Here is a 56,510-nt window from a genome sequence, read left to right on the forward strand (position 1 = left end):
GGGCGGCTGTTCTATGATCACGACATGGCGATGAATTTCCGGTCCGGGACGGGCAAACTCGCCGACATCTTCGCCGGAATCGACAAGGGCGAACAGCTTGGCGACATTCGGACCGTCTATCTCGCGTCGATCGACATCCCGACGCATTTCGACGGGCTCGACGAGGCCAATCCGGTCGATCTCGGCGCGCGCGATCCGCTCAAGAGCATCTGGATCGGGACGCGCACGCGGATCGCCGCGCATAATGATTTCCCCGACAATCTTGCCTGCTGCGCGGCAGGACGGCGGCGCTTCACGCTGTTTCCGCCCGACCAGTTCCGCAACCTCTATCTCGGGCCGATCGACCACACTCCTGCGGGTCGCGTCGTCAGCATGGTCGATTTCGATGCCCCCGATCTCGCCGCGTATCCGCGCTTTGTCGAGGCGATGGCGCATGCGCTGACCGTCGAGCTCGAACCGGGCGACGCGATCTTCATCCCCTCGATGTGGTGGCACCATGTCGAGGGGCTCGCCGACTTCAACATCCTCGTCAATTACTGGTGGCGGCGCACCCCGGCGTGGCTCGGCCAGCCGCAGGAAGCGCTCAATCACGCGATCCTCGCCATCCGCGATCTGCCGCCCGAGGACAAGGCGATCTGGCGCGACCTGTTCGACCATTATGTCTTCGAAAATGATGGCGGCGTGACCGACCATATTCCCGAATCCGCGCGTAGCATCCTCGCCCCGCTCACCCCCGAGACGGCGGGGCGGCTGCGCGCTTTCTTGTTAAGGACACTCAGCCGATGAACGATACCAAGCCACTCCGCCGCGTCGTGATCGCCGGCGGGGGAACATCGGGCTGGATGATGGCGGCGGCCATCGCACGGACGCTGGGGCATACGGTCGACCTGACGCTGGTCGAGTCCGAACAGATCGGGACGATCGGCGTCGGCGAATCCACCATCCCGCCGCTCGTCAATTTCAACCGTATCCTCGGCATAGCCGAGCCCGAATTCATGCGCGCGGCGCAGGCGACCTTCAAGCTGGGCATCCTGTTCGACAACTGGAAATATGACGGGCACAGCTATTTCCACAGCTTCGGGCTCAGCGGAAAGGACCATTGGTCGGCGGGTTTCCAGCATTTCTGGCTCGCCGCGCGCGCGAAGGGCTATCCGCACAGCTATGACGATTATTGTCTTGAGCTCGTCGCCGGGCTGCAGGGCAAGTTCGCGCATCTGCCCGAAGACCGGATGAACTACGCCTATCATGTCGATGCGACGCTCTACGGCCGCTACCTGCGCAAACTCGCCGAGGCCGACGGCGCGAAGCGCGTCGAGGGCAGGATCGAGAAGGTCGAACTCGACGGCGAGACCGGCAACATCGCCGCGCTGCTGCTCGACGGCGACCGCCGGATCGAGGGCGACATGTTCGTCGACTGCACGGGCTTTCGCGGCCTGCTGATTGACGGCGCTCTCCACGCGGGGTTCGAGGACTGGTCGCACTGGTTGCCGAACGACAGCGCGATCGCGGTCCAGTCGGATCATCTCGGCCCACCGATGCCCTATACGCAGGCCATCGCGCACGACGCCGGTTGGCAATGGCGCATTCCGCTGCAGCACCGGATGGGCGCGGGGATCGTCTATTCGAGCGGCTATCTGTCGCGCGACGAGGCGCTGAACAGGCTGATGTCGAGGGTCGGGACGCCGCGGATCGAACCGTTCGACATCAAGTTCAAGGGCGGGGTCCGCCGCAAGCAATGGTATCGCAACTGCGTCGCGGTCGGCCTTGCGGGCGGCTTCGTCGAGCCTCTCGAGGCGACGACGGTCCACCTGATCCAGCGCGCGGTGCTGCGCTTCATCCGCCTGATGCCGAACGGCCGCGTGAGCGAGCGCGACGCGATCGAGTTCAACGAGCAGCAGCGGCAGGATATCGAGCAGATCCGCGACTTCGTGATCCTGCATTACAAGGCGACCGAGCGCCGCGACAGCCCGTTCTGGCGCCATGTTGCGAACATGCCGGTCCCCGACAGCCTGCAACAGAAGATCGAGCTGTTCCGCGAAACCGGCCGCACCTTCCGCAAGAATGAGGAATTGTTCGCCGAGAACAGCTGGGTGCAGGTGATGATGGGGCAGGGGGTCGAGCCGCAGAGCTGGCACCCGATCGCCGAGAAGTTCGGCGACGACGAGCTCGAGAAATTCATGGCGGGCCTCCGCGAAACTGTCGCGCGCACCGCCGCGACGCTGCCCGATCATCACGCCTATGTCGCACGCTATTGCGGCGCCGCGGAGCCGCAGGCGGCGTGATCGGGCTCCGCGCCATGAAAAAGATGGAAATCGAGCGGGTTCGCGTCTGGCAATGCAGTGATGGGAACGCTAGCAGTTCGCAAGGTAGCGAAGCGAAGGACCAGCGGGGCTGATGGGGCGGCGGCGGCAATCGGTGACGATCAAGCATGTGGCGGCCGACGCGGGCGTGTCGCTGCAGACGGTGAGCCGCGTCATCAACAATGAACCCAATGTTCGCGCCGAGATGAAGGAGCGGGTGCAGGCATCGATCGACAAGCTGGGCTATGTTCCTTCGATCGCCGCGCAGCGGATGAGCGGATCGCGTTCGTACCTGATCCTCGCGATCAACGACCGCGAGCGCACGATCGCCGACTGGAAGGCGCGGCAGGGTACCGACTGGGTCGACCAGATGCTGTTCGGCGGGATGCTGAAATGCGCCGAATATGGCTATCGCATGATCTTCGAGCTGGTCGATACGCATAGCGATCATGTCGAACGCGAGCTCCGCGCGACGATCGCCGCGCTGCAGCCCGATGGCGTGATCCTGACCCCGCCACACTCGGACAATCCGCTGATCGTGAACCTGCTTCATCACCAGCGGATACCCTTTGCGCGGATCGGCTCGCACGGCGGCGCGGCGGGGATCGCGCTGACGATGGACGACGAGGGGTCGGCGGCGCGTGCGACGCGGCACCTGATCGATCTCGGGCACCGGCGCATCGGCTTCATCTCGGGCTCGGTCGAATATGACCTCAGCCACTGGCGCATCGACGGCTGGAGGGCCGAGATGGCGGCGGCGGGGCTGACCGTCGACGGCCTGCTCGCCGAGGGCGACTTCAGCTATGCCTCGGGCGAGGCGGGCGCACGCGCGCTGCTCGCCGGACCGAACCCGCCGAGCGCGATCATCGCGAGCAACGATCAGATGTCGCTCGCGACGCTGGAGGTCGCGCGCGAACTCGGGCTCGACGTCCCGCGCGACTTGTCGATCGTCAGCTTCGACAACACGCCGATCGTCCATTTCAGCCAGCCGCCGCTGACCGCAGTCGACCAGCCGGTGGCGGAGACGGTCGCGCGTGCGGTCGAACTGATCATCGCGGCGCAGCGCGGCGAGAAGCTGCCCGATGGCCCGACCGTGGTCAGCGGCAGCCTCGTCGAGCGCGGATCGACCGCTCCGCATGGCGGCTGAAGCCGCGGCGCCGCGGCGTCAGTCGACGCGCTTTCTGCTGCTTTACGCACTCGCGTCGGCGGGCGGCGCGATCGCCTATGTTCCCTTCCTGACCCTGCTGCTGCCCGCGCGCATGGCCGAGCTCGCGGGCGCCGCCGATGTCGAATGGCTCGGCTATTCGACCTTCCTCGGCGCGGTCGCGGCGAGCATCGGCGGCATCGTCTTCGGCTGGCTCAGCGACCGCACGGGCGACCGGCGCGGCTGGATCGCGGGGGGATTGCTGCTCGCCATCCTGCTGCTGCTCGCGGTGCCGCTGGCGAAAGATGTCACGGCGCTGGTCGCGATCATCGTCGCGTGGCAATTGGCGCTCAACATGATGCTCGGACCGCTTGCGGCGTGGGGCGGCGACCTCGTGCCCGACGAGCAGAAGGGCCTGCTCGGCGGGCTGCTCGCCCTCTCGCCCGCACTCGGCGCCTGGTCGGGAGCGCTGGTGACGCTACCGGGGGTCGTGTCGCTCGAACAGCGGCTCGTGGTCATCGCCGCGCTGATGGCGCTCGCGATCCTGCCCGCGCTGCTCGCCGGGCGTCCGCAGCCCTTTCCCCAACTGATTCAGCGCCAAGCGGAGGGCGAAGCGGCGAAGCAGCCGGCGCAGCCTGCCGTGCGCATGTGGCTCGCCCGCCTGCTCGTCCAGATCGCCGAGGCGGCGCTCTTCGCCTATCTCTATTTCTGGTTCCGCTCGATCGATCCCGCAATGGGCGACCATGAGAAGGCAGGGATCTTCAGCATCGCGCTGACGATCGCGGTGCCCGTTGCCCTCCTCGCCGGTCGCTGGGCCGACCGCAACGACCGCCCGTTTACCCCGCTCATCCTTGCCGCCGCCCTGTCATCGGTCGGCCTCGTCGGCATGGCGCTGGCGGGCGATGCGGCATCGGCAAAGGCCGCCTATCTGGGCTTCGGAATCGCGACCACAGTCTTCCTTTCGCTTCATTCGGGGCAGATGCTTCGCGTCCTGCCGCGTCCCGAACGGCGCGGACGCGATCTTGGCCTCTTCAACCTCACCAATACCATCCCGTCGCTGATCATGCCCTGGCTGACGATCTCGCTCGTCCCCAGCTTCGGTTTCAGTACGCTTTTCCTGTTGCTTGCGGGGCTCGCAGGGTGCGCAGTGCTGCTGCTCGCAACGTTGCCGCGACGCGCCTGATCGCAATTCCGCCGTGGCCCCTTGATTTCGCGAGGGGGCTGTGCGACAGATCGATTGATAACGTTCACATAAAAATGGGATGGGAGTGAAGATGCGTCGACAGGCGATAGCGATGGCGACCGCGCTGCTGCTGACGGGAACCGCCGGTATGGCGATGGCAGAAGCCCCGGGCGAGGCGGCGTCGGCTGCGGTCCACCCCGATCTCTGGCCCGCCGCCAAGAGCCCCGCTGCGATCACCGACCCGGCGACCGAGGCGCGGATCGATGCGACGCTGGCGAAAATGACGATCGAGCAGAAGGTCGGGCAGATCGTCCAGGCCGACATTAGCACGATCACGCCAAAGGACCTTGAAACCTATCCGCTCGGATCGATCCTTGCGGGCGGCAACAGCGGCCCGAACGGCAACGAACGGTCGAGCGCCGCCGATTGGGCAAGGCTGGTCGGCGAATTTCGCGCCGTGTCGCAGCGCCCGCAGGCGAACGGCGTTGCGATTCCGATCATCTTCGGCGTCGACGCGGTCCACGGCCATAACAATATTCCGGGCGCGACGCTGTTCCCGCACAATATCGGGCTCGGCGCCGCGCACGATCCCGAGCTTATCCAACGTATCGGCGCGGTCACCGCGGCCGAGATTTCGGGCAGCGGGATCGAATGGACCTTTGCCCCGACGCTCGCAGTCCCGCAGGATCTACGCTGGGGCCGCAGCTATGAAGGCTATTCGTCCGACCCGGCGCTCGTCGCCGCCTATGCGAAGGCGATGGTGACCGGGCTGCAGGGGCCGCTCGTCCCGGGCCGCTCGGTTGACGCGAGCCATGTCGCCGCGACCGCGAAGCACTTCCTCGCCGACGGCGGCACTTTCGAGGGCAGGGACCAGGGCGATGCCAAGATCGGCGAGGCCGAGCTGGTCGCCAAGCACGCACAGGGCTATCCCGCCGCGATCGACGCCGGCGCGCTGACCGTGATGGCCAGTTTCTCGAGTTGGAACGGGGTCAAGAATCACGGCAACAAGGGGCTGCTCACCGACGCGCTCAAGGGCAAGATGGGCTTCGAGGGCTTCGTCGTCGGCGACTGGAACGGCCACGGCCAAGTCGCGGGCTGCACCGTCACCGACTGTCCGCAGTCGATCAACGCCGGGCTCGACATGTTCATGGCGCCCGACAGCTGGAAGGGCCTATACGAAACGACGGTCCGCCAGGCAAAGGACGGGACGATTCCCGCCGCGCGCCTCGACGACGCGGTGCGCCGTATCCTGCGCGTCAAATACAAGCTCGGCCTGTTCGACGTCGAACATGTCGATCGCGGCAATTTCGCCGCCGTCGGCGCGCCCGAGCATCTTGCGATCGCGCGTGAAGCGGTCGCGAAATCGCTCGTGCTGCTCAAGAACAACGGAAGCGTCCTGCCGATCAAGGCCGGTGCGCGCGTACTCGTCACCGGACCTGGCGCGAACAGCATGGCGATCCAGTCGGGCGGCTGGACGATCAGCTGGCAGGGCACCGACGTGACTCATGCCGATTTCCCGAACGGCCAGACGATCTGGGAGGGCATGGACAAGGCGGTCCGCGAGGCGGGCGGCATCGCGACGTTGTCCGAAGACGGCTTCTACAAGGAAAAGCCCGATGTCGCGGTCGTGGTGTTCGGCGAGCATCCCTATGCCGAGTTTCAGGGCGACGTCCCGACGCTCGACTACCAGCCCGCCGAGGCGAAAGATCTGGCGACGCTCAAGAAATTGAAAGCGGCGGGCATCCCGGTCGTCGCGGTCTTCCTGTCGGGCCGCCCGATGTTCACCAACCCCGAGATCAACGCCGCCGATGCCTTCGTCGCCGCGTGGCTACCGGGATCGCAGGGCGCCGGCGTCGCCGACGTGCTGGTCGCGGGCAAGGACGGCAAGACCGCGCGCGGCTTCACCGGAAAGCTGCCCTTCGCCTGGCCCTCGGACGCGCGCTCGCCGGTCGAGAAGGCGCAGTTTCCGGTCGGCTACGGCCTCGCCTATGGTGACAAGACGAAGGTTCCGCAGCTTTCCGAAAAGCTCGGCCTCGACCTCGCTGGCATATTGAACGTCGAGAATTTCTTCTCGGGCGGCCGCGCCCGCGCGCCGTGGTTGCTGTCGGTCACCGATGCGGGTGGATCGCGGCAGGTCGAATCGGGCCCGGTCGACAGCAGCTATGGCCTCCTCAAGACGCGCTCGGTCGACGTCGCGGCGCAGGAGGATGGCAAGAGCTTCGCGTGGAGCGGGCCGGCGTCCTTCCATCTGACCGGCCCCGGTGCCGATATGTCGCGCCAGCTGAACAACAGCTTCGCGCTGCGCATCGACTGGCGGATCGATGCGGTCGGCAGCGGGCTGACGCAGGTCGAACTCGGCGGCAAGGCATTCGACGTCAGCGGCTGGGTCAAGGCCGCGCCGACCGGGCAGGTTTCGACGATCAAGATTCCGCTGCGCTGCTTCGCCGACGCGGGTGCCGACCTCACCAAGGTCGGCTACGCGACGACGGTGCACGGCGACAAGGGACTCGTGCTGACCTTGCTGTCGGCGCGGATCGAGGCGGTCGGCGAGAATCTCGCTTGCCCGCCGACCGTGAAATAGCCAAACCCGCACACGGGTTGGCGGAGTAGATTCTCCGGGGAGAGACATCGTGGCCGTCACGCCAGATCTGACCAATAGTGATTCCATTGCCCGTGAGGGCGCCGGGGAGCATGTCGATGCCCCCGAGCTGCGCCTGTTCGTCATGGGGCTGTTCTTCATCTTCGGCGGCATCACATCGCTCAACGACGTGATCATTCCGAAGCTGAAGGAACTGTTCACGCTGAACTATACGCAGGCGATGCTCGTGCAGTTCTGCTTCTTCACCGCCTATCTTCTGATCGGGATTCCCGGCGCGAAGCTGGTCAAGAAGATCGGCTATATGCGCGGCGCGGTCGCAGGGCTTTTGACGATGATGGTCGGCTGCCTGCTCTTCATCCCGGCGTCGCAGACCGCGACCTACGGCCTCTTCCTGCTCGCGCTCTTCGTCCTCGCGAGCGGCGTGGTCATCGTTCAGGTCGTCGCCAATCCGCTGATCTCGCTGCTCGGCAAGCCCGAGACCGCGCACAGCCGCCTGACCTTCGCGCAGGCGTTCAATTCGCTTGGCACGACGATCTTCCCGATCGCGGGGTCGGCGCTGATCCTCGGCAGCCTAGCAAAAGTGAGCGCCGACCAGCTGTCGGGCGCCGAACTCGATGCCTATCGGACGGCCGAGAGCCAGGCGATCGTCCACGGTTATCTCGGTATCGCGGTCGCGCTGGCGGTGGTGGCGGGAGCGGTGTGGCTGTTCCGCAACCGTCTGCAGGGCGAGAAGCATGAGGCGAGCGCAGGGCTGACGGGATTCGACCTCCTCAAACGTCCGCGCTTCGGTTTCGGGGCGCTCTGCATCTTCCTTTATGTCGGCGCGGAAGTGTCGATCGGCTCGCTGATCGTCAGCTACCTCATGCAACCGGGCGTGATGGGGCTGCAGGAACAGGCCGCTGGCAAGCTTATCGGCCTTTATTGGGGCGGCGCGATGATCGGCCGCTTCATCGGCTCGGCGGTGATGCGCGTCATCAGCCCCGGCAAGCTGCTTGCGTGCGTCGCGGTCGGTGCGATCGCCCTGATCCTGATCTCGATCGGCACAACGGGCAGCGTGTCGGGTTACAGCCTACTCGCCATCGGCCTGATGAACTCGATCATGTTCCCGACGATCTTCAGCCTCGCGTCCGAAAAGCTCGGGCCGCGCGCGGCCGACGGATCGGGGATCATCAATGTCGCGATCTTCGGCGGCGCGGTCGTTCCGCTTGCGACCGGTGCGCTTGCCGACCTCACGGGGCACCTCGGCTTCGCGCTGTTGCTGCCCGCCGCCTGCTACGCGATCATCGCTGCCTTCGGCGTGTATGCCCGGCGGCCGGCGCCGGACCTCGCGGATCGCACCGCCTGACCCGAAAAGGGGGACCCGCCCACCCGAAAGGGGGGGGCGGGTTTCGGGTTCGCGGCGATCCGTTTCCGTGTGTTCGACCAGGCCGCAGCGGGGCGCAGGATTCATCGCCTTTCCGCGCCGCGCTTTGCTATCAGGGCCGGCGCGCACGAAGGAGACACGCCATGGCCCAAGGCACCGCCCGCATCGGCAAGGACAAATACCGCACCCAGATCAGCGTCGGCGGCCGCGACATCGTCGCCGACGAGCCGCCCGCGCTCGGCGGGCAGGGCGCGGGGTTCGCGCCCTATGACCTGCTGCTCGCCAGCCTTGGCGCCTGCACCGCGATAACGCTGCGCATGTATGCCGACCGCAAGGGCTGGCCGATGGAGTCGCTCGAAGTCGCGCTGCGGCTGCACGGGGTCGAGGAAAAAAGGATCGACCGCACACTGACGATCGCCGGTCTCGACGACGAGCAGCGGGCGCGGATGGCCGATATTGCCGAGCGCACGCCGGTGACGCTGACGCTCAAGAACGGCCTGCCGATCGATACTCGTCTCGCCTGACAGACGATAGCGCGCAGGGCCGCCCGCAAGGCATCGTTTACGCGGCCTTTACCACTCTTGTTGCATGACATCCGGCGATGTTTGCGACTGGGGACATGTGATGGACAGCTTGCGCGGACTGCTTTCGGGCAGCCACGACCAGGACGATGGCGCGATCGACGCGCCGCCGGTGGTCGGGGTCGACGAACGGCGGATGCAGGTCAGGGCCTATAATTACTGGGCTTCGCTGCTGGCCGACCGCGCCTATCCGTCGGTCGAGGATGTCGACCTCGAGGGCGCCGATTTCGGGCCGCACGCGGTGCTGCTCGACTTCACCACCGGCATCGAGAATCCGGGCATTTCCTTCCTTGGCGAAAAGCTGCGCGAGGAATCGGAGATCGGCGAGGACGTTCACTATATCAACCAGATCCCCGGCCGCTCGCTGCTGTCGCGGCTGACCGACCATTATCTCCAGATCATCGCCAACCGCGCGCCGATCGGCTTCGAGGCCGAGTTCGTCAACGACCGCGGCGTGACCATCATGTATCGCGGCATCCTGCTGCCCTTCTCGTCCGACGACGACACGATCGACTTCATCATGGGCGTGATCAACTGGAAGGAGGGCGTTCCCGCCGAGCAGGAAGCCGAACTGCAGCTTTCGGTCGAGCAGGCGCTGCGCACCGCCGCGCCGCTGACCGCGCCGGTTCCGGTGTGGGCCGATGGTCCCGATTCCGAGCATATCGACGAAGGCGCGGCGCCCGGCTTCGCGGCGCTTGGCGACGAGGACGAGATGTTGCTGACCGAGACCGCCGACGAAGACGTCCCCGTCTCCGCCGATCCCGGCACCGACGCCGAACTCGCCGACTGGCTGGCGCTCGCGCGCGAGACCGCCGAGCGCGCGATCGCCGCCGACAGCCGCAGCCGCTCCGCGCTCTATCAGGCGGTGGGCAAGGCGTGGGACTTCGCGCTAGCGGCCGAGGCCCAGCCCGAAGCCTTTGCAGAGATGCTGGAGGACGCCGGGCTGCAGGCGCAGGACCGCGCGCCGATGACCCCTGTCGTCAAGCTCGTGTTCGGGGCGAATTACGACAAGACGCGGCTTGCCGAATATGCCTGTGTGCTTGGGCACGCGAAGGAAGAGGGCGTCGCACGCGGCGAACTCGCTGCCTATCTCGACCGCTATCCGGGCGGCCTCAAGGGACTGGTCAAGGACGCGCGCGCGCGTCGCAAACCCGAAGGTGACGCCTCCGACAAGGGCGAGGATGCGGTCGAGGCGCTCCGCCGCGCGCATCCCGCGCTGATCCTCGAACATGATGCGGGCGAGGCCGAGTTCGTCGTGCTGATCGCGCGCGCGATGCCGGGCGGACATATCGGTATCGTCGCCAAGGCGGCCGACGATCCGGCGCTGATCGCCAGGCTCGCCAAAAAGGCGATCGCGATCACGTCGTAAAATTGCGGGATGGGACCGGGGTGGAGATGCGGAATGCGCAACCTTCATCGCCGGGAGGATCGCCGCCGGGCCGTCTTTGCAAGTCCGCGTAATAGATAATCCGAAAATTGAAATTATTTTACGCGGGCGCTCGACAGGGTCTTGAGCCGCGCGCGCCACAGGCGCATAGGAGGGCACTGCAAACGGGCTGGCCGAATCCCCCGCAGAGGCCCGCCTTTCTTGGTTCGGGATGCTGCCCCCTATGACTTCCACCTTGTCCGACGCCGCCGAAGCCGAAGCCTCGCCGGCCCTGCAAGTGCCGGCAAAATTTTCCAAGGCTTTCGCCGCCGCGCTGCACGGTAGTGCGCTTCCTGGCGAGGGCGAAGACCTCGATACCAAGGCGCTGGCGGCGGCGGGCGAATTTGCGGGGCGAGCCGCGCTCGAACGGACCGAAGGCAAGCCCTCGCTGCTTCTCGAACCGGTGGTCGCCGACGGCACCGACCGGCGGATGCGCCTTGTCGTCGTCAATGACGACATGCCTTTCCTCGTCGATTCGACCTCGCAGATCGTCGGCGCGCAAGGCCTCGCGATTCACCGCATTCTTCACCCCGTCGTGTCGGTCGACCGCGATGCGAAGGGCAGGCTGACCGGCGTGGGGACGGGCGACGATCGGGAATCGGTCATCTATATGGAACTCGAACGCGGGGATGCGCGCGCGCGCCGCCGCTTGCTCGATGCGCTCGAAGCCGCGCTCGCCGACGTGCGTGCCGCGGTGACCGACTGGAAAGCGATGCGCGCCGCGATGCTCGCCGACGCGGCGATGCGTGCCGACGGGGAAGCCGCCGAACTGCTGCGCTGGTTCGAGGGCGGCGCGATGACGCAACTCGGCCACGAATGGCGTACCCGCGATGGTGCGGTTCAGGACGCGCTCGGCATTTCGACGTCGCGTACCGAGCAGCTGTTGTCGCAGACCGCGCTCGACGCCGCTTTCGACTATTTCGACAAGGGTCATTCCTCGCCGCTGCTGATCAAGTCGAACCGCTTGTCGTCGGTACATCGCCGCGTGTTGCTCGACCTCGTCATCGTCCCGGAATTCAAGGGCAAGAAGGTCGAGCGCCTGTCGATCCATGCGGGCCTGTGGACCAGCGCCGCGCTGTCGACGCCGCCCGCGAAGGTGCCGATGCTGCGCGCGCAGCTCGACGCGCTGATGGCGAAATTCGGCTTCGACCCGGCCGGGCACGCGGGCAAGGCGCTCGCGCACGCGCTGACCGCGTTGCCGCACGACCTGCTGATCGCCTTCGATAGCGCCGCACTCGAGGATCTGGTGCTCACCTCGATGTCGATCACCGACCGCCCGCGGCCAAAGATTGTCGCGGTGCGCAGTGCGCTCGGCCGTCACCTGTTCGTTTTCGTCTGGTTGCCGCGCGACGAGGTATCGACCGGCCGCCGCAAGGATGTCGAGGCGATGCTGGTGCGCGCGGCGAAGGCCGGCGTGATCAACTGGACGATGGTGCTGGAAGACGGGGGCGCGGCGCTGATGCGCTTCACGCTCGACCTGCGCGGCGAGGGCGTCGTTCCCGATACCGACGCGCTGAATGCCCAGCTCGAACAGATGGTGCGCGGCTGGCTGCCCGAGGTCGAAGCTGCGCTCGCGCGCCATGGCGACGCCGGCCGCGCGGCGGCGCTTGCCGCGCGCTTCGCGCCGCTGTTCCCCGCGAACTATCGCAACAGCTACAGCCCCGAGGAGGCGGCGCTCGATATCCTCCAGCTTCGCGATCTCGACGCGGACCGTCCGCGCGGGGTCCAGATCGTCCGTCAGACTCTCGACGGCGACGACGAGCTGCGGCTGAAGGTGTACAGCGCCGCTGGACCGCTCGCGCTTTCGGATGTTGTGCCCGCGCTCGAACATTTCGGCTTCGAAGTGCTCGAGGAAATCCCGACCGAGGTCGCGCGCGCGCATGGCGAAGGCGATGATGGCCGGTCGGCCTTCATCCACGATTTCTCGCTGCGCCTGCCTCCGTCGGTCGACGAACTCGGGCTGCTTCCCTTTGCCGAGGTCATCGAAACTGCGATTGCCGCGGTGCTCGACGGCAAGGCGGAGAATGACGCGTTCAACCAGCTCGTCCTCGTCAGCCAGACCGATCCGCAGGCGATCGTGTGGCTTCGCGCCTGGTTCCGCTACCTGCGTCAGGGCGGCGCGAGCTATGGCATGGACACCGTCGTTGCGGCGCTCCGTCATGCGCCGGCGCTCACGTCTGCGCTGATCGACCGCTTCCGGGCGCTCCACGATCCGAAGGCGAAGGACGGCGCGCGCGCCGGGGCGCTCGAAGCCGATATCGTTGCGGGTTTCGCCGACATCCAGTCTATCGACGACGACCGCATCCTGCGCCTGTTCCATGCCGTGATCAGCGCGACGCTGCGTACCAACGCTTTCGCGCCCGCTGCGGCCGAGGCGCTGGCATTCAAGATCGACAGCGCCCTTGTTCCCGGCCTGCCCAAGCCGCTGCCGTGGCGCGAAATCTGGGTGTACAGCCCGCGCGTCGAGGGCATCCATCTGCGCGCCGGCCCGGTCGCGCGCGGCGGGCTGCGCTGGTCCGATCGCCGCGACGACTTCCGCACCGAAATCCTCGGGCTGATGAAAGCGCAGCGCGTGAAGAACGCCGTGATCGTACCGACCGGCGCGAAGGGCGGCTTCTATCCGAAGGCCTTGCCGAGCGCGGCCGAGGACCGCGATGCGTGGTTCGCCGAAGGCACCGAATGTTATCGCATCTTCATCCGCTCGCTCCTGTCGATTACCGACAACCTCGTCGGCGGCAAGGTCGTGCATCCGAAGGGCGTCGTCGTCCGCGACGGCGAGGATCCCTATTTCGTCGTGGCCGCCGACAAGGGCACCGCGACCTTCTCCGACGTTGCCAATGCGCTCGCGATGGAGCGCGACTTCTGGCTCGGCGACGCTTTCGCGAGCGGCGGCTCGAAGGGCTATGACCACAAGGCGATGGGGATCACCGCGAAGGGTGCGTGGGTTTCGGTGCAGCGCCACTTTGCCGAATTGGGCGTCGACGTGCAGACCGACAGCATCCGCGTCGTCGGCTGCGGCGACATGTCGGGTGACGTGTTCGGCAACGGCATGCTGCTGTCGAAGGCGATCCAGCTCGTCGCGGCGTTCGACCACCGCCATATCTTCCTCGACCCTAATCCCGACCCGGCGAAAAGCTGGAAGGAACGCGAACGCATGTTCAATCTCCCGCGGTCGAGCTGGGAAGATTATGACAAGAAGCTGATCTCGAAGGGCGGCGGTGTCTTCCCGCGCAGCCAGAAGAGCATCCCGCTGACCCCCGAGGTGCAGGCCGCGCTCGGCCTGTCGGTGAGCGAAATCGACCCCGGCTCCTTGATCTCGGCGATCCTGAAGGCGCCCGCCGACCTCCTCTGGTTCGGCGGCATCGGCACCTATGTGAAGGCCGCAAGTCAAAATAATGCCGAGGTCGGCGACCCCGCGAACGACGCGCTGCGCGTCGATGCCGAGGATCTGCGCGTCCGCGCGGTGGGCGAGGGCGCGAACCTCGGTGTCACGCAGGCCGCACGCATCGCCTTCTCGGCGAGGGGCGGGCGGATCAACACCGACTTCATCGACAACAGCGCTGGCGTCGACTGCTCGGATAACGAGGTCAACATCAAGATCGCGCTCAACCGCGAGATGGCCGAAGGGCGCCTGCCGCAGGAGGCGCGCGACGCGCTGCTCGTGCGGATGACAGACGATGTGTCGGCGCTGGTGCTCGAGGACAACCGCTTGCAGGCGCTCGCGCTGTCGATCGCCGAAAAGGGCGGCGCGGCGGCGGTGCCCTCGCTCGTGCGGATCATGGAGAATTTCGAGGCGACGGGCCGGCTCGACCGCAAGGTCGAAGGGCTCGCCGCGAACGACGAACTGCTCCGCCGCTCGGCCGAAGGACGCGGCTTCACGCGCCCCGAACTTGCGGTGCTGCTCTCGACCGCGAAGCTCGCGCTGCAGGATGCGATCGAGGACAGCGAATTGCCGAACGATCCCGCACTCGGAAGCGATCTGGCGGCGGCCTTCCCGGCCGAAATGCAGCGGGATTTTCCGCAGGCGATCGCCGATCACCAGCTGCGCCGCGAGATCATCGCGACCAAGCTCGCGAACCGGATGATCAACCGCATGGGGGTCGCTCATCCCTTCGAGCTCGTCGAAGAGGAAGGCTGTTCGCTCGGCGACGTCGCGGCGGCGTTCGTCGCGGTCGAACGGCTGCTCGGGATGGACGAAATCTGGTCGGCGCTCGACAGTGCGAAGATCGACGAGAGCATCCGCCTCTCGCTCTTCAGCCAGGCGGCGTCCGCGATGACCTCGCAGATGGCCGACCTGCTGCGCGTGACATCGACGCTCGCACAGCCGGGACCGGTCGTTGCGCGGCTCGAACCCGGCGTCGAGCGCCTGATGAGCGGCGTCGACAGCCTGCTCAGTCCATCGGTGCGGCGCCAGTGGGACATGCTGGCGCAGCAATTGCTCGACGCGGGCGCGCCGGAGACATTGACCTCGGCGGTGGTGCGGCTGTTCAAGACCGACGGCGCCATCGGCATCGTCGACCTTGCGGCACGGCGCGGGGATGATGAGGTGGCGGTGACGCACGCCTTCACCCACCTCGGCGAAGCGCTGGGTCTCGACTGGGCGCAGACGCTCGCGGCGCATATGAGCCCCGCCGATCCGTGGGAACGCCTGCTCGTCAACAGCCTCGCGCGCGATTTCCAGCAGATGCGCCTGACCTTCCTTGCCGGGTTGCCGAAGGGCGACCTCGACGCGGCGGTGATCAAATGGCTCGCCGACAACAGCCAGCGGGTCGCGCAATTCCGGGCCACCGTCGATCGCGCGCGGATGATCCCGAATCCGAACGGCGCGATGCTGTCGCACATCGCGGGACAGGCGCGCGGGCTGCTGGGGCGGTAATGCCGTTCCAGCCGCGCGTCGCAATCCTCGTCCCGACGCCTGACTATTACGAGAAGTGGCAGCCCGCCTTTGCACGCAAGGCGGCTGCTCTCACCGCTGTCGGCCTGATCGTCGAACAGCGCGTGTGGACCGATCCGGGCGACCTGTCGGGATACGACCTGATCCTGCCGCTCTTCGCGTGGGGCTATCAGCGCGATGTCGCGGTCTGGTACGGGCTGCTCGACCGGTTGGAATCCGAAGCCCTGCCGGTGGTCAATCCGGTACCGGTGCTGCGCTGGAACAGCGACAAGGCCTATCTCGCCGAACTGGGCGCGAAGGGCGTCGCGGTGGTGCCGACGATCGAGGTCGCCGCGCTCGACGACGCAGTTCTCGCTGCCGCGCGCGCCGAACTCGATGCCGAAGAGGTCGTGATCAAGCCCGCGATCTCGGGCGGCGCCGACGGCACGCACCGCATCGCGGCGGGCGCGGCTGTTCCCGCCGACGCGCTCGGACAGCGCCGGCTCGTCCAGCCCCTGATGCCCGGCATCCTGACCGAGGGCGAATATTCGCTCTTCTTCTTCGACGGCCAGTTCAGCCACGCGATCGTCAAGCGCCCCGCCTCGGGCGACTTTCGCGTGCAGGAACAGTTCGGCGGGTGCGAGAGCGACTGGGATGCGAGCGCGGAGGCGCAGGCGCTTGCCGCCGCTGCGCTCGCCGCCGCACCCGCGCCCCCCGTCTATGCGCGCGTCGACATGGTCGGCGATGCGACGGGCAAGCTCCACATCATGGAGTTGGAGCTGATCGAGCCGTCACTGTTCCTCCACCACGCGCCCGACAGCGGGGCGGCGTTCGGCAGGGCGATCTACGCCGCGATCTAGTCAGTCCGCCGGTTCCGCCACAGCCATTGCCGGATCGCCGACGTCAGGTTCGGCGGATCCTCCGCCTCCATTCGTTCGACATCAATCCGCGCGACCAACGCGTTCACCGGCAACGACCGGCGCGTAGCCGCTTCCTCCAAAGCCTCCCAGAATATCGGCTCGAGGCTGATCGACGTCGGGTGACCGGCGATGGTGATCGAGCGTTTGACGGGCGGATGCAATCCCGCCCGCTCAATACATATGCTGGCCGCCGTTGATCGACATCGTCGATCCGGTGACGAAGCCCGCATCCTCGCTGCACAGGAAGGCGACGCCGCGGGCGATTTCCTCGGCGTGGCCGAGGCGGCCGACGGGGATCTTCGCGACGATCTTTTCGAGCACGGGGGCGGGCACTGCGGCGACCATGTCGGTGTCGATATAGCCGGGGGCGATCGCGTTCACCGTTACACCCTTCTTCGCGCCTTCCTGCGCGAGCGCCTTGGTGAAGCCGTGGATGCCCGATTTCGCCGCGGCATAGTTGACCTGACCATATTGGCCCGCCTGCCCGTTGATCGATCCGATGTTGACGATGCGGCCCCAGCCGCGCTCGACCATGCCGGGGAAGGTCGCCTTCGCCATGTTGAAGCAGCCGCCGAGGTTGACGCGCATCACATCGTCCCAGTCGCAATATTGCATCCGCGCGAGGGTGCCGTCGCGGGTGATGCCGGCGTTGTTGACGACGATGTCGATCGGGCCGACTTCCTCTGCGATCTGCGCGCAGCTGTCGAGGCACGCCTGATGGTCGCCGACGTCCCATTTATAGGCGGGGATGCCGGTGCGCGCGGTGAACTCGCGCGCCTTTTCGTCGTTGCCGCAGTAATTGGCGACGACGGTGGCGCCCATATCCTTCAGCGCGAGGCTGATCGCCTCCCCGATGCCGCGGCTCCCGCCTGTGACGACTGCGATGCGTGCCATGTTTCCGGTCTCCCAAATGTTCTCGGTCCCATGCTTAAGGTGCGCGCGCGCGCGCCGCAAGATGACCGTAACGTCAATCAGGCGACAATTCGGGCAGACGGTCCAATCAGTTGCAGGCGATCGCGCGGAGCTTTGTAAAATCGCCGCTCGCGAGGTCGGCCTTGCGCATCGCGAGGACGAGATGGCCGCCATCGCGGTGCGCGAGTCCGAGCAGCGCGCTCGCCGGGAGTTCGAGTATCACGACGTCGAATTCGTCGTTGAAGCCGGGGGCATGACGCGACGGAAAGCCGCCGATCAATGCGGTTTCGTCCGCCGCCATGGCCTGCCAAACCGGTTCGAAAAAGGCACGCGCAGGAGCCGACAGCCGGTCGGGATTCGCCGACCAGGCGTGCTTGGCGTGATCGAACAGCACCAGCCGGAAGTCGTCGACCCACAGGTCGCTGTCGGGGCGGCGACGGGTGAGCGGAAGCGTCAGCGTCTCGACCTGGTCCTCGCCGCTTTCGGGGTTCGAGGTTGCGGTGACGCCGGTCCAGCGGATCGCATGCAGCGCCGCCATGACTGCGGTCGCGTCGGACGGCGCGAAGCTCGCGCCGGGGGTGGCGCTTTCGTGGATGATCGCAATGATCTCGGCCAGCTTGGCCTGCGCCTCGCGATTGCTCGCCGCGGCGTCGGCGATCGCTTCCACCAGCTCGTCGTTCGCATCCGGGGGAGCTGCGCCATCGGTCGGTGCTGCCATGACATGGCTTTCGAGAATGTCGGCCATTGCCAGCATGGTCGGCCAGTCGAAAGGATGGAAAGCCGGATCGCCGATATCATAGTCGGCGGCGAACAGCGCCTCAATCGCGGCTCGGTCGGTGCCAGCCGTCGCCACGGACGCCTCGGCGGTGACCGCGTCGACGGGCCATTCGGGAAAGGCGCGTACGGCGAGTGGCGCAAGCGTTGCCGATGCGAGGCCCCATGGGCGGAAATAGGCCGGGCCGGGCGGGTGCGGCGGATCATGCGGCGCGCCGTCTTCGACGAGGTGCAGTGCCATGACCGCACCCGTATCCGGATTGGCGAAAAAGGCGAGCGACCCCGAACGCGGGCCGAGCCCGTCCCACAAGCCGGCCGGAAGCTCGGCGCAGGCGATCTGCGCCAGGAAATCGCCGTCGCGTCCGTCGACCTTTGGCCAGCCGGCACCGGCAGGCAGATACGGCCGCCCGCCGAGCCAATGCTTGCGCAAGATGGCGTCGCGCGGCGGAAACTGCGGAACCAGCCGCACGGTCGGGCCGGTTGGAACGGCGGCAAGAGGTGCGGGTGGCTCATGCGTTGGTTCAGCGAATTCGGTCCCGTGTGCCTGCGCCTCAACTTCGGTTGCGAGAGCCTGAAGAATCCGCTCGTCGATGACAGGGGCCGCGGCTTCGGTTACGGGTTTGGTCACCGGTTCGAGCGCGGCTGCGGGTTCGATGGCGGCCGCGGGCTCCTTAGCGGCCTCGAAAGGCGAAGCTCCTTCGCGCACCTGGGCGGGGACAGGCTCCGCTTCGACCGCTTCGACCGGCTCTTCGAGTGGCTCGTAGACCGGCCGCTTGCTGATGCGTGCGAGCCGCGAGGGCGCGATTTCGACCGGTTCGAATTCAATCTCGGGTTTGCGCGACAGGCGCGGCAGGCGCGCCTCGAACGCCAGGCTCGGCAATTTGGGCATGCGTGCTGCGGCGGTCACGGGGCGCGGATTGCGCTTCCGGTAGACCGCATAGACTACGAACAGAAAGGCGAGCGTAAAGCCCGCGAGGATCAGTGCCGCCTGAGTCAGATCGCTCATGATGTTCCTTCCAACGCGCGATCCCGGCCCCGCGCGGATCGACCCTAGCGAGCGGACCTAAACAGGAGGTAAGCGTCGGAAAAATCAGCGCCAGCCGGCGAGCTCGCGGCGAACCAGCGTGTCGAGCATTGCCATGCCAGGTGCACTGTCGTTGAGGCAGGGCAGATAGGCGAAATTCTGGCCGCCGGCCGCGACGAACTGCTCGCGGCCGCGGATCGCGATTTCCTCCAGCGTTTCGAGGCAGTCGGCGGCAAAGCCGGGCGCGAATATCGCGACGCTACGTCCTTCGCGGCCCAGCCGTTCGAGCGTCACGTCTGTTGCCGGCTCCAGCCATTTGGCGCGGCCGAAGCGCGACTGGAACGCGACTTCGACCGGGCGGCCGATCGCTTCCGACAGCAAGCGTGCGGTTTTTCGGCATTGGCAATGATAGGGGTCGCCAAGCCGGAGCGTGCGCTCGGGCATCCCATGGAAACTCGCGATGATTGTGTCCGGCACGAAGTCGAGCGCCTCCAGCCCCTGCTCCAGCGACGTTTGGAGGGCCTCGATATAGGCCGCCGCGTCGGGATAAGGCGGCAGGAAGCGGAGGGTCGGCTGCCAGCGAAGCGTTGCAAGATGAGCATTGGCGGCGTCGACCACCGTCGCGGTGGTTGCAGCGCAATATTGAGGATAGAGCGGCGCCACGAGGATACGGCGGCACCCTTCGGCCATCAGCGCGTCGATCGCGGGGGCGATCGCGGGCTGGCCGTATCGCATCGCGTGGGCGACGCTGATATCGTCTCCCAAGAGGCGCTGCAGCGCTTCGGTCTGTCGTTTCGTGATCGCGGCAAGCGGCGATCCCTGTTCGGTCCAGACCTGCGCATAGGCATGGGCCGACTTCCGGGGACGCACGGCCAGAATGACGCCGCGAAGGATCGGTTGCCAAAGCAGTGCGGGTATCTCGACCACGCGGCGGTCCGACAGGAATTGAGCGAGGTACCGACGCACCGATGCAGCAGTGGGTGCGTCGGGTGTGCCAAGATTGACCAGAAGCACGCCGATCCGCGCCTCGGGGATTACAGGGTGGTCGCCGGTGCGCATGGTCAGATCGGCCTTGTCGACAGCGGCAGACGGCGGATGCGACGCCCCGTTGCGGCGGCGATGGCGTTGGCGACGGCGGGTGCGACGACGGGAACGCCAATCTCGCCAAGCCCGCCGGGGTCGCGGTCGCTGTCGACGAATTCGATGATGATCTCGGGCGATTGCGACAGGCGCGGCAAGCCGAGTTGGCCGAGCTTGCGCGCGGTGGCGATCCCGTCTTCATAGTCGGTCGTCGCGCCGGTCGCGGCGGCAAGACCGAAGATCAGCCCGCCCTCGACCTGTTGCCGCGCGACCGCGGGGTTCACGAGGCGGCCGGCGTCGACCACGGCGACAAGCTGCTGCACCTGCAATCCGTTTTCGCTCGGCCGCGCGGTTGCCATCAGCGCGATGTGACTACCGCGCATCGAATGGCAGGCCAGGCCCTGCGCGGTGCCCGCGACGCCGCCTTCCCAGCCGCCGAGGCTGGTCGCGGTGAGCAGGCAGCGCGCGAGCAGCGGCGACCCTCCGAGCATCGCGACGCGATAGGAGAGCGCATCGGACCCGGAGCGCGCCGCCATCTCGTCGATGAAACACTCGGTGAAGAAGGCCGTGTAGCTGTCGGCGTTGCCGCGCCAGCGGCCGGTCGGCAGGCCGATGTCGGCGGGGCAATGATCGACCGCGAAATGGCGGATGTCATAGGTGCTGAGTGCGCCCTCGACCGCGACCGCGTCGGGCGTACCGGCCGCTTCGCGCTGCGCAACGTCGGCAGGCGTGCCGTCGAACAGCCGCGCGCGAAACTCGTGGTTCGTCGCTGGCACCGCGATGCGCGCGACGAGTGCGTCGATCCCGCCCGCCGCGTCAAGCGTCGCAGTCATCTTTGCGCGAGCGGGCGCGCGCGGGATATCTCGCATAATCTCCTCGGCGCGCGACCACGCGAGCTGCACCGGTCGTTCGATCTGGAGCGCGATGATCGCCGCCTGCACCGCGACGCTATGATCCAGGCAGGCGTCAAACGATCCGCCCGCCATCATCGGGAACAGCGTGACCTCGGATGGGGCAAGCCCGGTCGCGCGGGCGATTGCGTCGCGGCACTGCGCTGGCGCCTGCGTCGCGACCCAGACGCGCACATGCCCGCGATCGGGCGCGGCGGTCGCGGTGCGCGTCTCGATCGGAGCATGGAGCGCGGGCGCGACAGCATAATGCGCCGAAATTTTCGTGCGCGCCTCCATCGCCGCGCTGACGTCGCCCTTCTGACGGATGCGGTAGCCGTCCTCCTTTAGTGCGGCCTTCAGCGCCTTGTCGACGCGCGTCGTCGAAACCGGCGGGCCATTCGTTTCGAACACCGGGGCAAAGCGGTCGAGCGCGCGGTTTGCCGCCCACCAGTTGCGCGCGACGGTTGCGAGCCACCGCTCATGCTCGACGATATGCAGCAGGCCGGGCGATTTCATCCCGGCCTTGCGGTCGATGCTCTTGAGGCGAGTCGCGCCGAGCGGGCCCTGCCGGATCGCCGCGAACACCATGTCGGGCAGGCGGATGTCGCCGGCATAGTTCGCCGAACCGTCGACCTTTGCCGGCAGGTCGAGCCGCGTCAGTTCCTTGCCATAGAGCGGATCGGCGACGGGCGCGCGATAGACGGGTTCGGGGGGCGGCTCGAGCGCGGCGGCGCCGGCCGCGACCTCGGCGAAGCGGAGTTTCTTCTTGCCGTGGATGACGAAGCCGTCCTGCGTGTCGCATTCCTGCCAGTCGGCGTCCCAGCGCCGCGCCGCCTCCATCATCAGCAGCGCGCGCGCCTGCGCCGCGGCGGCGCGGCACGGCCCTTCGAACATGCGAACCGACGACGAGTTGGCGGTCAGCATCACCGCATGGCGCACCGCCCATTCGCGGCGTGCCCAGCTTCGTACATCGGCGACGAAATCGGGAACGAGGCTGCGCGGCATGAAGGTACCGCTGTCCTCGTCGACGAGCAGCGTGTTGGCGAAGAGCGGGCTGATCGGCGCGCTCTCGACCGCGATCGTGCGCCAGTCGGCACCGAGTTCATCGGCCATGATCTGCGGCAGCAGCGTCGTAACCCCTTGGCCCATCTCGCATTGCGGGACGATCGCGCCGATATGGCCGTCGTCGCCGATCTTCAGGAAGGCGTTGAAGACATGTTCGCCCTCGGCAGCGGTGAGGTTGGTATCGTAGCTACGCGGCCAGACCGACCACGCAAGCGCAAGCCCGCCCGCGGCGGTCGCGCCGACCAGAAAGGAACGGCGGCTGACGTGCGGCAGGCGCGACCTGTTTTGCCCCACTTTGTCCCTGATGCCGGTCATGCCCGCTGCTGATAGTCAGCCCCGGGAATCGGCGCAAAGAAAATCAGCGCAAGAGCCCGAGGCGGGGAATTTCGATCTTGGGGCAGCGGTCCATCACGACGGCGAGCCCCGCGTCGTTCGCACGCCGCGCCGCTTTCTGATCGATCACCCCGATCTGCAACCACACCGCCTTCGCGCCGTGGACGATCGCTTCGTCGACGGCGGCGCCGGCGTCCGCGCTGTTACGGAAGATGTCGACGATCTCGGCGGGCGGTTCGACATCGGCGAGCGTTGCAACGACCGGCGCGCCGTGGATCGTTTTGCCGGCGTGGCCGGGGTTGACCGCGATCACATCATGGCCCTGGCGGACGAGGAAGGCGAGCACTTCGTTCGACGCGCGCGCGGGGTTGGGTGAGGCGCCGACGACCGCAATGCGGCGCGGCTCGCCCAGCAGCGCGCGGATCTCGTTTTCGTCGTTGATCGCCATCATTTGCCCTTTCGTGCCGCGAGCCAGTCGGCGACCTTCGCCGCTATCGCGTGGAACGGTTCGCCCTGCGGGTCGGTTCCGGCCGCCGGCGGCACGCCGCCGTCGCTGGCGAGGCGGATGCCCATCGACAGCGGGATACGGCCGAGGAAATCAAGCCCCATCACCTTCGCCGCCGCCTCGGCGCCGCCGCTGCCGAACGGGTCGCTGACCTCGCCGCAATGCGGACAGGCATAGCCCGCCATATTCTCGACGAGCCCGATCAGCGGCACATCGGCCTGCTCGAAGAATCCGATTGCGCGCGTCGCGTCCATCAGCGCCAGATCCTGCGGGGTCGAGACGATCACCGCGCCCGCGGGCTTGTGCTTCTGGATCATCGTGAGCTGCACGTCGCCGGTGCCGGGAGGCAGGTCGACGATCAGCGTGTCGATATCGCCCCAGCTCGCGTCGATCAGCTGTTCGAGCGCGCGCCCCGCCATCGGGCCGCGCCACGCGATCGCCTGCCCCGGCGCGGCGATCTGGCCGGTCGAGAGCATCGGCACGCCATAAGCGTTGGGGACGGGTGCGAGCTTCGATCCGCGCGCCTCGGGCTTCACGCCTTCGCTGTCCATCAGGCGCGGCTGCGAGGGGCCATAAATGTCGGCATCGACCAGCCCGACTTTCACGCCGCGCCGCTGCAGCGCGACCGCGAGATTGGCGGCGAGCGTCGATTTGCCGACACCGCCCTTGCCGCTGCCGACCGCGACGATCGTCAGCCCCTTGCGCTCGGCAGTCATCGCGACGCGCACCGACGTGACGCCCGGCTTCGTCATCAGGCCGGCGCGCAGCTTGTCCTCGAGCGGCTTGCGCTCGTCCTCGCCAAGTCCGGTCACGTCGAGGACGATCGCGAGCGTGCCGTTTTCGTCGAGGAAGCGGAGGCCCGAAGTGCGGCCGCCGCTGAGGTCGGTCGCGATGCTGGCGAGGGGAGCAGTGTCGGTCATGTCCGCGCGAGATAGGCATGGCGCGGGGGATTGCCAGCCATTTTCACTTGCCCCCCTGTTATTCGCGCTGGTCCTCCCTATAAAAGCAGGCATGACGAACGAAAATGAAGGCAGCATGGGAGGCCGCAGCCCGAGGGGTGTGCGGCAATTTTTCCACCAGATCAGCCTGATGGCGAACAGCCCCTGGGGTAGCGGCCCCAAGGGCGACAAGGGCGACAAGGGTGGAAAAGACGGTGAAGGCGACCGCACGGGGCCGCGCAATCCGTGGGTGACCCCCGATCCCGCCGATCCCGCGCGTGGGCGCAAGCCGCGCGGTCCCTCGGCGCTCGACGAGTTGCTGCGCAAGGGGCGCGGCAGTTTTGGCGGCGGCGGTTCGGGCGGTTCCGGCGGCGGCTTCAACTTCGGCGATTCGGCGGGCCTGTGGAAATGGGGCGTCGGCGCGCTGGTTGTCGCCTGGCTCCTCTTTTCCTCCTTCCACATCGTCCCGCCCGAGAAGGAAGGCGTCGTCACGCGCCTTGGCAGCTATTCGCGGACCGTCGGTCCCGGCGTGAAACTCACCTGGCCGGCGCCGATCGAGCGTATCCGCCTGGAAGACGTCCGCGCGATTCGCACGATGCAGATCGGATCGCCGAACGCGACCGACGAGAATTTCGTGCTCACCCGCGACCAGAGCATCGTCGATCTCGCCTATGAGGTCCGCTGGTCGATACGCGATCCGGAGCTTTACATCTTCCAGCTCGCCGACCCCGACGGGACGATCCGCGAGGTCGCCGAAAGCGCGATGCGCGCGACCGTCGCCAATTTCGACCTCGTCCAGGCGATCGGCCCCGGACGCGTCGAGATCGAACGGCAGGTGCAGCTGCGGATGCAGGACCTGCTCGATCAGTATCGCGCCGGCGTGACGATCCAGGGCATCGCGATCCGTCAGGCCGACCCGCCGAGCCAGGTCGATGAGGCGTTCAAGGAAGTGACCGCGGCGCGCCAGAAGCGCGAATCGGACATCAACCTCGCGCGCGCCTATCAACAGCAGGTGCTCGAACGCGCGCGCGGCGACACTGCGGCGTTCGACAAGATTTATGAACAGTACAAGCTTGCGCCGGACGTGACCCGCAAGCGGCTTTACTATGAAACGATGGAGGGCGTGCTGTCGAATACCGACAAGACGATCGTCGAGGCGCGAGGGGTGACCCCCTATCTGCCGCTGAATGAAGTCCAGCGGCGCGTCGCCCCGGCTCCCGAAGCGACGACCAAGGGAGGCCAGTGATGTTCGAAGGTCTCACCCGTCATCCCATGCGCTGGCTCGTCGGCGCGCTCGCGCTGCTCGTGATCCTGTCGCAGACCGTCTCGATCGTGCGCGAGGACCAGCAGGCGCTGATCCTGCGTTTCGGCGAAATCGAGCGCACCGTGAACCGCTACAGGCCGAAGGAAGAATTCGGTCGCTCGGGCGCCGGCCTCGCGCTGCGCATCCCCTTCTTCGAGAGCATCCAGTATATCGACAAGCGCATCCTCGGCATCAACATGGAGCGCCAGCAGGTGCTCTCGACCGACCAGCAGCGCTTGCAGGTCGATGCCTTCGCGCGCTTCCGCATCACCAATCCGGTGCGGATGTACACCGCGATCCGCACCGAGGAGCGGCTGCAGCAGCAGCTCGCGACCATCCTCGGGTCGTCGCTGCGCAACGAGCTCGGCAAGCGGACCTTTGCGACCTTGCTGTCGCCCGAACGCGGGGCGGTGATGGACAATATCCAGGTCGCGCTAAACCGCGAGGCGAACAAATATGGCGCCGAAATCATCGACGTCCGCATCAAGCGTGCCGACCTGCCCGAGGGCGCAACGCTTGAGGCGGCGTACAACCGGATGCGGACCGCGCGCGAGCAGGAAGCGATCACGATCCGCGCCGAGGGGCAGAAGGAAGCGCAGATCATTCGCGGTACCGCCGACGGCGAGGCCGCGCGCATCTATGCGGCGAGCTTCGGCAAGGATCCGGAATTCTATGATTTCTATCGCGCGATGCAGAGCTACCGCCAGACCTTCCTCGGTGAAACCAACCAGGGCGGGACGTCGGTGATCCTGTCGCCCGATAACGAGTATCTGCGCCACTTCCGCGGCGGCTGATCCTGAAAATTGGGGCATGAACGGAACCTGCAGGCTCCGTTCATGTTCAAACACCGTTCAGCCTGCGGTGCGCAGATAGCGCCGTGCCGGGGTTGGAATTATTCGCAAGAGAAAAGGAATTGCGATCGTGCGTTATGTTTATGGCATCACTTCGGCCCTGCTGGTGGGCGGTACCGCGCTGGCGCTGGTCACCCAGTCGCCCGTGATCGCGCAGGTTGCGCAGAACGAGCGCAGCGAGATTGCCAAGGCTGTTCCGCGCGCCGGCGCTCCCGAAAGCTTCGCCGACCTCGTCGAACAGCTCCAGCCTGCGGTGGTCAATATCTCGACCAAGCAGGAGGTCACGCTCGGCGTCCGGCTCGATCCCTTCGCCGGGACGCGCGAGCCGGTGACGCAGGAGCAGCAGGGCGGCGGCTCGGGCTTCCTGATCTCCGACGACGGCTATATCGTCACCAACAACCATGTCGTCACCGGCGGCCCGCGCGGCGAGGCGGTGAATCAGGTCACGGTCACGCTGACCAACGGCAAGGAATATAAGGCGACGATCGTCGGGCGCGATGTGCAGTCGGACCTTGCGCTGCTCAAGATCAGCGCGACGGGCTTGCCCTTCGTGAAATTCGCCGATTCGAGCCGCGCGCGTGTCGGCGACTGGGTCGTCGCGATCGGTAACCCGCTTGGGCTCGGCTCGACGGTGACCGCGGGGATCATCTCGGCGGTGCAGCGCAACCTTGGCCAGGGCGGCGCCTATGACCGCTTCATCCAGACCGATACCGCGATCAACCGCGGCAACTCGGGCGGCCCGCTGTTCGACCTGCATGGCAATGTCGTCGGTATCAACAACATGCTGATCTCGCCCGTCGGCGCGAACATCGGCGTCAATTTCGCGATCCCGGCCGAAGCGGCGATCCCGGTGATCAACGCGCTTAAGGCGGGCGAGAAGATCCAGCGCGGCTATCTCGGCATCAGCATCGCGCCGGTCGACGAGGATCTGGCGGCGGCGCTCGGCCTGCCCAAGGATCGCGGCGAATTCGTCCAGCGCGTCGAGGACGATGGCGCGGCGGCGAAGGCCGGGCTCAAGCGCGGCGACGTCGTGACCAAGGTCGACGGCAAGGAGGTCACACCCTCGCAGACGCTGTCGTACATCGTCGCCAACACCAAGCCCGGCTCGCGCATCCCGCTCGAGGTCGTGCGCGACGGCAAGACGGTGACGCTCTACGCCGTCGTCGCGACGCGCCCGCCCGAGGACCAGCTCGCGGGCGCGAATTTCGACCCCGAGGACGATCAGGCAGTGCCCGAGGATCCGAAGGGAACCGCCGACACTGCGGTCCAGAACGAGCTTGGCCTGTCGGTTCAGACGCTCACCGCCGACATCGCGCGCGCGGTCGGGGTCGATGTCGGCACCAAGGGTCTGGTGATCGGTGCCGCGTCGGCGAACAGCGATGCCGGTCGCAAGGGGCTGCGCCGCGGCGACGTGATCGTCACCGCCAACCGCGTGCCTGTGACGACGAGCGAAGCGCTCGCCAAGGTGGTCGCGGACGCGAAGAAGGCGGGCCGCGACGCGGTTCTGCTCGAAATTCTGCGCCGCGGCGGGCCGTCGCAGTTCATCGCGATCCGCCTCAAGCCCTGAGGCCTCTTCCAACACGGGAACAGGGGCGCCGCGACCTTCGGGTCCGGCGCCCTTTTTGTTGCCTGCGACGGCATATGTTCCTATTATGTTCCATCGATACGAGTCGGGAGATGGAACGATGATCGGATATGTGACGCTGGGAACGAACGACCTTGCCCGCGCGGCGGTATTTTACGACGCGATCGCGGGCGAACTGGGTGTGCCGCGGATGATGGAATATGACGGCTTCATCGCGTGGGGCAAGGAGGGCGGCGGGGCCGGAATCGGCCTGACGAAGCCCTTCGACGGCAATGCCGCAAGCGTCGGCAATGGCGTGATGGTGGCGCTCGAGGCGAAGGATGAGGCGCAGGTGCAGCGGCTCTACGACATCGCGCTCGCCAACGGCGGCACCTGCGAAGGCCCTCCCGGACCGCGCGGAGAGGGCTTTTACGCGGGCTATTTCCGCGACCCCGACGGGAACAAGCTCAACGCCTTCGTCATGGGGTGACGGCTGCGTCGATGGCTGATTTGGGTGGGGAGCGGATGGTGCGTTAACCCGCGCCCCCGCGAAGGCGGGAGCCCCTAGCCGCCTTGCTCGGCCGCGCCGCGTAAATCGAGGGCGGCCCCGCCTTGGCGGGGGCGACGGCTGGTTTCACCCGAACCCTGCGCCTCACCCCGCATAGGCATCGCGGAGCTCGCGCTTCAACACTTTGCCGATCGCGCTGCGCGGCAATTCGTCGACGACGGTGATCCCGCTCAGCCGCTGCGTCTTGCCGACCTTCGCATTGCAGTCGGCCCGCACGCTTTCCGCATCCGCACCGGGCGTCAGCACGACGAAGGCGACCGGGGTCTCACCCCATTCCTCGCTCGGCATCCCGACGACCGCCGCCTCGACGACGCGCTCGTCGGCGAGCAGGATCGCTTCGAGATCGCTCGGAAAGATGTTGAACCCGCCCGAGATGATCATGTCCTTGGCGCGGTCCATCAGGGTCAGGAAGCCGTCCTCGTCGATCCGCCCGATGTCGCCGTGGCGATAGAAGAGATTCCCGTCGGCGTCGTACCAGTGCATCGCCCTGGTCGCGTCGGGGCGGTTGTTGTAGCCCGTCATCATCGCCGGCGAGCGGCCGACGACCTCGCCGACCGACCCCTGCGGCAGCTCGTTGCCGTCCTCGTCGATCACCTTGGCGACATGCCCCGGCGCGGGCTTGCCGACGGTGTGGAGCTTGTCGGGGAATTGATGCGCTTCGAGGATGAAGGCCGCGCCGCCCTCGGTCATGCCATAGATTTCGACGAGCCCGCCCGGCCAGCGTTTGAGCACCTCTGCCTTGAGCGCCGCGGGGAAAGGCGCCGACGTGCAATATTTCACGACGAAGCTCGACAGATCGAAGCGGTCGAAATCCTCCAGCGCCATGATGCGGCGATATTGCACCGGCACCAGCATGGTGTTCGTCGCGCGCTCGCGCTCGGCAAGCTCCAGAAAGCCGCGCGCGTCGAATTTCTTCATCAGCACGACCTGCCCGCCCGACCCGACGGTCGGCAGGAAACTCGCCATTGTCGTGTTCGAATAGAGCGGCGTCGACAGGATCGTCACCGCTTGCGCGCCATAGGCGGGCTTGCCGCGCTGGATATGCTGCCAGCGCATCGCATGGCTGTGGACGATGCCCTTGGGCGTACCGGTCGTCCCCGACGAATAGATGATGTTGAAGCCGTCGAGCGGATCGATCGCGACCGGTTCGGGCTTCGCGCCGTCGGGCGCCATCCAGGCCTCCAGCGGCGCGCCGACGGTGCTGCCGTCCATCGCGATCCGGTCTGTCGCCGTGACATGCTGGCCTTCGAGGCTCGCCGACGCGGCGGCATCGAGGAACAGGTGGCGCGCCCCGGTGTCGGCGATCATTGCCGCCATCTGCTCGCCCGTCGCGCTGTTGGTGATCAGCCCCGCGACGCCGCCGGCGCGCAGCGTCGCGAGGATGACCGCCATCTGCTCGACGCTGTTGAGGCCCGCGATCGCGGTGCGATCGCCCTTGGCGAAGCCGTCGGCCTGCAGCCGCGCCGCGATGCGGTCCATCATTGCGTCCAGTTCGGACCAGCTCAGCCGCCGCACTGGATCGGCTGCGGCTATGGCATTCGGGCGCTCGGTCGCATGTGCGCGGACGAGGTCGGGCAGGGTGGCGAAGTCGCTATCGAGCATCTCGTGACTGGTCATGGCGACGGAGTTAGCACAGCGGGGGCGGCGCGCAACGTCGGCGGGGGCGGGCATGCGCGCGAAATCGGGGCGGCACGGGGGGCGCGGATGGGGCGAGACGGCGGGTCGGGGGAAGAGGGGCGGCGGCCGCTGGTCGCCGTCTATCATCCGTCGCGCGCCGCCGCGCTCTGCGATGCCGTAACGGCGGCCGGTTGTTGCGCCGCTTCGCTTCCCGCGCCGACCGGCGGGCTACGGCCCTGGCTTGACACTTGTTTCGACCTGCTCGCGATCAATCCCTTTTTGAGCTGGCAGGAGCCCGCCGAATTCGTCCGGCTTGCGCGGACGATCGCGGGACGCCGCCCGCTGCTCGTCTTTTCGGATCGCGATTCGCTCGCCGATCGGATGGCTGCGCTGCACGCTGGCGCCGACGATGCGATCGGATGGACCGACAATCTGCCCGAACTGCTTGCGCGCGCGACCAGCCTGCTCCGGCGCAGCCGCATCGCGGCGGGGCAGCTAGGCGAAGGCGAACTCCGCATCGACCTGATCGACCGGCGCGTCGAACGCGCTGGACGGCTGATTCGCATGCCGCTGCGCGAATTCGACCTGCTTGCCAATCTGGCGCGGGTCCCCGACCGGCCGCTGTCGCGTGCGGCGCTTCTGAAAGCGGTGTGGCGGATCGATTTCGACCCCGGAACGAACCGGGTCGAGGTCCATATTTCGCGACTCAGGGCGAAGGTCGATCGCGGGTTCGACTGGCCGATGTTGCAGACGGTGAAGGGGCTCGGCTACGCGCTGAAATCGCGCCCCGACGGGGCGATTTGACCGATCGTCGGCGGGGATTTGACGCTTTTTGACGACCACGGTCCCGTCCGTCCCAGCTTGCTTGACCGAAAGTTTCAGTTTGCTACGGGTCTTCGACATAAACAAAGCAATAAGCCCTTTGGAGAGAGCGCCCGATGCACCCCTCGACCTATGCCGCGACCCATCCCGACAAGCCGGCGATCATCGTCGCCGAAACGGGGGAGACGGTAAGCTATGCCGAACTCGACGCCGCCTCGAACCGCGCCGCGCAGCTGTTTCGCGCGCATGGGCTGGGGCACGAGGACGTCGTCGCCCTCATGCTCGAGAACACCCCGCATTATTACGGGCTGACTTGGGGCGCGCAGCGCGCCGGGCTGCGCTACGTCTGCATCTCGTCGCGGCTGACGCAGGACGAGACCGATTATATCCTCGAAAACTCGGGCGCGAAGATGCTCGTCGTTTCGGCGAGCCTCGCGGCGGCGGCGGAGCGGTTGACGACGCAGATCACCCGCTATTCGATGGGCGGCGACATTGCGGGCTGGGCGAAGATCGAGGACGAACTGGAAAAAATGCCGGCGGAGCGCATCGCCGACGAGCGCGCCGGGGTCGATATGCTCTATTCGTCGGGCACCACCGGGCGGCCGAAGGGCGTGCGCGTCCCGCTGCCGGAGGATCCGGCGATCGACGCCGCGAACAGCCTCGTCATGCTCGCAAGCGCCGCTTTCGGGATCAACGCCGACAGCGTCTATCTCTCGCCCGCGCCGCTCTATCACGCCGCGCCGCTGCGCTGGTCGATGACGATCCACCGCCTCGGCGGCACCGTCGTCCTGATGAAGAAGTTCGATCCCGAGGGCGCACTCGCGGCGATCCAGCATTACCGCTGCAACTGCGCGCAGTTCGTGCCGACCCACTTCGTGCGGATGCTGAAGCTGCCGGCAGCAGTTCGCGCGCAATATGACGTGACCTCGATGAAGGGCGCGATCCACGCCGCGGCGCCGTGCCCGGTGCCGGTCAAGCAGGCGATGATCGACTGGTGGGGGCCGGTGCTTCTCGAATATTATGCGGGCTCGGAGGGCAATGGCATGACCTTCGCTACCAGCCAGGACTGGCTCGCGCACAAGGGCACCGTCGGCCGCCCGATCATGGGCACGCTCCATATCGTCGGCGAGGATAACGAGACCGAGCTGCCGGTGGGCGAAGAAGGCGCGGTCTTCTTCGAAAGCGAAAATATCTTTGAATATCATGATGATCCGGAGAAGACTGCATCGAGTCGCAATTCGAAAGGCTGGTCGACGCTGGGCGATGTGGGCAAAGTTGATGAAGATGGGTTCCTCTACCTCACCGACCGCAAGAGCTTCATGATCATCTCGGGCGGCGTGAATATCTATCCGCAGGAAATCGAAAACCACCTCGTCACCCACCCGAAGGTCGCCGACGTCGCGGTCGTCGGCGGACCGCACGAGGAAATGGGCGAGGAGGTGATCGCGGTGATCCAGCCCGCCGACATGGCCGACGCGACCGACGCTTTCCGCGACGAACTCACCGCCTATGCGCGCGAGAAATTGTCGGGCGTGAAGGTGCCGCGGCGGATCGACTTCCTCGAAGCCCTGCCTCGCCACGACACGGGCAAGCTCTACAAACGGCTGCTACGCGACCAATATTGGGAGAAGGCGAAGGCAGGAGCCTGAACGATGAGCGCGCGCGTCGAATTCTTCTTCGATCTGTCGAGCCCGTGGACCTGCCTTGCGTTCCACAACCTGCCCGGCGTGCTGGAGCGGGTCGGCGCGGCGGCGGTTCATCGCCCGATCCTGGTCGGGGGCGTGTTCAACGCCGTGAATCCCGCCGTCTATGCGGCGCGCGAGCAAAGCGATAACCGGCGTTTGCAGCACAGCTGGAAGGTACTGAAGGATTGGGCGCAGCTCGCCGGCGTGCCGATGAACTTCCCCTCGCAATATCATCCGGCGAAGAGCGTGCAGGCGATGCGCTTCGCGACCGCGCTCGAAGCGGACCAGGCCGCCCTCGTGCGTTTCGCGCGCGCCGCCTTCGCCAGCTATTTCGACCGTCAGGAGAATCTTGACGATCCCGACGTTCTGGAAGCCGTCGCGACGGCCGAGGGACTCGATGGCGCAGCGATCCGTGCTGCCGCGAGCTCCGACGAGGTAAAGGCGCGGCTCCGCGCCAACACCGAAGAGGTCGTCGCGCGTGGCGGCTACGGATCGCCGACGATCTTCGTCGACGGCACCGACATGTATTTCGGCAACGACCAACTGCCGCTCGTCGAAGCGGCCCTGAAACGTCAGACGCAGAGGACTCCCCGATGAAGGACCGTATCTCGATCACGATGCTGGAGGACGGCATCGCCGACGTCCGGCTGATCCGCGCCGACAAGATGAACGCGCTCGACCCCGCGATGTGGTCGGCGCTCGCCGAGGCGGTCGACGACCTGAAGGCCCGGCAAGGGCTGCGTGTCGTTGTCCTGTCGGGCGAGGGGCGTGCCTTCTGCGCCGGGCTCGACCTTTCCAGCCTCAGCAACGATCGCGACCCCGGTGCGAGCAGCGCGGGCGGCACCTTGTCCGACCGCACGCGCGGCATTGCCAACAACGCCCAATATGCCGCGTGGGGCTGGCGCGAAATCCCGGTGCCGGTGATCGCCGCAGTGCATGGCGTCGCCTTCGGTGCGGGCAGCCAGATCATGGCGGCGGCGGATATCCGCATCGTCCACCCCGACACGCGCATCGCGATCATGGAAATGCGCTGGGGCCTTGTTCCCGACGTTGCGGGCATGGCGCTGTGGCGGACGCAGGTCGCCGACGATGTGCTGCGCGAGATGATCTATACCAACCGCGAATTCACTGGCTCGGAAGCGAAGATCCTCGGCTTCGCGACGCATGTGTCGGACGAGCCGCTCGCCAAGGCGATGGAGCTGGCGCAGGTGATCGCGAACAAGAATCCCCACGCGATCCGCGGCGCGAAGCGGCTCTGCAACATGCTCGCCCACGCGAGCGACGCCGAGATCCTGCAGGCCGAGAGCGACGAGCAGGTAAAGGTCATCCGCACCCCCAACCAGATGGAGGCAGTGATGGCGCATATGCAGAAGCGGAAGCCGAATTTCGCGGACTAGAGCAGGCTCAGAAACCGCGCGGCATTGTGCCAGTCGGCCTCGCGCCGCCCGCGCGCCCTTTGCGCCTCGCTGTCGGCGCCCCAGCGGCGTTCCTGATACAGTTCGTCGAGGCTGACGGCGTCCCACAGCTCCGCGGCGGTGTAGGCATTTTCGATCAGCGCCAGGCCCGCGACGAGCGAGCCGCCGATCGTCACCAGCAGCGTGAGCGGCGCGAGCCGGAACGGATCGTGTGACAGCACGGCGTCGCGCAGCGCCGCGATGGTCGCGTCGGGTTGGTCAACCGGCAGCACGCCCTCAGCCAGGCAGAATTCGATGCCGTACCGCTGCTCGGCCCAGGCGAGCAGGGGGTTCCAAGCGGCAATCTGTTCGGATTGTAGCGCCGGGTCGCGATCCTCGCGGTAGCAGAAAAGCTCGCTTGTCGCATAGGCCGCGATGGGCTCGGCGAACCCCGCCGGGTCTGCCCCGGCAATGTCGATCGCCGCATTGGCGATTCCCGTCAGCGGCATGCGCGCGGGATCGATGTTCTCTCCGACCGCATTCCATTCGCCCGCAATCGCTTCGGCGAGCGCCGGGCTTTCGACGACCAGCGGCGCGCGCTTGGGCGTACGGACGGGGCGCCCGTCGAGCGCGATACCCCAGCCGCCGTCTTCGCGGACGGCCTCGGCCTGCTTCCAGAAGCGCTTCACGGGGCTTTGGGCGACCGCCAGCGGCGCGCGAGGATCTTGGGCATGATCGCGAAATCGAATACGCCGACCAGCACCACCGCGACGCCGATCCAGCGATCGGTCGGCTGCCCCGCAAGCTCGAAGGCGCCGCGGATCAGGATAAAGCCTGCGATGATGAAGATCGCGCCCATCAGCCGCATCGAGGCGATGGCGAAGAAGCGCTTCTTGGCCAAGGATTCGTCTGAAGGGTTCATGCCCCCTCCCTGCTTCTGCCGAGCTCGCGCATCAGATGCGCTACCGCTCGATTGCCTGTGGCTTCGATTCCGGCGGCGAGTCGTTCACGCTCGTCAGCAGGTTTGTTTTGAGACAGCTTCAGCGTCGTTCGCCACGCCACGACGCGCATTTCGAATCCGATAATGGCACCCGTCAGCTTGCCGAAATAATTCTGATCCATCTTGTCGCGGGTCCAAGGCGGATTCTCGCCGACGCGCGCCTCGTGGATCGCGGATAATGCGTCTATTTGGGCCACCAGACCCGCGTCGTCGAGCTTCTGAGCGACGCCCTCCATCTCGATAGCCACATAGTTCCATGTAGGAACCGACTTCTCGATGTCGGTGTACCAGTTCGCGCTGACATAGGCGTCGGGTCCCTGGATGACGGCGAGCATTGGCGAGCCATCGAGATGCTTTGTCAGCGCGTTGCCGCGTGACAGGTGGAAACGGATCGTCGTGTCATCCTCGCTCAGCACGACCGGGGCGTGCGCGACGCGCGGGCCGTCGGGCGTGCCGGCAAAGATTGCGGCGAAGCCGATCTCGCGCACGAACATCGCGGCAAGGTCGTCATGATCCGGACGAAAAGCGGAATTGGGGTGCATCAGCGTGGCCTTTTGGAAGGAGATTTGCGAGGGCTGGGCGTGCCGCCGCGTCCGGAAGGGCTGCTGGGCTTGTTTTTTGCTTTGGTTTTCGGTTTTCCAACCTGGTCGGTCGGCTTGCTTGTCGCTGTACGCCCGCGCCGTTCGCCGCGGCGCGCCTTGCGGATCTGTTTGCTATGCGCCTTGGCGGCCGCCTTGGCTGCAGCTTTGGGGGGCGGGCCCTTGGGGGCATCGTCGATGCCCGCCTCGCCGAGCAGCAAGTCGAAGCCAAGGGCATCGAGGCTGGCCGCGAAATGCTCGGGAACGTCGGCGCTGATGTCGATACTACCCCCGTCGGGATGGTCGATGCGCAGGCGGCGGCTGTGGAGGTGCAGTTTGCGGCTGATCGTCCCGGTAAGAAACGCGCCCTTGCCGCCGTATTTGCCGTCGCCGACGATCGGATGGCCGATCGCCGCCATATGGACGCGAAGCTGGTGTGTGCGGCCGGTAAGCGGCTGCAGCTCGACCCAGGCGGCGCTATTCCCGGCGCGTTCGATGACGCGGTAGCGGGTCTTCGATGCCAGCCCCTTTTCGTCGACGTGCATCTTCTCGCCGCCCGATCCGGGCTGTTTGGCAAGCGGCAGGTCGATCTCGCCCTGTGCGATGTCGGGAACGCCGACAACAATCGCCCAATAGGTCTTGCGGGCGCTGCGGTTCGAAAAGGCCTTGGCGAACCAGGCGGCCGCGCGCGGCGTGCGCGCGACGAGCAGCACGCCCGATGTGTCCTTGTCGAGCCGGTGGACGAGCTTTGGCCGCACCGGTGCCTCGCCCTGCAGGGCGCCGAGCAGGCCATCGACATGCGCGTCGGTCTTGGTGCCGCCCTGCGTCGCAAGACCTGGCGGCTTGTCGAGGACCAGCGCGCTCTTGTCGCGGTGGATCACCATCGCCTCGGCGAGCGCGACCTCGGCGGGCGAAAGCGGCTTTTCCTTGCGCGGCTTCGGACCGGAGGGTGCTGCGGGCGGGACGGGCATCGCGATTCGCTGGCCGGCTTCGATGCGATCGGAAACGTCGACCTTGCGGCCATCGATCGTGAGCTCTCCCGACCGCGCCCAGCGCGCGATGAGCGCGTGCGGAGTTCCCGGCCGGTGGCGCTTGAACCAGCGGTCGAGGCGGATGCCGCCATCCTCCTCGGCAACGGTGGCGCTGTCCTGAATGCCGCGGTCCTGCGTCATGCCGGAAGCTCCCGGAGCAGTAGCAGCCCGAGGCCGCAGGCGAGGATTCCGCCGACGACCGAGGCGAGCACATAGGCGGCCGCCTGCCAGGCCTGGCCGCGTTCGAACAGCAGCCAAAATTCCATGCTGAAGGAGGAAAAGGTCGTGAAGCCGCCAAGGATGCCGACGCCGACAAACAACCGCGTTGCTTCGCCGCCGCTGGCATCGCGTGCCAGCCAGCCGACCAGCAAGCCCATCAGAAAGCTCCCGAAAATGTTGATGCTGAGCGTCCACCACGGGAAATTGGGACCGAGCCGAGCGAGCATCGTCTGGCCGACGACGTAACGCGCGCCCGATCCGATTGCGCCACCGATCATGACAGAAAACAGGCTGTTCATGCGCTTCGCCCTAGCCGGAAAAGCGCGCCGCGGAAAGCGGGGGTGTTGCCGTGCGTCGGGTGTGGTCGCCGAGCCCCTCGCCTGTTCGTTTGCGATGCGTCGGTCGGCGGGCTGTGACCAGACGTACCGCAAGTCCATGCAGGCGCCATCTTCAACGTATCGGGCCGAACGACGAGTGCATCGGCGGCGTTGACGGATGCTTCCGCCGCGCGAACGCAAGGATCAATTAGCCGTTGACGATAAGAACAAACCATGTCCAAAGTGGAGTGTCTTCCATCCGTCTTATCTCTGCCGTCCGAATCGACGGCATGCTTTGGGTCCGAAATGGCGGCGAATGGGAACGAACAAAAGGTGAATATGGTCGGAGTGACGGCATAAAGACGTCATGGCGGATCAAAGGGCAGGGGCATCAACATGGAACATGCGGTCCGGTTTCAATGGGGCGAAGACGCGGCAAATAGGGTGCAAGATCTTTTGCCAGCGAGCGCGCCGTCGACGTTGCTCGCGGTCGGGCTTTCGGCGTCTTCGTCGGGGTTCGATCTGATCGAGGACGTTCGAATAGTTGCGACGCTCCCTGCATGTGATGCGGCGGCGCATGTCCGCGATATGCTTGTCCTTGACATGGTCTGGGTGGCGGCACCTGAAGCCATCGATAACGGGATATTCGCGGAGCTCTGCCGGGCGGTTGCCGACAAAGGGTGCGCCTTGATTTGCGAAACATCGCTCGCGGCGCTCGACCGCGTTGCGGCGGCGATCCCCGACACGATTCGTGTGGAATGGCTTGTCGATGCAGATGCGACCGATCGTCGCGTGGCCCTGGCGGCGGCGCGATCCGAACGGCATCTGGTCGTGCATGAAGTCGCGCGCGACCCCGCGATGGAAAGGATCGACCGGCTGCAGGAAGAGGTCGCGCGTATTTCGCGGTTACTCGGCCACATCGCCGGCGAACGGAGCGGCCTTACCGGTACGCCGGCCGGCTTCGCCTCGCGCGGGCAGGATTTCACCGACTATCCGGATCAGGTGCGCGCGCCGGTGCGCGATTTCGCGACAACGCCGCGGAGTTTTGTACCCGAGGAACGCACGGCCGAGCGCCAGCGCGCGAAAATGGTGCGGCGTCTGCTGCGGCAGCGTCGAGTCCGCGAGCAGTTTTTCCCGGCGGACCTGTTCGCCGACCCCGCTTGGGACATGCTGCTCGACCTCTATGCGGCGCGGCTCGAGCGGCGGCCGGTATCGGTATCGAGCCTTTGCATCGCTTCGGCGGTCCCTGCAACCACCGCGCTGCGCTGGATCAAGACGATGACCGATGGCGGACTCTTCATCCGCGAAGCCGATCCACACGACGGCCGCCGCATCTTCATCGCGCTCGCCGAGGCGACATTCGAAGCACTCGAACGCTATTTCGAGGCGCTGGAGGAGTAGTCGCGGCTTGCCACCGGCGGCGGCTTGTGGCAGTGGCGCGCATCCCGCGCAGCAGGACGGCCGGGGGGCGCTTAGCTCAGTTGGTAGAGCATCTCGTTTACACCGAGAGGGTCGGCGGTTCGAGCCCGTCAGCGCCCACCATCCCTCGCTAGTTACGAGAATTGCTGTCGCTGAAGGAATCGCGACGATCCGCGATCGCTCGGGCGACCTTGCGGATCGGGCGCTGGCGTGGCGCAGCGAGGTTGTGCACGGGAGCCTCTTCGGTCCGCGCCTGCTCACTTCGGGTGCGAAGATCGAGGGGATCGCACCGGTGTGGAGGGGCACGGTCGAGGTCGGCAGCGAGGCCGATATCGATGCGGTGCTGACGCGGCCGAAGCAGCGCGGCAAGGTCGATTTCGTCAAGATCACCGACAACATGCTGAAGCCCGCACCGTTTCTCTATGCGCAGCGGCGGTCGAAAGCGCTGGGGATCAGAACCTCGGGCCATATCCCGATGGAATTGACGGTCGATCAGGCGGTCGCTGCGGGGATCGGCTCCGATCGCGACGATCATTCGAGGGACGCGGGCGGCGCCTATATCGCGCCCAGGCTGCGCAAGACTTATGACTGGCGAACCGACCGCGCCGCCAAGGCCGTCGTGCCGATGGTCGCGGGACCGACGCGGGCTGCCCTAGAAGCTTTACCTATCCGGGCTTCGGGCTGCACGACGAGATCGAGCAGTTCACGCGCAAGGGACGGACCGCTGCGCAGGCGCCCTCCACTGCGACGCGGGCGGGACCTGCGTGGTTCGGCTGGCTCGGTCGCTATGGTGCGATCAAGCCGCGAATCGCGACCGAAGTTGTGCTGCTGACGAAGAACCCGCTCAAGGACATCTCCGCGATGCGTGCGATCGACACCGTCGTAACGCATGGACAGGTCTGTGACCGCGCGACGCTCGACAAGATGCTCGCCGATACGCGTGCGAGGGTCGCGGCCTGGAATGCAGAGGTTACGTAGGCTCAGTGAGCGAGCGGCGCGCGGCGCGCGCGCCAGACGATGCTAATCGTGAAGAGGCCGATCCCGGCCCAGACGACGTTGAGCACCGCCGACGGAATCGCGCCATTATAGCCTGAATTGATCACGAAACCCGCGGCGCCGACGACATTCATCCATTGATAGATATAGCCGCGGGCTTCGAGCTTGCCGAGCGAGAGGAGTATATAAGCGGTCAGGATCAGCACCGCGGCGGACCATCCGATGACTTCGATGATGATGGCTTCGGCGCTCATACGCTTCTTCTCCCAATGAAAACGCCCGCCCCGGTGAAGGGGGGCGGGCGCTCATAGCATCAGCGGTTTGCCGCGTCAGGCCGCGAGCTTGCGCAGCACATAATGCAGGATGCCGCCGTTCATATAATATTCGACCTCGTTCGCCGTATCGATGCGGCAGAGCGTGTCGAAGGCGAAGGTCGAGCCGTCGGCGCGGGTGACGTTGACGGTGACCGTCTGGCGCGGCTTCAGCTCCGCGACGCCGGTGATCGTGAACTGGTCGTCGCCGGTCAGGCCCAGCGTCTCGCGGCTCTGGCCGTCGAGGAACTGCAGCGGCAGCACGCCCATCCCGACGAGGTTCGAGCGGTGGATGCGCTCGAAGCTCTCGACGATCACCGCGCGGACGCCGAGCAGGTTCGTGCCCTTCGCCGCCCAGTCGCGCGACGATCCGGTGCCATATTCCTTGCCGGCGATGACCACCAAGGGCGTGCCGTCGGCCTTGTGGCGCATCGCGGCGTCGTAGATCGGCATGACCTCCTGGCCGTAGCGCGACATGCCGCCCTCAATGCCGGGGACCATTTCGTTTTTGATGCGGATGTTGGCGAAGGTGCCGCGCATCATGACGTCGTGGTGGCCGCGGCGGGCGCCGTAGCTGTTGAAGTCGGCCTTGCTAACCTGATGTTCCATAAGCCATTTTCCGGCCGGCGAGTCCGCCTTGATCGAACCGGCGGGGCTGATGTGGTCGGTGGTGATGCTGTCGCCGAGGATCGCGAGCGGTTTCGCGTTCACGATGTCGCTGACCGGCGCCGGGGTCATCGTCATGCCCTCGAAGTAGGGCGGGTTGGCGACATAGGTCGAGCCGGCGCGCCACTGATAGGTGTCGCTGCCCTCGACCTCGATCTTCTGCCAGTGCGCGTCGCCCTGGTACACATGCGCGTAGCGCGCCTCGAACATGTCGCGGCTGACCGCGCCCGCGACCACATCGGCGACTTCCTGGTTGGTCGGCCAGATGTCCTTGAGGAACACGTCGCCCCCCGACTGGTCCTGCCCGATCGGGGTGGTGGTGAAATCCTCGATCACCGTGCCCTTGAGTGCGTAAGCGACGACGAGCGGCGGCGAGGCGAGGAAGTTCGCGCGCACGTCGGGCGACACGCGGCCTTCGAAGTTGCGGTTGCCCGAGATCACCGCCGCGGCGACGAGGCCATTTTCGTTGATCGCCTTCGAAATCGGCTCGGCGAGCGGACCCGAATTGCCGATGCAGGTCGTGCAGCCATAGCCGACGAGGTTGAAGCCGATATTGTCGAGATGCTTCTGCAGCCCGGCCTTTTCCAGATAGTCGGTGACGACCTGCGACCCCGGGGCGAGCGAGGTCTTGACCCACGGCTTGGGCTTGAGGCCCAGCGCGTCGGCCTTTTTCGCGACGAGCCCCGCGGCGACGAGCACGCCGGGGTTCGAGGTGTTGGTGCAGCTGGTGATCGCGGCGATGGTGACGTCGCCGTCGCCGATGTCGAAATCCTTGCCCTCGACCGGCACGCGCGTCTGCGCCTTTTTATAGGTGTTGACCATGTCGGCGTTGAACACGTCGTCGACCTCGGGAAGCGAGACGCGGTCCTGCGGACGCTTCGGCCCCGCGAGCGACGGCACGACGGTGGCGAGGTCGAGTTCGAGCGTGTCGGTGAACACGGGGTCCGCGGCGCCATCGACGATCCACAGCCCCTGCGCCTTGGCATAAGCCTCGACCAGCGCGATATTTTCTTCCGAGCGGCCGGTAAGGCGCATGTAATCGATCGTCTTGTCGTCGATGCCGAAGAAGCCGCAGGTCGCGCCATATTCGGGCGCCATGTTGGCGAGCGTCGCGCGGTCGGCAAGGCTCAGCGAAGCGAGGCCGGGGCCGAAATATTCGACGAAGCGGCCGACGACGCCCTTGGCGCGCAGCATCTGCGTCGCGGTGAGCACGAGGTCGGTCGCGGTGACGCCTTCCTTGAGCTGGCCGGTGAATTTGAAGCCGACGACTTCGGGGATCAGCATCGACACCGGCTGGCCGAGCATGGCCGCTTCCGCCTCGATCCCGCCGACGCCCCAGCCGAGCACGCCGAGGCCGTTGATCATCGTCGTGTGGCTGTCGGTGCCGACGCAGGTGTCGGGATAGGCGACGGCGGTGCCGTCGGCGTCTTCGCTCGACCACACCGCCTGCGCGATATGTTCGAGGTTGACCTGGTGGCAGATGCCGGTGCCCGGGGGCACCGCCTTGAAGTTCGACAGCGACTTCGACCCCCATTTCAGGAAGTCGTAGCGCTCGCCGTTGCGATAATATTCGATCTCGACATTCTGCTCGAACGCCTTCGGCGTGCCGAATTCGTCGACCATGACCGAGTGGTCGATGACGAGGTGGACGGGGACGAGCGGGTTGATCTTCGACGTGTCGCCGCCGAGCTTCGCGATCGCATCGCGCATCGCGGCGAGGTCGACGACGCACGGCACGCCGGTGAAATCCTGCAGCAGCACGCGCGCCGGGCGATACTGGATTTCGCGGTTCGAATGCGGATCCTTCTGCCAGTCGACGAGCGCCTGCACATCGTCGGTCGAGACGGTGAAGCCGCCATCCTCGAACCGCAGCAGGTTTTCGAGCAGCACCTTCATCGAGAAGGGCAGGCGCGACACGTCGCCGAGCTTCGCCGCGGCCTTGTCGAGCGAATAATAGGCGTAAGTCTTGCCGCCGACGCTCAGCGTCGAACGGGTGCCCAGCGTGTCGTTGCCCGTGGTCGTCATAGGATATCAGTCCCCATGTTGGCGCGGCGGGGAATGACTGTCCGGTGGCGGAGCGGGAGAGCGGGGCCAACGGGAGTCGCACGCGCGGTTTATGTTGGCGCCGCCTTACGCCGGGCCCAAGGAAATGCAAGGGGGTGGGGGGAAGATTGGCTCACGCGAAGGCGCGAAGGCGCGAAGGAAATTCGCCGTGTTCCCACGCTTCGTCACCCCGGACTTGATCCGGTGTCCATGCGACGGCGGTAGAGTGGATCCCGGATCAAGTCCGGGATGACGATAGTAGAGAGGTCGGCTTGTTTGCGGCCGCCTCTGATGCTATCTTACCGGTATGACCAAGGAAACCAGAGTCTCGGCCAAGGGGCAGGTCGTCATCCCGAAGGATGTTCGCGATCGGCTGCATTGGGACGTCGGCACTGTGCTGGAAGTCGTCGACGGCCCCGCGGGGGTAATGTTGCGCGCCAAACCCAAGGCGAACAAGATGCTGAGTTTCGACGAAGCGATGGCCAAAATGCGCAAGACCGTGAATTACAAGGGGCCGCGGATCAGCGACGAGGACGCCCATTCGGCGATCGACCGGATGTTTCGCGAGGACAAGAGCTGGGATCCGCCGACTTGAAGGCGGCCGATACCAATATCCTTGCCCGCTTCATGCTCGACGACGATCCGGTGCAGTCGCCTATCGCGCGCGATCTGGTGAAGGCGGGGGTTTTCGTGCCATTGACGGTGCTGCTTGAACTCGGGTGGCTGCTGCAATCACGTTACGGGTTGGAACGGGCGCATCTTGCCGCTTCGCTGCTGGACCTTTTCAATGTGCCGGGCGTCGTGCTGCACGATGACGGCGCGGTGCGGAGCGCCGTCGCGGCTTTTGCGAAGGGCGGCGATTTTGCCGACCATCTCCATCTGGTCGCGGCGAAGGGTGTCGAGGCATTCGTGACCTTCGACCGGCGCTTGGTGGCCAATAAAGGCATTGGGGTGCCGGTCGAGATCGTCGGTTGATGGTGACGATCCCTCGCGAAGAATATGACCGCCTCCGCCAAGCGGCCGACGATCTGGCCGACCTCAGCGCCTATAACGGCGCCAAGGCGGCGCTGGCGGCGGGCGAGGATGAGCTGGTGCCAGCCGACTATGCCAAGCGGCTGATCGCCGGTGAAAGCCCGCTGCGCGTCTGGCGCGAATTGCGCGGATTGTCGCAGGTGAAGCTGGGCGCGGTGTCGGGGGTCAACCGGGTGCAGATCGCCGACATCGAGGCCGGGCGCGGCAAGGGGTCGGTCGAGACGGTGCGCAAGCTGGCCGATGCGCTGGGGGTTCGGGTGGATGATTTGGTTTGAGGATGAAAACGCTTCAATTCCAGGCTGTCACGCCTTTGACCGGGAAAGCCGGAATCTTCATTTCCATATTTATCAAAATGACATTGACGGCCTGATCGCGATCTGACATTTCGATGTTATTCGAAATGAGGATTCGCAGATGAAAGCCGATGCTGCCGTCACCGCCTTGGGCGCTCTTGCACAGGACCATCGTCTCGCGCTGTTCCGTTTGCTGGTGCAAGCGGGCGAGGGCGGGCTTGCCGCGGGTATAATCGCGGAGAAACTGGGCGTTCCGAACAGTTCGCTATCCTTCCATCTTGCCCAGCTTCGTGAAGCCGGGCTGGTGCTGCAAGAGCGGCAGCATCGTTCGATCATCTATCGCGCCAATTATCCGGCGATGAATGCGCTGGTCGCGTACCTCATGGAAAATTGCTGTGCCGGTGCCGCCGATTGCGGCGCGGGCGCGGCGTGTGAAACCCCCACACAGGAAAGGAAAAGCGCATGAAGCGCCTGCATGTCCATGTCGGCGTCGAAAATCTCGACGCCTCGATCGGCTTCTATTCGACGATGTTCGGTGCCGAGCCGTCCGTCGTTAAAGAGGATTATGCCAAATGGATGCTCGACGACCCGCGGGTCAATTTCGCGATCTCGGCGGGCAATCATGCGCGGAAGGGGATCGAACATCTCGGCATTCAGGCTGAAAGCATCGAAGAACTTGGCGAGGTTTATGGCCGCTTGAAGGCTGCCGACGGGCCGGTTCTCGAAGAGGGGCGGACCACATGCTGCTATGCCAAGTCGGAGAAGAGCTGGATCGCCGATCCCGACGGCATTGTCTGGGAAGCCTTCTTCACCGATGGCGATGCGACGACCTATGGCGAGAGCCCTGCCCTCGACCAACTGGCCCGCCATGACGCAGGTTCGACCTGCTGCGTTCCCCAGTCGGTCGGCGCGGCATGACCCGGCCGTCCAACGTCCTCTTCCTCTGCACCGGCAATTCGGCGCGTTCGATCCTGTCCGAAGCCATATTGAACCGCGAAGGCGAGGGGCGCTTCCGGGCCTTTTCGGCGGGCAGCTTTCCGAAGGGCGAGGTGCATCCGGCCGCATTGGCGCTGCTTGGCGAACTTGGATATTCGACGGAGGGTTATCGATCGAAGAGCTGGGACGAGTTCGCGGCTTCCGATGCGCCGCCGCTCGATTTCATCTTCACCGTCTGCGACAATGCCGCCGGTGAGATGTGCCCGATATGGCCGGGCAAGCCGGTCACGGCGCATTGGGGCATCGAAGACCCGGCTGCCGTCGAAGGCGACGGGCAGCGCGAAGCCTTCTGGCAGGCCTATCTCGCTCTTAAACGGCGCATCGATTTGCTGCTCGCCCTGCCCCTCGCGAGCCTCGACGAATTGAGCCTCGCGGAACGGCTGCGAGCCATCGGCAAGACTGCCGACGAGGAGGCGGCGCTTGGCTGAGGTCGCGCCGCTCGGGCAGCGTATCGCGGCTGAGGGCGTTGGCGCGTTCTTCCTGTTCGCCTGCGTCATCGGGTCGGGGATCATGGCGCAGTCGCTGTCGGGCGGGAATGACGGCGTCGCCTTGCTCGCCAACACGATTGCGACCGGAGCGATGCTGTTCGTGCTGATTACGATGCTCGGTCCGATTTCGGGCGCGCATTTCAACCCGGCGGTGACGCTCGTCTTTATGCTGCGGCGCGAACTGAGTTGGTTCGATGCCGGCGCGTATGTCGCAGCCCAGCTTGCCTTCGGCGTCCTGGGCGCGTGGGTCGCGCATCTGATGTTCGACCTGCCGACGCTCCAGCTTTCGGTAAAAGCGAGAACCGGATTGGGGCAGTGGGTGGGCGAGTTCGTCGCCACTTTCGGCCTTGTGATGACGATCCTCGGGACGGTGAAATACAAGCCGCAGGCCGTGGCTGCGTCGGTCGGGCTGTATATCACCGCCGCCTATTGGTTCACGTCATCGACCAGTTTTGCAAATCCGGCGATCACCGTGGCGCGCAGTCTCTCTGACACCTTCGCGGGGATAGCGCCGCACGACGTGCCGATGTTCATTGCCGCGCAACTCGTTGGCGCGGTCAGTGCAACGATCGTCGGAAGCGCGCTCTTCCCGCCACAAAAATAGCTCTTTCCTACATTATCCAAATAGGTTCAAAGCCATTCCGATTCATTCCAATCTGATTCGGGAGATGGAGCTATGGGGCGTAAGGTGGCGCGGGGTTCGCGGGGGAAATCGGGGGTTTCAAGGGGCGGAAAAGCGGTGGCGTTGCGTCAGGGCGCTACCCCCACCCCAACCCCTCCCCACAAGGGGGAGGGGCTTAGGCGCGCCAATCCCCTGATGCCGGGGCTGCGCATTCGCGAGGATGGGTGGACGGTGGCGCGAACGCGGACGTTTCTGGCGGCGTTGTCGCAGACGGGGTGCGTCACCGATGCGGCGCGCGTGGCGGGGATCAGCCGCAAGTCGGTCAATCAGGCCCGCGCGCGCTTTGACGAATTCGACCGCGCCTGTTCGACCGCACTGGCGCGCGCGGGGCGGGGACTGAAGGCGATCGCCTATGAACGCGCCGTCGTGGGACGCGAGATGGTGATCATCCGGGACGGCAAGGAGGTCGAGCGGCGGATCATGCCGTCGGATTCGATGCTGGGGCTGCTGCTGAAACGCGGCGATCTGGGCGACGGGGAAGGCGGGGGTGGCGGCGCGGTACGGCCGCTCCACAAACGCTATGACGGCGACGCGACGATCAGCGCCGAGGAGCATATGGAGGGCTGGCGCTTCGACGGCGCCGGGATCAAATATTTCCACCCCGGCAGCGCGATCGACAAGCTGCTCACCAAGCTGACCGCGATGCGCGCGTCGGTGGCGGCCGAGGAAGCCGAGAGCGGCGCGTGCAGCCGCTGCGGCCAGCAGGCGGCGGACGAGGCGGTGCGCGAGCGGCTGGCGTCGTGCCGGGCCGCGGCCGACAGCCTGTAGCTCGCCCGCGCGGGCGGGGTTTTTTGTGTGAGTCGGCGGCGCCGCGGCCGCTTCTGCCCCCGCGCATGTGAAAACGCCGCCAGCCTTGCGGCCGGCGGCGTCTCAGTGGACAGGGTTGCTACCGTCAGGCGTAGCGGACGGCGACATTCTGTTTGCGGCGCCGCGCGCGCATCGCGCCGCCGACGAAGCCGAGGCCGAGGAGCATCATCGCCCAGGTCGCCGGTTCGGGAACCGCCGAGACGTCGAGGCGGACATTGTCGAGCAGCGGACCGATATTGTCGGCGCTGGTCGTTCCGAACGCCATCCTGATCGTGCCCGCGCCGGTCGCGATGAAGCTGATCGACGAGGTGGTGAAGGCGGTGCTGCCCGGGATCGACACCGAGGAGAAGATCGAGTTGGCGGTCGAGCCGAACCCGGTGCTCGTCAGGCCGGTGCCCGTCAGGCCGCTGACCTTCGACGGATCGAGGAACAGGATCGCCTGGAAATTATCGGCGACCGAGCCGCGCTGCGCGCCGCCGACGTCGAAGCTGAAGGTGACGAGGTCGCCCGCGTTGAACCCCAAGTTCAGGCTGGCATTCGAGGTGATCGTCGCCGGACCCGGGGTGCCGTCGAGGTCGATCACATTGCCCGATGCGGGCGGCGTGACACCGATCGAAAAGGCGTTAGGCGTCCCGACGACGTCGACCGAGACGCCGCTCGTGACCGTCCAGTTCGTGAGGTTCGTGACCGTCAGCGCCGGCGCGTCAGACTCGAAACCGTCGGTGAAAACCGTTGCGGCCGAAGCCGGAGTAGCCATGGTAATCGCGGCAGAGGCCGCAAGTGCGTAGATAAAACGCATGTGTGTTCCTCCCTTTTGATGCCGCGTGCGACTCGTGCGGACAGGGGAACGTAACAAAAATTAGGTCCACTGTTGACTAAATGATTCGATGAAAAGGGAAATTTGTTCCAGATCGAGACTCGCGGGCGCGAGCAGGCCAAGGACTCGCGGGGGTTTCGGGGCGAGCGTTACCCCTTTCGGGTTATCGTACCGAAGGGGTGAATGTTAAGTGCTTGTTATGCGCCCCGCCCGCGCCCGGCGCGCGGTCAGCCAGCGGCGGCCTGGCCGGCGGCGGGGCGGTCGTCGAAGAGCGCCTTCAGGTCCTTCTTCAATATCTTGCCGTTCGCGTTGCGCGGCAGCGTGCCTTCGGTGAAGCGGATCGCGACGGGCACCTTGAACGCGGCGAGCCGCGCGCGCACCCACGCCTGGAGCTCGGCCTCGCTCGCGCTGGTGCCGGGGGCGAGGTGGACGACCGCGGCGGGCTCCTCGCCCAGCGTGCGGTGGGGCAGGCCGATCACCGCGGCGTCCATGACCGCGGGATGCTCGTAGAGGCGGTTCTCGACCTCCGACGAATAGATATTCTCGCCGCCGCGCAGCACCATGTCCTTCGCGCGGTCGACGATGTAGACAAAGCCCTCGGCGTCGAGGCGCGCGAGGTCGCCGGTGCGGACCCAGCCGTCGACGAAGGTTTCGGCGCTCGCCTGCGGCTTGTTCCAATAGCCGGTGACGATCATCGGGCCGCGCGCCCAGAGCTCGCCGACCGTCCCGGTGGGGAGCGGGGTGACGCCGTCGTCGGCGCGGATCTCGAGGTCGGCGACGGGGACCGGCGGGCCGGCACTGGTCGGGCGACCCAGATAATCCTCGGCCGAGTGCGAGGTGACCGTCGCCATCGTCTCGGTCATCCCCCAGCCGTTGCCGGGGAGCGCGCCGAACTCCTCGTAGATGCGCTTGACGAGCTCGGGCGCCGATGGGGCGCCGCCGTAGGAAATCGCCTCCAGCGAAGAGAGGTCGTACTGCGCGCGGTCGGGATGCTCGATGAGTTGCCACGCGATCGTCGGGACGCCGCCCGTGACGTTGACGCGCTCGCGCTCGATGATCTGCATCGCCTGCACCGCGTCCCACTTGCGCATGAAGATCATCGTATGGCCCGCCGCCATGCTGCCCATCAGGGTCGCCGAGCAGGCGGTGACGTGGAACAGCGGGATCACGGTCAGGATCGTGCGCGGCGCGGGGTCGGGGACCGGCTCGCCGCGGCGGACGAAATTGCGCGCCGCCGCGAAGGCGCCCGACAGGATGTTGGTGGTAAGGTTGCGGTGCGTGCCGAGCGCACCCTTCGGATGGCCGGTGGTGCCGCTGGTGTAGAAGATCGTCGCGGGATCGTCGGCGGCGAGGGGGGCTTGCGGGCGCTCGCCAGCGGCAAGCGCGGCCCAGTCGGCGGGGCGGCCGATGAGGGTTTCGAGTGCGGTCGCGCCCTCGATCGCTGCCTGCGCGCGGGTGACGATCCATTCGCCGACATCGGGCAGGTCGGCGCGGTGCGCGGCGAGGCGATCATGGCGTTCGGCATCGACGATCACGATGCGCGCGCCCGAATCCCTGATGCCGTAGGTCAGCTCGTCGCCGGTCCACCAGGCGTTGAGCGGCACCGCGATCGCGCCGATCGAGACGATCGCGAAGAAGATCACCGGCCATTCGGGCAGGTTGCGCGTCGCGAAGGCGATGCGGTCGCCCTTGCCGACGCCGCGGTCGACGAAGGCCTGCGCGAGCGCGGCGGTGGCACGATACTGCGCCTCGAAGCTCACACGCTCGCCCTCGAGGATCGTCGCGAGGCGATCGCCGTGAGTGCGCGAGAGGTCGAGCAGCACGCCGAGGTCGGCGGGCGCGTGCTTCCAGACGCGTGTCGGGATGCCGCGGATCGTCGCCATATCCATTTCGAACTTGCTGCCGGGCGCGGTGAGCGCGGCGGTCGCGTCGGCGAGCGAGACTCTGGGCCAGGCGGGATCGATCGCAACGAGGGGCTGGTCGCTTATAGTATCCGTCATGCGGCGCTCTCTCCATGCGCTATGAGTGTCTGTCGCCCCACGCGTCGCCTTCGACGTAAGTTTGATTGGGGATGCACGCAAGGGGAGGGGGACGGACGGACATACTCGCGATCGGGCCGATGACGCGCGGCGATTTGTGGGACGTCGTCGCGGTGCCCGACATCCGCATCCAGATGAGCGCGCTCGCGCGGCGACTGGTCAAAGCGCACTGGGGGGCGAGGGGCTTTAGGGGGGGCGGCAATGTCCGTAAACGACCGATTGCGGACCTCCTCGGCTAGATGTAATTTCGCTCGACTTGGAGGGCACTATGAGTCCGGGTTATTTGCTTGCATTCGCTTTTTTACGTCAACGACTGACCAAAGCGTCATAGACCTGTTGATGCGGGAACGCGAAGTGCCGCAGGATCTATACTATCTAGCGCAACGACCGAGCGGGATCATGTTCTGTGATAAGCGGCTAAAGGCCCGACAAACCCGCAGGTTCGAGGAAAGATACGGCCTCCGGCTCAAGAAGGTGATCGCAGCTAAGATAGCAAAGGATGGCTTCGGATGGGCACCCGACGACATCGTTGTGCTGCCTTGCGAAGTCACAACGAAACAGGCAGCTGACAAGTTGCTTTTGAACTTCGACATTGAACTCCGTCGGTTCGAGGCGCGCTACGGCCTAAGTAGTGAAGTCCGCTAACCACCCCAAAGCCGCCCTTCAGGTCCGCGTGGAATTCGTGCGGCTGCCCTAATCCGGCGAGCCCGCATCCTCGCTCGGGATGCGGTAGAGATAAGCGGGCTCGGTCGGGTGGCGGAGTTTCTGCCAGATGGCGGCGGGGAGCAGGTGGTCGGTGCCCGTTGCCTCGAACAGCCGCGCGAGGTGGCTTGGCGCGGCCTGATATTCGCTGACCAGGTGCCAGCCGGGTTGCGGGCGGTAGAGCGGCGCGACATCGGCGGCGATATGGCCGGCAGGTTTTGCGGCGCGCAGGGGGTTGTAATAATAGAGGCTGCCCGGTGCCGGGGGGGCGGTGTCGACGCGGGCGGCCGCGTCCGCCCAGCGGAGCGGGATCTGCGCGCGGAAGGCGGTTTCGGGGTCGGTGCCGATGCGCTCGCCCGGATGGTCGGCGAGCGCGGCGACGAGCGTTTCGTCGCCGAAGGCGGGGTCGCGGTTCTCGACCGCGATGCCGACAAGGTTCGTCCCCGCGAGCAGCGCGAGCCCGCCGAGCGCCGCCCAGCGCGTGCGCGCGCTGCCCTGCTGCCACAGCCAGCCGAGCGCGGTGCCCGCGAGCAGGCACGCCATCGTCGAGGTGATCATGAAATAGCGCGGGTTGAGCGGCAGCAGATGCTGCGCGGCGCCGACGCAGACGAACCAGCAGCCGCCGAAGAGCGCGATCTGGCGCGCGAAGTGGCGCAGCCTTTGCGGGATCGACCGCGACAGGCAGAGCCACGCGCCGAGCGGCAGTGCGAACAGCATCAGCGCCATGAATTCCTGGTTGAGCAGCAGGACGAGCAGCGGATCGACGAGCGGGTGGACGATGACGTTGCCCGCAAGGTCGATCGACCGGTCGATCGTCGAATCATGGTGGAGCGCGATGTTGAAGCGGTAGAGCGGGTCGCCGGTCATGATACCGAGATAGACAAGCTCGAGCGCCCAGACCGCGACGAAGCCCGCGGCGATCCAGAGATAATTCCAGCGGCCGATGCGGTGGCCGGCGAGGAAGAGCAGGCCGAAATAGACAGCGACGAACACCGCGGTCTCGCGCGTCAGGAAGGCGAGGCCCGCGAGGATGCCGGCGCCGATCAGCTTGCGCTTGTCCGCCACACCCGTCTCGAGGCAGCGGAAGCAGAGCAGCCATGCGGCGAAGAGCAGCGCCATCTCGATGATATCGACGCTGGCGATCGACGCCTGCACCGCGATCAGCGGATTGGTGACGACCGCGACGAGCGCGGCGAAGGCGGGAAGCGGCCCCGCGACGTCGCGCGTCACGCGCCAGGCGAGGATGAGGAAGAGGATCAGGTAGAGCAGCGAGGGCAGCACCATTGCGACCTCGTTCCCGCCGAGGATCAGGAAGGAGGCGGCCATCGGCACGGTGATCGGATAGCGGATCGTGCCATGCCCGCCGACATAGGGGAAATGCTCGATCCAGCCATAGGCGCCGCGCGCATAGGTGGTGTCGTCCGACGCGATGAAGCCGACCCACGACAGCGCCACGAGCAGCGCGAAGAGCGCAAGGCCGATCCAGAGCCCGCGGCGGCCGGGGGTGACGAGCGAGGCAAGGCGGTCGGTCATAAGGGACGATAGACCCAGAGGCGCGAGAGGAGGAAGGCGGTGCCCACGACGACGATGTCGACGCCGAGCTTGGCGAGATAGGCGTTCGCGCCGAGCACGAGGATCGCGAACCAGAGCAGCGCCGAGGAGAGCAGCAGGTTGAAACCGAGCACCGCGAGATAGGCGGCGACCTGGCGCGCGGCGCCGTCGCGCTGCGCCCAGCGGAAGGTGACATGGCGGTGCAGCACGAAGCCGAGCGCGGCGCCGGTGAGCTTGCCGCAGAGGTTCGCGGCGAGGAACTGGCCGGGGAACAGCGCGAGCAGCAGCGAATAGACGCCGAAGTCGGCGGCGAGCACGACGAGGCCGACGAGGCCGTAACGCGCGCCCTGTGCGATCAGCCCGTTACCGGTCATCGGCTGCGCGATCATCGGCAAACAGGTCGGCGAGGGTCAGCGTCGGCTGGATCGGCACCTTGGGCTCGTTCGCCATGTCGAAGGCGAGGAAGTTCAGGAGCAGCTGGACGCCGAGGATGATCGGCAGCACCGCGATCATCACCGTCCCCGTGCTTGCGATCTCGCCGGTGCTGACCGAGCGATACCATTCGGCGGCGCCGTAGATGGTGCCGAAGAGGAGGAAGATCGCGCCGATCAGCAGCTGCAGCGTGGCGGGCGAGAAGTCGCGGAGAAAATAGGTGTAGAAGATGCGCTTCACCACCTCGCGCAGATGGGTGCGCAGAAAGGGCCAGAGTTCGTTTCGGATGCGAAGGTTGCTGACCTCGTCGGCATAGACCGCCTCCATCGGCACGTCGGCGACGACCGCGCGCGCGTTGCCGAGGTTGATCAGCATGTCGGTCTCGAAGAAATAGCGTTCGGAGACATTCGCGAACTCGATCCGTTCGAGCGCCGCGGCGTGGATCGCGGTATAGCCGTTGGTCGGATCGAAAATGCCCCAATAACCGCTCGACAGCTTGGTCATGAACGACAGCGCGGCGTTGCCGTAGAGGCGGACGCGCGGCATCCGGCGGACGTTCCAGAGGCTGTGGAAGCGGTTGCCCTTCGCATAGTCGGCCTGCCGCGCGAGGACGGGGCGCGCGATGTGCGGGATCAGCGCGGGGTCCATCTGGCCGTCGCCGTCGACCTTGACGATGATGTCGGCGCCGGCGTCGAGCGCGGCGCGATAGCCCGTCATCATCGCGCCGCCGACGCCGCGGTTGACCTCGTGCCGCAGCACGCGGACACGGGGGTCGCGGCACTGCTCGCCGACGTAGGCGCCCGATCCGTCGGGGCAGGCGTCGTCGACGACGAAGATCATCGCGACTTCGGGCCCGATGCGCGCGATCACGTCGAGGATATGCGCCTTCACGCGGTAGCTGGGGATCACGACCGCCAGCGTCTGTTCGAGCCGCACGCGGCCGGGAAGGCGGATCGGAGTCTGCATCGCGGCTTCATAGCCGGGAAATGTAAAAATATCCTGTTTTGATACAGGCCGGTAAGCGGGTGCGGACCCTATAGCTTCTCGCCCGGGAAGAAGCGCGCGACCACGTCGCTCGCGAGGCGGGCGGGTCGCAGGGTTTCGGCGTCGATGCAGCACCAGCTCGACTTCACCTCGGCCAACACTTCCTCGCCGCGCCGGATCACCGTTTCGTAAAAGGCGCGCGCGCCCTGCACCTTTTCGAGGATCACCGTCGCGATGACCTGATCTTCGAGGAAGGCGGGGCGACGGTAGGTGATCTCGTGCTTCAGCGCGACCCAGAGGTGCGCGGCGACCGCGTCGGGCGGGGCGATCTTGCGCCAGTGCGACAGCACCGCCTCCTGCACCCAGCTCAGATAATGGGCGTTGTTGACGTGCCCCATGAAGTCGATCTGGTCGGCGCCGACGGCGATGGCGTGGTCGTGCGGAAGTGCGGTGCTGCTCATAACGCTGACACTAATGTCAACAATCTGTGACGGAAAGATGAAATCCGACGGAAACTGTCACACGTTATGCTAACCCCGCCCGCGATATGGCGCGACGCCCTGGTCGGGGAGCCACAGGCCCGCAGGCGGCGGGCCCGACTGCCAGAAGACGTCGATCGGGATGCCGCCGCGCGGATACCAGTAACCGCCGATGCGCAGCCATTGCGGCTGCATTTCGTCGAAGAGGCGGCGGCCGATGCCGACGGTGCAATCCTCGTGGAAACCGGCATGGTTGCGGAAAGCGCCGAGAAAGAGCTTGAGGCTCTTCGATTCGACGATCGTCTCGCCGGGCGCATAGTCGATGACGAGGTGCGCGAAATCGGGCTGGCCGGTCACCGGGCAGAGCGAGGTAAACTCGGGCGCGGCGAAGCGGACGAGATAGAGTTCGCCGCGGCGCGGATTGGGGACATAGTCGAGCACCGCGGCCTCTGGCGAGGCAGGCAGTTCGCTGGACTGGCCGAGATGTTTGGGCGCGAGTGGCGCAGGGGTAGAATCGGACATGGAAACCATCTAGGGACGCGCGCGGCCGATGTCATCCGCCGGGGTGACGTCGCGGCCGGGTTCAGGGCCGATTCAGCGCCCCGGCCCGAGGACATGTTTCGGGATTGCGGACGATTTCAATGACGGTGCGGACGATCGGGCGGAGGAACGACAGGGCGCGGTTGCCGCTGATCGCGGTGGCGATGGCGCTCGCGATGCCCGCGGCCGCGCAGGAGACGCAAAGCCCGGCGCCGACCCCCGCGCCCGCGCCCCCTTCGACCTTTCGCCTGCCGCCCGCGGGCGACGGCCGCACGCCGGGCGTGCAGGGCCCCTCCGACGGCGCGCTGCCCCCGCTCGCGCCCGGCGAGCGCGGTGGCCCGCCGACGCCGGCGCCCACCCCGGCGCCCACCCCTGCACCGACTCCGGCGCCCGCGCCGACCGCGCCGCCGTCGGTGGTGACGACGCGGCCCGCCTCGACGACCACGACGCCGGCACCGGCCGCGACGACGCGGCGCGATGCGCCCGCAGCAGCGGCATCGCCGAACACGGCCAGCGCGGCGCCCGCTGCTGCGGCAGCTGCGCCCGCGGCGGCGGCGGGTGCCGGCGACACCGCCCCGGCGCCGGGCTTTTCGGCCGACCCGACCCTTCCCGCGCCCGTCGCGCCCGCGCCCGAAACCGCAGCCGTTGGCGCGCCAGCGGGGAGCAGTGACGGTCCGCCGGTCTGGGCCTGGCTGCTCGCCGGGCTCGCGGCCGCAGGCGCCGGTCTGTGGTACTGGCGGCGCCGTCCGCTGGTCGCGGGCGAGCTGCCGGTCGATCTCGACGAGCCGATCGCGCCGCCGCCGCCTGAGCCGAAGCCGCAACCGCTGGCGCGCGCCGCCGAACCCGCCGCGCGGCCGGTGCCGGCGGCGGCGCCTGCGGTTGCCGCTCCCCGCCCTCCCGCCGCCGCCTCGCCGCTGGTGACGCGCCCCGTCGCCGAGCGCCGCGCGCGCGTGTCGATGGCGCTCGAGGTGCGCGGGATCCGCATGACGAGCGACCAGCTGATCGTCGCGCTGACGCTGAACCTCGTCAACGAAGGCGCGGTCGCGGCGACCGGGCTGATGGTCCGCGTCGCGCTCAACCAGGGGTCGGCGATGCCCGAACCCGTGCTCGCGCGCTTCTATGACGGCGCGGGCGGCAGCGTGCTGCGCGACGACATCCATCTTGCGGCGGGCGCGGGCGAGCAGATCGGCACCGAGGTCATGCTGCCGCGCGCGATGATCGAGCCGCTGATGATCGGCGGCAAGCCGATGCTGATTCCCGTCCTGGCGTTCGACGTCACCTATCATTGGGACGGCGAGGGCGACGCCTTTGGCCAGTGCGCGGGCAGCTTCGTCCTCGGCCGCGAGCAGGGGACGAGCGGGAGCGAGCGGCTGGCGCCGCTGCCGCTCGACCGCCCGAACCTGATCGTCAACCGGCCGGGCGCGCGCACGACCGCGGTCCGCCGCGACCAATAAAGCGCCATGACGCCGCTTTTCTTGTTGCGGCGCACCATAAGCTGAGGCAGACCGCCAGCGTGCTTGAAAAAGGGCACGCCGGGGCATAGGCTTGGTCTCCCCGGAGAGAAAAGAGCCGCAGCAGGATGGCCGGACAGGGACAGGAAAAAGGGTTCCGCCCGGCCGCAACAGGAGCATGACATGGACGCCTTGGTCTCAACCGACTGGCTGGAACGCGAACTGGGGGCATCGGACCTGCGGGTCGTCGATGCGACGAAATTCAGCGCCGACGCCGGCCGCGACGCGCGCGCCGATTACGAGACCGGGCATATTCCGGGCGCGGTGTTCATGGACCTGGCCGAACTGGTCGATACCGCGTCCGCGATCGACAACATGGCCCCCCCGGCGGAAAAGTTCGCGAGCCGGATGCAGTCGCTGGGCCTTGGCGACGGCAGCCGCATCGTCATCTATGACGACAGCCCGCTGAAGAGCGCGGCGCGTGCCTGGTGGCTGCTCAAATTGTTCGGCGCCCACGACGTCGCGCTCCTCGACGGCGGCCTCGCCAAGTGGAAGGCCGAGGGACGCCCACTCGAAATGGGCAAGCAGACGCTGCGCCACCGCCACTTCACGGTGTGGCGCGACGCGAAGGCGGTGCGCACCAAGGAGCAGATGCAGGCGAATGTCGAAAGCGGCGCCGAGCAGGTGCTCGACGCACGCGACGCCAAGCGTTTCACCGGCGAGGAGCGCGACGCGCGCCCCGGCCTGGCGCCCGGCCATATCCCCGGTTCGAAGAACCTGCCCTTTGGCGAGCTGTTCAACGCCGACGGGACGTGGAAGCGCGGCGACGCGCTGAAAGCGGCGTTCGACGCGGCGGGGGTCGATCTCGACAAGCCGCTCGTCACCACCTGCGGCAGCGGGATGACCGCGACCGTGGTCGCCTT

Annotated in this window: 53 protein-coding genes and 1 tRNA gene (2 of these 54 cut by a window edge); 32 read left to right on the forward strand and 22 right to left on the reverse strand. The window is 66.6% G+C overall.

Features of this window, described 5'->3' with window-relative positions:
* From QOL68_RS08315 to QOL68_RS08360, 10 genes are all read left to right on the forward strand, one after another.
* Positions 1–786: the 3' portion of a cupin-like domain-containing protein gene (locus QOL68_RS08315; RefSeq protein ID WP_282948981.1), read on the forward strand. 243 nt of this gene lie to the left of the window's left edge; 786 of the gene's 1,029 nt are visible here — the last part of the coding sequence; its start codon lies off the left edge, out of view; the stop codon is at positions 784–786.
* Complete coding sequence (locus QOL68_RS08320) at positions 783–2,282, forward strand: tryptophan halogenase family protein (RefSeq protein ID WP_282948979.1); 1,500 nt, start codon at positions 783–785, stop codon at positions 2,280–2,282. Before QOL68_RS08315 ends, QOL68_RS08320 begins: the two co-directional genes overlap by 4 nt.
* 112 nt (positions 2,283–2,394) lie before the next feature.
* Positions 2,395–3,447, forward strand: coding sequence for a LacI family DNA-binding transcriptional regulator (locus QOL68_RS08325; protein ID WP_282948977.1), 1,053 nt, complete (start codon positions 2,395–2,397; stop codon positions 3,445–3,447).
* Positions 3,437–4,627, forward strand: a complete 1,191-nt coding sequence (locus QOL68_RS08330) for an MFS transporter (protein WP_282948975.1) — start codon at positions 3,437–3,439, stop codon at positions 4,625–4,627. The genes QOL68_RS08325 and QOL68_RS08330 overlap by 11 nt, the downstream gene beginning before the upstream one ends.
* Before the next feature lie 112 nt (positions 4,628–4,739).
* Positions 4,740–7,208 carry a glycoside hydrolase family 3 protein gene (locus tag QOL68_RS08335; protein WP_282948973.1) on the forward strand — a complete coding sequence of 823 codons (2,469 nt, stop codon included), beginning with the start codon at positions 4,740–4,742 and terminating at the stop codon, positions 7,206–7,208.
* A gap of 49 nt (positions 7,209–7,257) precedes the next feature.
* Positions 7,258–8,571 carry a sugar MFS transporter gene (locus tag QOL68_RS08340; protein WP_282948971.1) on the forward strand — a complete coding sequence of 438 codons (1,314 nt, stop codon included), beginning with the start codon at positions 7,258–7,260 and terminating at the stop codon, positions 8,569–8,571.
* Between the two features lie 161 nt (positions 8,572–8,732).
* Positions 8,733–9,113, forward strand: coding sequence for an OsmC family protein (locus tag QOL68_RS08345; RefSeq protein WP_058457051.1), 381 nt, complete (start codon positions 8,733–8,735; stop codon positions 9,111–9,113).
* 100 nt (positions 9,114–9,213) lie between these two features.
* Complete coding sequence (locus QOL68_RS08350; protein WP_058457050.1) at positions 9,214–10,539, forward strand: PAS domain-containing protein; 1,326 nt, start codon at positions 9,214–9,216, stop codon at positions 10,537–10,539.
* 241 nt (positions 10,540–10,780) lie between these two features.
* Positions 10,781–15,472, forward strand: coding sequence for an NAD-glutamate dehydrogenase (locus QOL68_RS08355; protein WP_282948967.1), 4,692 nt, complete (start codon positions 10,781–10,783; stop codon positions 15,470–15,472).
* Positions 15,472–16,329, forward strand: a complete 858-nt coding sequence (locus QOL68_RS08360; RefSeq protein WP_282948965.1) for an ATP-grasp domain-containing protein — start codon at positions 15,472–15,474, stop codon at positions 16,327–16,329. The genes QOL68_RS08355 and QOL68_RS08360 overlap by 1 nt, the downstream gene beginning before the upstream one ends.
* On the opposite strand, the gene QOL68_RS08365 is transcribed toward QOL68_RS08360, so the two are convergent.
* The 7 genes from QOL68_RS08365 to QOL68_RS08395 all read right to left on the reverse strand — a co-directional run bounded on the left by QOL68_RS08365 (position 16,326) and on the right by QOL68_RS08395 (position 23,892).
* Positions 16,326–16,550: a ribbon-helix-helix domain-containing protein gene (locus QOL68_RS08365; protein WP_331458810.1), complete on the reverse strand. Its 225-nt coding sequence runs from the start codon at positions 16,548–16,550 to the stop codon at positions 16,326–16,328. The genes QOL68_RS08360 and QOL68_RS08365 overlap by 4 nt on opposite strands.
* A gap of 10 nt (positions 16,551–16,560) precedes the next feature.
* Positions 16,561–17,283 (reverse strand): acetoacetyl-CoA reductase, encoded by a 723-nt coding sequence (gene phbB, locus QOL68_RS08370; RefSeq protein WP_058457048.1) that lies wholly within the window; start codon positions 17,281–17,283, stop codon positions 16,561–16,563.
* A 106-nt stretch (positions 17,284–17,389) separates the two neighbouring features.
* The gene (locus QOL68_RS08375; protein ID WP_282948962.1) at positions 17,390–19,081 is read right to left on the reverse strand and encodes a DUF1963 domain-containing protein; all 1,692 of its coding nucleotides are present in this window, start codon (positions 19,079–19,081) and stop codon (positions 17,390–17,392) included.
* 84 nt (positions 19,082–19,165) lie between these two features.
* Positions 19,166–20,158, reverse strand: coding sequence for a ferrochelatase (hemH, locus tag QOL68_RS08380; RefSeq protein ID WP_282948960.1), 993 nt, complete (start codon positions 20,156–20,158; stop codon positions 19,166–19,168).
* A gap of 2 nt (positions 20,159–20,160) precedes the next feature.
* Positions 20,161–22,449 carry a molybdopterin cofactor-binding domain-containing protein gene (locus QOL68_RS08385; RefSeq protein WP_282948958.1) on the reverse strand — a complete coding sequence of 763 codons (2,289 nt, stop codon included), beginning with the start codon at positions 22,447–22,449 and terminating at the stop codon, positions 20,161–20,163.
* A 43-nt stretch (positions 22,450–22,492) separates the two neighbouring features.
* Positions 22,493–22,915, reverse strand: coding sequence for a CoA-binding protein (locus tag QOL68_RS08390; protein WP_282948956.1), 423 nt, complete (start codon positions 22,913–22,915; stop codon positions 22,493–22,495).
* Entirely contained in the window at positions 22,915–23,892 is a 978-nt protein-coding gene (locus tag QOL68_RS08395) for an Mrp/NBP35 family ATP-binding protein (RefSeq protein ID WP_282948954.1), read from the reverse strand. Before QOL68_RS08395 ends, QOL68_RS08390 begins: the two co-directional genes overlap by 1 nt.
* A 91-nt stretch (positions 23,893–23,983) precedes the next feature.
* Between QOL68_RS08395 and hflK the strand changes: the two genes are divergently transcribed.
* The 4 genes from hflK (at position 23,984) to QOL68_RS08415 (ending at position 28,118) form a co-directional block, all read left to right on the forward strand.
* Positions 23,984–25,156 (forward strand): protease modulator HflK, encoded by a 1,173-nt coding sequence (gene hflK / locus QOL68_RS08400; RefSeq protein ID WP_282948952.1) that lies wholly within the window; start codon positions 23,984–23,986, stop codon positions 25,154–25,156.
* Positions 25,156–26,007 carry a protease modulator HflC gene (gene hflC / locus QOL68_RS08405; protein WP_058457043.1) on the forward strand — a complete coding sequence of 284 codons (852 nt, stop codon included), beginning with the start codon at positions 25,156–25,158 and terminating at the stop codon, positions 26,005–26,007. Before hflK ends, hflC begins: the two co-directional genes overlap by 1 nt.
* A 127-nt stretch (positions 26,008–26,134) precedes the next feature.
* Entirely contained in the window at positions 26,135–27,631 is a 1,497-nt protein-coding gene (locus QOL68_RS08410; RefSeq protein ID WP_058457042.1) for a trypsin-like peptidase domain-containing protein, read from the forward strand.
* Positions 27,632–27,749: 118 nt separating this feature from the next.
* On the forward strand, positions 27,750–28,118 hold the full coding sequence (locus tag QOL68_RS08415; protein WP_058457041.1) for a VOC family protein: 369 nt from the start codon (positions 27,750–27,752) through the stop codon (positions 28,116–28,118).
* 162 nt (positions 28,119–28,280) lie between these two features.
* Here the strand turns inward: QOL68_RS08415 and QOL68_RS08420 are convergent, their stop codons facing one another.
* Positions 28,281–29,813 (reverse strand): class I adenylate-forming enzyme family protein, encoded by a 1,533-nt coding sequence (locus QOL68_RS08420; RefSeq protein ID WP_282948949.1) that lies wholly within the window; start codon positions 29,811–29,813, stop codon positions 28,281–28,283.
* Between the two features lie 87 nt (positions 29,814–29,900).
* Between QOL68_RS08420 and QOL68_RS08425 the strand changes: the two genes are divergently transcribed.
* The 4 genes from QOL68_RS08425 (at position 29,901) to QOL68_RS08440 (ending at position 33,717) form a co-directional block, all read left to right on the forward strand.
* Positions 29,901–30,617 (forward strand): winged helix-turn-helix domain-containing protein, encoded by a 717-nt coding sequence (locus QOL68_RS08425; protein ID WP_282948947.1) that lies wholly within the window; start codon positions 29,901–29,903, stop codon positions 30,615–30,617.
* A gap of 134 nt (positions 30,618–30,751) precedes the next feature.
* Complete coding sequence (locus tag QOL68_RS08430; RefSeq protein ID WP_282948945.1) at positions 30,752–32,284, forward strand: acyl-CoA synthetase; 1,533 nt, start codon at positions 30,752–30,754, stop codon at positions 32,282–32,284.
* Between the two features lie 3 nt (positions 32,285–32,287).
* Positions 32,288–32,917, forward strand: coding sequence for a 2-hydroxychromene-2-carboxylate isomerase (locus QOL68_RS08435; protein ID WP_282948943.1), 630 nt, complete (start codon positions 32,288–32,290; stop codon positions 32,915–32,917).
* Positions 32,914–33,717, forward strand: coding sequence for a crotonase/enoyl-CoA hydratase family protein (locus QOL68_RS08440; RefSeq protein WP_058457649.1), 804 nt, complete (start codon positions 32,914–32,916; stop codon positions 33,715–33,717). Before QOL68_RS08435 ends, QOL68_RS08440 begins: the two co-directional genes overlap by 4 nt.
* Here QOL68_RS08440 and QOL68_RS08445 read toward each other — a convergent pair.
* The 5 genes from QOL68_RS08445 to crcB are packed head-to-tail and all read right to left on the reverse strand — an operon-like array spanning position 33,714 to position 36,841.
* Positions 33,714–34,403, reverse strand: coding sequence for an ATP12 family chaperone protein (locus QOL68_RS08445; protein ID WP_282948940.1), 690 nt, complete (start codon positions 34,401–34,403; stop codon positions 33,714–33,716). The two genes, QOL68_RS08440 and QOL68_RS08445, sit on opposite strands and share 4 nt — an antisense overlap.
* The gene (locus QOL68_RS08450; protein ID WP_204991921.1) at positions 34,400–34,636 is read right to left on the reverse strand and encodes a hypothetical protein; all 237 of its coding nucleotides are present in this window, start codon (positions 34,634–34,636) and stop codon (positions 34,400–34,402) included. Before QOL68_RS08450 ends, QOL68_RS08445 begins: the two co-directional genes overlap by 4 nt.
* Positions 34,633–35,256 (reverse strand): FMN-binding negative transcriptional regulator, encoded by a 624-nt coding sequence (locus tag QOL68_RS08455; RefSeq protein WP_282948937.1) that lies wholly within the window; start codon positions 35,254–35,256, stop codon positions 34,633–34,635. Before QOL68_RS08455 ends, QOL68_RS08450 begins: the two co-directional genes overlap by 4 nt.
* Entirely contained in the window at positions 35,256–36,464 is a 1,209-nt protein-coding gene (locus QOL68_RS08460) for an RluA family pseudouridine synthase (protein ID WP_282948935.1), read from the reverse strand. The genes QOL68_RS08455 and QOL68_RS08460 overlap by 1 nt, the downstream gene beginning before the upstream one ends.
* Complete coding sequence (gene crcB / locus QOL68_RS08465; RefSeq protein ID WP_282948932.1) at positions 36,461–36,841, reverse strand: fluoride efflux transporter CrcB; 381 nt, start codon at positions 36,839–36,841, stop codon at positions 36,461–36,463. The genes QOL68_RS08460 and crcB overlap by 4 nt, the downstream gene beginning before the upstream one ends.
* A gap of 705 nt (positions 36,842–37,546) precedes the next feature.
* Here crcB and QOL68_RS08470 point away from each other — a divergent pair.
* The 4 genes from QOL68_RS08470 (at position 37,547) to QOL68_RS08485 (ending at position 39,256) form a co-directional block, all read left to right on the forward strand.
* The gene (locus QOL68_RS08470) at positions 37,547–38,260 is read left to right on the forward strand and encodes a hypothetical protein (RefSeq protein ID WP_282948930.1); all 714 of its coding nucleotides are present in this window, start codon (positions 37,547–37,549) and stop codon (positions 38,258–38,260) included.
* Positions 38,261–38,325: 65 nt separating this feature from the next.
* Positions 38,326–38,401 (forward strand) — tRNA-Val (locus QOL68_RS08475).
* 103 nt (positions 38,402–38,504) lie between these two features.
* Positions 38,505–39,110: a hypothetical protein gene (locus QOL68_RS08480; protein WP_282948928.1), complete on the forward strand. Its 606-nt coding sequence runs from the start codon at positions 38,505–38,507 to the stop codon at positions 39,108–39,110.
* Entirely contained in the window at positions 39,101–39,256 is a 156-nt protein-coding gene (locus QOL68_RS08485) for a hypothetical protein (protein WP_282948926.1), read from the forward strand. Before QOL68_RS08480 ends, QOL68_RS08485 begins: the two co-directional genes overlap by 10 nt.
* A 2-nt stretch (positions 39,257–39,258) precedes the next feature.
* On the opposite strand, the gene QOL68_RS08490 is transcribed toward QOL68_RS08485, so the two are convergent.
* Together QOL68_RS08490 and acnA are read right to left on the reverse strand one after the other, a co-directional pair.
* A complete protein-coding gene (locus QOL68_RS08490; RefSeq protein WP_282948924.1) occupies positions 39,259–39,528 on the reverse strand; it encodes a CBU_0592 family membrane protein in 270 nt (89 codons plus the stop codon).
* A 75-nt stretch (positions 39,529–39,603) separates the two neighbouring features.
* Positions 39,604–42,276 (reverse strand): aconitate hydratase AcnA, encoded by a 2,673-nt coding sequence (gene acnA, locus QOL68_RS08495; RefSeq protein WP_282948922.1) that lies wholly within the window; start codon positions 42,274–42,276, stop codon positions 39,604–39,606.
* 325 nt (positions 42,277–42,601) lie between these two features.
* On the opposite strand from acnA, the gene QOL68_RS08500 reads away from it, so the two are divergent.
* The 8 genes from QOL68_RS08500 (at position 42,602) to QOL68_RS08535 (ending at position 46,553) form a co-directional block, all read left to right on the forward strand.
* Complete coding sequence (locus QOL68_RS08500) at positions 42,602–42,889, forward strand: AbrB/MazE/SpoVT family DNA-binding domain-containing protein (protein ID WP_282948920.1); 288 nt, start codon at positions 42,602–42,604, stop codon at positions 42,887–42,889.
* The gene (locus QOL68_RS08505) at positions 42,886–43,269 is read left to right on the forward strand and encodes a type II toxin-antitoxin system VapC family toxin (protein WP_282948918.1); all 384 of its coding nucleotides are present in this window, start codon (positions 42,886–42,888) and stop codon (positions 43,267–43,269) included. The genes QOL68_RS08500 and QOL68_RS08505 overlap by 4 nt, the downstream gene beginning before the upstream one ends.
* A complete protein-coding gene (locus QOL68_RS08510; RefSeq protein WP_282948915.1) occupies positions 43,269–43,601 on the forward strand; it encodes a helix-turn-helix transcriptional regulator in 333 nt (110 codons plus the stop codon). The genes QOL68_RS08505 and QOL68_RS08510 overlap by 1 nt, the downstream gene beginning before the upstream one ends.
* Before the next feature lie 139 nt (positions 43,602–43,740).
* Complete coding sequence (locus tag QOL68_RS08515) at positions 43,741–44,085, forward strand: ArsR/SmtB family transcription factor (RefSeq protein WP_282948913.1); 345 nt, start codon at positions 43,741–43,743, stop codon at positions 44,083–44,085.
* Positions 44,082–44,537, forward strand: coding sequence for an ArsI/CadI family heavy metal resistance metalloenzyme (locus QOL68_RS08520; RefSeq protein WP_282948911.1), 456 nt, complete (start codon positions 44,082–44,084; stop codon positions 44,535–44,537). The genes QOL68_RS08515 and QOL68_RS08520 overlap by 4 nt, the downstream gene beginning before the upstream one ends.
* Positions 44,534–45,043, forward strand: a complete 510-nt coding sequence (locus tag QOL68_RS08525) for an arsenate reductase ArsC (protein ID WP_282948909.1) — start codon at positions 44,534–44,536, stop codon at positions 45,041–45,043. Before QOL68_RS08520 ends, QOL68_RS08525 begins: the two co-directional genes overlap by 4 nt.
* Complete coding sequence (locus QOL68_RS08530; RefSeq protein WP_282948907.1) at positions 45,036–45,707, forward strand: aquaporin; 672 nt, start codon at positions 45,036–45,038, stop codon at positions 45,705–45,707. The genes QOL68_RS08525 and QOL68_RS08530 overlap by 8 nt, the downstream gene beginning before the upstream one ends.
* Positions 45,708–45,920: 213 nt before the next feature.
* Entirely contained in the window at positions 45,921–46,553 is a 633-nt protein-coding gene (locus QOL68_RS08535) for a hypothetical protein (protein ID WP_282948905.1), read from the forward strand.
* Between the two features lie 124 nt (positions 46,554–46,677).
* On the opposite strand, the gene QOL68_RS08540 is transcribed toward QOL68_RS08535, so the two are convergent.
* The 7 genes from QOL68_RS08540 to queF all read right to left on the reverse strand — a co-directional run bounded on the left by QOL68_RS08540 (position 46,678) and on the right by queF (position 54,118).
* On the reverse strand, positions 46,678–47,391 hold the full coding sequence (locus QOL68_RS08540; RefSeq protein WP_282948903.1) for a PEPxxWA-CTERM sorting domain-containing protein: 714 nt from the start codon (positions 47,389–47,391) through the stop codon (positions 46,678–46,680).
* A 245-nt stretch (positions 47,392–47,636) separates the two neighbouring features.
* A complete protein-coding gene (locus QOL68_RS08545; protein ID WP_282948901.1) occupies positions 47,637–49,409 on the reverse strand; it encodes a class I adenylate-forming enzyme family protein in 1,773 nt (590 codons plus the stop codon).
* 732 nt (positions 49,410–50,141) lie between these two features.
* The gene (locus tag QOL68_RS08550; RefSeq protein WP_282948899.1) at positions 50,142–51,683 is read right to left on the reverse strand and encodes an ArnT family glycosyltransferase; all 1,542 of its coding nucleotides are present in this window, start codon (positions 51,681–51,683) and stop codon (positions 50,142–50,144) included.
* Positions 51,680–52,075 (reverse strand): GtrA family protein, encoded by a 396-nt coding sequence (locus QOL68_RS08555; protein ID WP_283404291.1) that lies wholly within the window; start codon positions 52,073–52,075, stop codon positions 51,680–51,682. Before QOL68_RS08555 ends, QOL68_RS08550 begins: the two co-directional genes overlap by 4 nt.
* Positions 52,065–53,099 carry a glycosyltransferase family 2 protein gene (locus QOL68_RS08560; RefSeq protein WP_282948895.1) on the reverse strand — a complete coding sequence of 345 codons (1,035 nt, stop codon included), beginning with the start codon at positions 53,097–53,099 and terminating at the stop codon, positions 52,065–52,067. Before QOL68_RS08560 ends, QOL68_RS08555 begins: the two co-directional genes overlap by 11 nt.
* A 68-nt stretch (positions 53,100–53,167) precedes the next feature.
* A complete protein-coding gene (locus QOL68_RS08565) occupies positions 53,168–53,578 on the reverse strand; it encodes an acyl-CoA thioesterase (protein ID WP_282948893.1) in 411 nt (136 codons plus the stop codon).
* Positions 53,579–53,647: 69 nt separating this feature from the next.
* Positions 53,648–54,118, reverse strand: a complete 471-nt coding sequence (queF, locus tag QOL68_RS08570; RefSeq protein WP_156416524.1) for a preQ(1) synthase — start codon at positions 54,116–54,118, stop codon at positions 53,648–53,650.
* Positions 54,119–54,237: 119 nt separating this feature from the next.
* Between queF and QOL68_RS08575 the strand changes: the two genes are divergently transcribed.
* Positions 54,238–55,590, forward strand: coding sequence for a hypothetical protein (locus QOL68_RS08575; RefSeq protein WP_282948890.1), 1,353 nt, complete (start codon positions 54,238–54,240; stop codon positions 55,588–55,590).
* Between the two features lie 180 nt (positions 55,591–55,770).
* Positions 55,771–56,510, forward strand: partial view of a 3-mercaptopyruvate sulfurtransferase gene (sseA, locus tag QOL68_RS08580; protein ID WP_058457653.1) — the 5' portion only. It continues 103 nt past the right edge of the window; 740 of the gene's 843 nt are visible here — the first part of the coding sequence; the start codon lies at positions 55,771–55,773; its stop codon lies off the right edge, out of view.

The sequence above is a fragment of the Sphingopyxis sp. Geo25 genome (assembly GCF_949769135.1).
Lineage (GTDB): Bacteria > Pseudomonadota > Alphaproteobacteria > Sphingomonadales > Sphingomonadaceae > Sphingopyxis.

What these genes read in the sequence shown, in the direction of transcription:
- QOL68_RS08320 (WP_282948979.1), top strand. Translation starts at nt 783, where the DNA reads ATGAACGATACCAAGCCACTCCGCCGCGTCGTGATCGCCGGCGGGGGA.
- QOL68_RS08325 (WP_282948977.1), top strand. Translation starts at nt 2,395, where the DNA reads ATGGGGCGGCGGCGGCAATCGGTGACGATCAAGCATGTGGCGGCCGAC.
- QOL68_RS08330 (WP_282948975.1), top strand. Translation starts at nt 3,437, where the DNA reads ATGGCGGCTGAAGCCGCGGCGCCGCGGCGTCAGTCGACGCGCTTTCTG.
- QOL68_RS08335 (WP_282948973.1), top strand. Translation starts at nt 4,740, where the DNA reads ATGGCGACCGCGCTGCTGCTGACGGGAACCGCCGGTATGGCGATGGCA.
- QOL68_RS08345 (WP_058457051.1), top strand. Translation starts at nt 8,733, where the DNA reads ATGGCCCAAGGCACCGCCCGCATCGGCAAGGACAAATACCGCACCCAG.
- QOL68_RS08350 (WP_058457050.1), top strand. Translation starts at nt 9,214, where the DNA reads ATGGACAGCTTGCGCGGACTGCTTTCGGGCAGCCACGACCAGGACGAT.
- QOL68_RS08355 (WP_282948967.1), top strand. Translation starts at nt 10,781, where the DNA reads ATGACTTCCACCTTGTCCGACGCCGCCGAAGCCGAAGCCTCGCCGGCC.
- QOL68_RS08360 (WP_282948965.1), top strand. Translation starts at nt 15,472, where the DNA reads ATGCCGTTCCAGCCGCGCGTCGCAATCCTCGTCCCGACGCCTGACTAT.
- phbB (WP_058457048.1), bottom strand. Translation starts at nt 17,283, where the DNA reads ATGGCACGCATCGCAGTCGTCACAGGCGGGAGCCGCGGCATCGGGGAG.
- QOL68_RS08375 (WP_282948962.1), bottom strand. Translation starts at nt 19,081, where the DNA reads ATGAGCGATCTGACTCAGGCGGCACTGATCCTCGCGGGCTTTACGCTC.
- hemH (WP_282948960.1), bottom strand. Translation starts at nt 20,158, where the DNA reads ATGCGCACCGGCGACCACCCTGTAATCCCCGAGGCGCGGATCGGCGTG.
- QOL68_RS08385 (WP_282948958.1), bottom strand. Translation starts at nt 22,449, where the DNA reads ATGACCGGCATCAGGGACAAAGTGGGGCAAAACAGGTCGCGCCTGCCG.
- QOL68_RS08390 (WP_282948956.1), bottom strand. Translation starts at nt 22,915, where the DNA reads ATGGCGATCAACGACGAAAACGAGATCCGCGCGCTGCTGGGCGAGCCG.
- QOL68_RS08395 (WP_282948954.1), bottom strand. Translation starts at nt 23,892, where the DNA reads ATGACCGACACTGCTCCCCTCGCCAGCATCGCGACCGACCTCAGCGGC.
- hflK (WP_282948952.1), top strand. Translation starts at nt 23,984, where the DNA reads ATGACGAACGAAAATGAAGGCAGCATGGGAGGCCGCAGCCCGAGGGGT.
- hflC (WP_058457043.1), top strand. Translation starts at nt 25,156, where the DNA reads ATGTTCGAAGGTCTCACCCGTCATCCCATGCGCTGGCTCGTCGGCGCG.
- QOL68_RS08415 (WP_058457041.1), top strand. Translation starts at nt 27,750, where the DNA reads ATGATCGGATATGTGACGCTGGGAACGAACGACCTTGCCCGCGCGGCG.
- QOL68_RS08420 (WP_282948949.1), bottom strand. Translation starts at nt 29,813, where the DNA reads ATGACCAGTCACGAGATGCTCGATAGCGACTTCGCCACCCTGCCCGAC.
- QOL68_RS08425 (WP_282948947.1), top strand. Translation starts at nt 29,901, where the DNA reads ATGGGGCGAGACGGCGGGTCGGGGGAAGAGGGGCGGCGGCCGCTGGTC.
- QOL68_RS08430 (WP_282948945.1), top strand. Translation starts at nt 30,752, where the DNA reads ATGCACCCCTCGACCTATGCCGCGACCCATCCCGACAAGCCGGCGATC.
- QOL68_RS08435 (WP_282948943.1), top strand. Translation starts at nt 32,288, where the DNA reads ATGAGCGCGCGCGTCGAATTCTTCTTCGATCTGTCGAGCCCGTGGACC.
- QOL68_RS08440 (WP_058457649.1), top strand. Translation starts at nt 32,914, where the DNA reads ATGAAGGACCGTATCTCGATCACGATGCTGGAGGACGGCATCGCCGAC.
- QOL68_RS08450 (WP_204991921.1), bottom strand. Translation starts at nt 34,636, where the DNA reads ATGAACCCTTCAGACGAATCCTTGGCCAAGAAGCGCTTCTTCGCCATC.
- QOL68_RS08455 (WP_282948937.1), bottom strand. Translation starts at nt 35,256, where the DNA reads ATGCACCCCAATTCCGCTTTTCGTCCGGATCATGACGACCTTGCCGCG.
- QOL68_RS08460 (WP_282948935.1), bottom strand. Translation starts at nt 36,464, where the DNA reads ATGACGCAGGACCGCGGCATTCAGGACAGCGCCACCGTTGCCGAGGAG.
- crcB (WP_282948932.1), bottom strand. Translation starts at nt 36,841, where the DNA reads ATGAACAGCCTGTTTTCTGTCATGATCGGTGGCGCAATCGGATCGGGC.
- QOL68_RS08490 (WP_282948924.1), bottom strand. Translation starts at nt 39,528, where the DNA reads ATGAGCGCCGAAGCCATCATCATCGAAGTCATCGGATGGTCCGCCGCG.
- acnA (WP_282948922.1), bottom strand. Translation starts at nt 42,276, where the DNA reads ATGACGACCACGGGCAACGACACGCTGGGCACCCGTTCGACGCTGAGC.
- QOL68_RS08500 (WP_282948920.1), top strand. Translation starts at nt 42,602, where the DNA reads ATGACCAAGGAAACCAGAGTCTCGGCCAAGGGGCAGGTCGTCATCCCG.
- QOL68_RS08510 (WP_282948915.1), top strand. Translation starts at nt 43,269, where the DNA reads ATGGTGACGATCCCTCGCGAAGAATATGACCGCCTCCGCCAAGCGGCC.
- QOL68_RS08515 (WP_282948913.1), top strand. Translation starts at nt 43,741, where the DNA reads ATGAAAGCCGATGCTGCCGTCACCGCCTTGGGCGCTCTTGCACAGGAC.
- QOL68_RS08520 (WP_282948911.1), top strand. Translation starts at nt 44,082, where the DNA reads ATGAAGCGCCTGCATGTCCATGTCGGCGTCGAAAATCTCGACGCCTCG.
- QOL68_RS08525 (WP_282948909.1), top strand. Translation starts at nt 44,534, where the DNA reads ATGACCCGGCCGTCCAACGTCCTCTTCCTCTGCACCGGCAATTCGGCG.
- QOL68_RS08535 (WP_282948905.1), top strand. Translation starts at nt 45,921, where the DNA reads ATGCCGGGGCTGCGCATTCGCGAGGATGGGTGGACGGTGGCGCGAACG.
- QOL68_RS08540 (WP_282948903.1), bottom strand. Translation starts at nt 47,391, where the DNA reads ATGCGTTTTATCTACGCACTTGCGGCCTCTGCCGCGATTACCATGGCT.
- QOL68_RS08545 (WP_282948901.1), bottom strand. Translation starts at nt 49,409, where the DNA reads ATGACGGATACTATAAGCGACCAGCCCCTCGTTGCGATCGATCCCGCC.
- QOL68_RS08550 (WP_282948899.1), bottom strand. Translation starts at nt 51,683, where the DNA reads ATGACCGACCGCCTTGCCTCGCTCGTCACCCCCGGCCGCCGCGGGCTC.
- QOL68_RS08555 (WP_283404291.1), bottom strand. Translation starts at nt 52,075, where the DNA reads ATGACCGGTAACGGGCTGATCGCACAGGGCGCGCGTTACGGCCTCGTC.
- QOL68_RS08560 (WP_282948895.1), bottom strand. Translation starts at nt 53,099, where the DNA reads ATGCAGACTCCGATCCGCCTTCCCGGCCGCGTGCGGCTCGAACAGACG.
- QOL68_RS08565 (WP_282948893.1), bottom strand. Translation starts at nt 53,578, where the DNA reads ATGAGCAGCACCGCACTTCCGCACGACCACGCCATCGCCGTCGGCGCC.
- queF (WP_156416524.1), bottom strand. Translation starts at nt 54,118, where the DNA reads ATGTCCGATTCTACCCCTGCGCCACTCGCGCCCAAACATCTCGGCCAG.
- QOL68_RS08575 (WP_282948890.1), top strand. Translation starts at nt 54,238, where the DNA reads ATGACGGTGCGGACGATCGGGCGGAGGAACGACAGGGCGCGGTTGCCG.